We start from the raw sequence: 44,630 nt of genomic DNA, 5'->3' as shown, positions 1-44,630 counted from the left end.
TGAGGACGCCCAGACATTTTAATATTCTCCTTTACTTTTCAGGTAACTCTAGCATAACTTTAGAAAAATGGTATTACACGAGAGAATTACCAGTTGGGATAGTCCCATCTCTCTCTTCTGTTCAGCAATTATCGAGCGCGAGTTCTCACTTGCCGTCAAGAGCACTATCCTTGTGGGATAGCGAATGCGGTTGTGCGCCGTTTGTCAATCAAACCGCAGAATTTCCGGTCGATAAATTGATGCGTTTGCGCTCGAATTTATGTTTGTGGGGTAGACCTGCTGCCTAGGTCGGTCGAGGCAGACCCAAGGTTCATGGCGATAAATTCAAACTCAACGACCCAATGACTTGGAGTTCCCCGGTACAACAAATTGAGATGGATGACCCAACATTGGGGAAAGTGCGAGTGCAGGTTTGGCACAATTACCATTTTCGTTTATCCCCTGCTCATCCGATGTCCGTTCTGTTGGTGGAACGACTGACGACCGATGAGTTTACCAGGATTTCTAAGCCGATGTGGTTGGCATTTACTGGATTATCTATGCCGACTGTCACAGAAGTTTGGCGGCTCTATTTGCGAAGGTTTGCGATCGACCATTGGTATCGCGCAAGCCAAAAATCGTCGACCTTGGACAGTTCCTGCATTAAGTACACCCGATCAACGCGATCGATGGAGCGATTTAATGCCGATTGTTACTTGGCAATTATGGTTGACCCGTCAGCTTGTCGCACAGCGTCCTCTCCTGCAAGCAGAAATCTCAAGTCAAACTCACTCCTGGGCGGGTAGCTCAATCTTTTGGGAGCATTTTAGCCCGCGTTTTGTACACCGGCTTGTCCTCCCAAACTTCGAGGTAAATCTCCTGGTTGGACTAAAGGGCGCAAGCGACGGCGTAGGATTCGATATCCTGTGGTCAAAAAAGGGTTTTCTCGACCGAGAAAGACCGCCAAAAAGTCCCCTTAATCAGAAGTTTTCGCTCGCTCATTTTTGAGTGCATTCAATCTCGAGTAATGCACCTCTTTATTCTGTCTTGGTCTAAACTCCAGAAAGTAATTATGTCAGAAAAAGTTTTAAGCAGCGAAAGCCAAGAAACTGTAAAAGCCGCGCCCGGAATTCCTACGGTTGAAGACAAAGAGAGCGATCGCCCCTTAAGCCAGCCCATTGCGGAATTCCTCCGCATAATTCAGCAAACTCCCAGAGAATATTGACCGAATTTACTTCAGATGATGCGCTTATTTATGGAAACGGTGACAGTAAAGCCCCTATTGTCCGAGCCTCCCCAGACATCTGAGAAAATAGACATTACTAAACTGTCGCTGGAGGAACGGATACAAAGAAATCAAGGTGCAATTGAATTATTGCGATCGTGGCGAGAAGAGGATGACGAACAAGAGCAAAAAGAAACTGCGGAATATCTAGAACAAGTGATAAATGAAGATCGGATGTCTAATCGACCCTTGTTTCAATGAGCCGAATAATTATTTGGGATTCTAGCCCATTAGGGATGGTAACAAATCCTCAAGCCAAACCTCCTTATTTGGAATGCCAACTTTGGCTAGACTCCTGACTACAAAATGGCGAAATGGTAATCCTGCCTGAAATTGCTGACTATGAGGTGCGGCGAGAATTGATTCGAGCGGGAAAAGAGAGAGGTATCAGAAAACTTGACCTATTCAAGAATGTCCTTACATACCGTGCTTTGACTGCTGAAGTAATGCTTTTGGCCGCTCAGTTGTGGGCGCAAGCAAGAATGAGAGGAAGACCAACCGCAGAAGCCAATGCACTTGACGGGGATGTGATTTTGGCGGCTCAAGCAATATGGGAGGCAAGTGAAGGAAATCAGGTGGTAATTGCTACAACAAATGTGGGGCATTTGTCTCAGTTTGTGGATGCTCGCGAATGGCGGCTAATGGAGTAATGTTTAAATCGATCGCACTTACCCTATCCCTGCTATACTTTGAACTACAGATATTTTTACAGACACCGTTGGCGAGATAAACAGGATGGTGGAAACAGTGGACACAATCGAAAAAACTGACGATCGCACACAAACCCGGTTTTGGGGTAAAGTTACAGTTATAGACGCGGGCGATCGTTACAAGATCAATCGCATTGAAGTCAAACCCGGGCACCACATCAGCACCCAAATGCACTATCACCGCAGCGAGCACTGGGTTGTCGTCTCCGGTACTGCTAAAGTTATCTGCGACGACAAAGAGACGATTCTCATGCAGAAACAGTCAACCTACGTTCCCATGAATACTGCTCACCGCGTAGAAAATCCAGGCGTTATTCCCCTGGTGATGATTGAAATCCAAAATGGCGAATACCTCGGCGATGACGACATTATCCGCTTCGCCCAAGATGCTCGCGAGGAAGATTGATCCTAGATGCCCAAATATGAAGCAATCGCAGACGCCAAGCAAAAGCTTCGCACACCGAACAATCATCTACGCTACGCAGCGACCGAAAACGAGATAAATCCTACAATTAAAAAAAGTGTAGGGGCAATTTCAGAATTGCCCCTACACTTTTTTTATATTAAGCTTGTTAAGCACCAGAATTTGATATAACAATTGGCGATCGTCCTACGGCAAAGAAGCGTTTTTCAAATCTACATTCGCCATATTGGCATTCTTTAAATTAGCACCGGTCAAGTCCGAACCGTTCAAATTAGCACCGTTCAAATTTGCATCGGTCAAATTTGCATCCCGCAAGTTGACTCCTTGTACGTCTATTCCCGACAGAATGCCACCTCTGAGGCTGACATTAGCTAAATTCGCTACAGACTGGCGAGCATTTCTCAGGTTTGCACCCCCCAAATCGGCACTTTCTAAATTAGCGCCGATTAAATTAGCGCTGGTGAGGTTGGTATTTTTCAAACTGGCAATCACTAAACCCGCCAGACTCAGATTAGCGCGGCTCAAATCAGCACCCTCCAAATTGGCACCGTGCAATTTAGCCCCAATTAAACTCGCACCTTGCAATTTAGCTTGTTTCAGATTTGCTTCGTTCAATTTGGCTTCGTTCAAATTTGCACCGTTCAAATTTGCACCTCGCAGATTCGCACCGCTCAAATCTACTCCGCTCAGATTCATACCAGCAAGTTGCGCTCCTGTCAAGTCACATTTGCTACATTTTTTAGTTTCTAATAGTTGCTTGACTTGTGATACGTTTTCTGCTTTTACTCCCGAGACACAGCCGAGCGCAATCAGCAGGCCTGTTGTTGTTGTTAAAATGCCAAATTTCATATACTTACCCTCAGCAATATCTGTCTTTAATAATATCCCAGATTTTTTGAGAGGGCTGGGTGATGGGTCTCTTTGATAAACTGTGACAATCATCACCCTGTTGCGTACAAAATATGCAATAATAATTGACGTTTCAACTCCGGCAAATAATTGTAAAGAATTATTGCTTTTTCAGGAACCAAAAAGGAAAAGATTGCGTCGGTTCTAAACGGACGCCGGTAATATTTTTCTGAGCAAAGGTGTAGTCCTTATCCTGCCAAAGAGGGACGAAAGGTACATCTTGACCTAGTATATCTTGAATTTCGGCAAACAGGGCTTTGCGGGTTTGAGGGTTTGCTTCTTTTCGTTGCTTGTCGATCAGTTGATTTACCCGATCGCTATAATAAAACGAACCCTGACCTTGACTGGCACCCTTTTCACAGCCCGCGGCGGCCGAACCCGTGGCACAATCCAAAAACGGCTGAATATAATTGTCGGCGTCGAAAAAGTCGGCATACCAATCAACTAAAACCGCAGGATAAATCCCCTTCTCTATATTTTGAAACAAAGTCGGAGATTCAACGCTGTTAATTTCTACCTGCATTATCCCGTCCATTTTGAGTTTAGCTTGCGCCTCGATCGTACTGGCGACTAAAGCTCGTTTTGTAGAAGCTGAAGGATACCAAATTTGCAGGACAAAAGGATTGGCGGCCGAGAATCCCGCTTTCGTTAAAAGTTCCTTAGCCTTTACAGTGTTGGCATCGCCGTACAGTTCTTTAAAAACCGGTTTTTGAACGTCGAAGGTTGTGGGGATCAGACTGTAAAGCGGTTGTGCTTGCCCGCGCAGTACGCGATCGTTAATCAGCGGGCGATCCATCGCTGCGGCGATCGCCTGTCTCACTTCTAACTTGTCGAGCGGTTTAGACTTAGTATTCAGGGTCATGTAACTAACCGTACTGCTTTCCCCCGCAATTTCCTGCCATTTCCCTTGTTTTGCTCCCTCGTCCAAGCTTTGAACTTGGTCTGCATCCAGAGACAAATAAGCCACATCGATCGCAGCAGTCCGAAAACTATTGAACAAATTAGAGGGACTAGAAAGCAGCAAAAGGTCAATTCCTTGATTAACTGGTTTTTCTCCCCAATACTTGTCAAACACGTCAAACTTGAGAGAATCGCTGCCGTACTTCGCCAACTTGTAGCGTCCCGTTCCCACAAACGTATCGGGTTTAAATTTACCCTCTCCAATCTCGTAAGCTTTCGGAGAAACTGCACAAATACCGGCAAATGTCAACAGGGAAGGAAAAGCAGCAAAAGGCTTTTTGAGTTGAAAAGTTAATTCGTATTCGCCCGTCGCTTTCACAGATTCTACGGCATCGCTCAACAAGAAAGCCGGACGGCCGCCATTTTTGATAAACCGCTGCAAGGAAAACTCCATTGCTGCGGCGTTAAACGGTGTGTCGTCGTGAAAAATAACGCCTTGACGCAAGGGGATTGTATATGTCAATCCGTCTTGGCTAACTTTTGGAAGTGCTGTGGCTAAGTGGGGAATTAACTCAGTAGTTCCCGACTTGTAAGTGTAGAGAGTATCGCCCAAATTTTGCAGCAGTTGCCCTGAGATAATTTCGTAAGCGTCCGCAGGGTCGATCGTTCGCAATTTCAAAGTTGTGCCAATAGTAATGCGGTTATTAGCATTTTCGCCGCTCACAGTCACCGATCGGCGCGATCCCTGTCCGCAACTTGCAGTTAACAAGCAGCACAGAAAGAACAGAGCTATGGCTTTAATCACGGAAGGTTTTATATGTATTCTAGGCTGCTGCTTGTTAATTCTCATCGTCTTTTTTTGACACTCCAAATTAGTGATTATATTATCAGGACTTACGCACTGTTAGACTAGAAACCGGATTGATTGGTAGATTCTCCTGTAATACAAACATCGCTGCCTAACCAGAGCAATTTAAAAGCTTGGTGATGTTCGATCGGTTTGAGATCCTTGGGATCGATCTTGAGAGCTTGCTGGGTCATGAGTGTTCTTGCTCAGAAGTGCAGCGATAGTCTTAATTAATTCATCCGGGTCGATCGGCTTTGCCAGATGTCGCTGAAATCCAGCTTGCAAAGCTTGCTGTCGATCGAACTCCCCCGCATAGGCAGTCAAAGCGATCGCGGGAATCAGCCCACCCCGTTCTGGCGGCAGGGCTCGCACTTGCCGCAACAGCATATAGCCATCCATCCCCGGCATTCCAATGTCGCTCAACAGCACATCTGGCTGGAACCTAGCCAGCGCTGTGAGGGCTGCTCGAGCTACAGCAACAGTCACTACCTCTGCACCTGCATCTTCTAGCAAAAAAGAAATCAAGTCTCGCATATCCGGCTCATCATCTACCACCAGTATCCGCATCCCGGATAACGGTTCATCCGCAGTCGATCGTTCCGAAAATCCTGCAAGAGAGTTTTCTTGTCCCTTTACCTTCGGTGATAGGGGCAGCCTTACAGTAAAGGTAGCTCCTAGCCCTTCACCCTGGCTCTCTGCCGCCACGGTACCGCCGTGAAGTTCCACTAGATGCCGCACGATCGCCAGCCCCAATCCCAAGCCACCAAACTTGCGGGTTGTAGCGCCATCTTTTTGCCGGAAGTAGTCAAACACGTAGGGTAAAAACTCCGGTGCGATGCCAATCCCTGTATCCGCCACCGTAATTTGAGCGCGATCGCCAACACGAGTCAGATTCACCTCAACGCGCCCCCCGGCCGAAGTGAATTTGACCGCATTGGAAACCAGATTCCAGACAACTTGCTGCAAACGGCCCGCATCCCCCAAAATTTGTCCGATCTGAGGATCTAACACAGTCCGAATCTCAATGGATTTGGCAACAGCAGCCAAATTGACAGTTTCGATCGCCGATTCCACAGTTAAAGCTAAATCGACTGCACGAATATTAAGACTTAGCTTGCCTTGGAGAATTTTCGAGACATCGAGCAAATCTTCAATCAGTTCAGTTTGCAGCTTGGCGTTCCGTTCGATCGTCGCTAACGCCTGTGCAGTTTTGACCGCATCCAGCTTGCCAGTTTGCAGCAGCTTTGACCACCCCAGGATGGGATTGAGGGGCGATCGCAATTCATGGGATAGAACAGCTAAAAACTCATCCTTGATCCGATTTGCCTGTCTTAGCTGTTCCGCTTGCTGCTGGAGTGAATCGTTCAGGTTTGCCCGTTCCAGAGCGATCGCGATCTGGTCGCAGATAGAGCCCAGCAGCTCGATTTCAGCAGGCGTGAAGTGCGTCCGAGTCAGACTGGCAAATGAGAGCGTTCCTAATAACTGCCCTTGAGCGATTAACGGTTGACCCGCGTAAGCCGTGATGCCCAGTTCGCAGATGGCTTTAGCTTTCGGATGAGTGGAAAGTTCGGCTTGATTCAAGACAAGTTGCTGCTGCGTTTGGGCAACCAGTCCGCAGAGATATTGCCCTAATTCGATCCAGGCGATCGCCTGCGCCCTTTCTTGTGAGATGCCATCATAGTTTCTCAAATGCAGCATCGGGCGGTTGTCTTTTTCTTCCACCATGAAGTTGTAGTAAGAGTGCAGGTCGAGTTGCACTGCAAGTTTGCGGAACAGCCCGTCCATCAAAGCCAGAGGCTGTTCTGTATTCAACAGATCGCGGGTAGTTTCGTACAGCAATTGCAGTCGCTCACTTGCTTGCCGCTGTGCGGTCTTGTCCTGCATGATTTTGACCAATCCCTGCGGACAATTGGCTTCGTCAAGCAGGGGCATCATCAATCCACTGGCCCAAAAGCGATTCCCATCTTTGCGGACGTGCCAGCGTTCGTCTTCGGCCCGTCCTTCCAGTAGAGCTTTTTGCATCTCGTACTCGGCTTGTCCTTGTTCGTTATCTTCGGGTGTGAAGATCGTCCGACTCGGGCAACCAATTGCTTCTGTCTCGGTATAGCCCAACAGCCGTTGGGCCCCTGAGTTCCAACTGGCAATGATGCCGTTAAGGTCGATGGTAAAGATGGCATAATCTTTGGCGCTTTCAAAGATCAGGCGGAGGCGGGATTCACTCTCGCGCAGGGCTTCCTCAGCTTGTTTGTGGTCTTCAATATCAACACAGGAACCGATGTAGCCCAAGAACTCACCTGCCAATCCGTACCGAGGAACCGCTTCATCCATAATCCAACGGTATATGCCATCAAAGCGTTTCAAGCGATATTCCATCTTGAACGGTTGACGGGCATCAAAGGCAGTCACATAGGTGTCTAAACACCGATCGAGGTCGTCGGGGTGGACTCCTTCTGTCCAACCATTGCCACTTTCTTGCTCGATCGTCCGTCCCGTAAAGTTTAGCCACGGGACGTTGAAGTAATAACAGAGTTTATCGGTGCGGGCCATCCAAATCAGCACAGGGGAAGCATCTGCCATCAGCCGGAACCGTGCCTCGCTCTCCCGCAGTGTGGCTTCGGCTTGTTTGCGATCGGTGATATCGTTGACCAGTGCTACAAACCCTTCCACTTTTCCCTGGCTGTTGAAGCGGGGAACATAGGTCGCATCGATCTGGCGGGTTCCACCATCTTTGTAGGGAATTTGGGTTTCAAAGGTCACTTCCTGTCCTGCCAAGACTTGCTCAACATAAGGACGAATCCGTTCATAGGCAGTTTCGCCTAACATCTCTTGGAGGTGCTGGCCATAGATTTGGGCTGCCGGATGTCCAAACCATTCTTCATATGCTCGATTGTTGAAGCGATAGCGCTGGTCCGAGTCTACAAAGGAAATCAAGGCAGGCACGGCATTGGTGACTAAACGGAGTTCTGCTTCTCGTTGTTCCAATACCTCCTCGGCCTGTTTGCGATCGGTAACATTTCGGAAATAAATCGTAATCCCGTTCGCGGCAGGGTAGGTGCGAACGTCATACCACCGATCGCGATCCGGATAAAACGCCGTGACTGATAAAGGCACGCGCTCGTTTGCCACGCGCCGATAAACCCCCTCAAACTCGCTGCCATAGAGTCCTGGGAATTCTTCCCACAAATTCTTCCCAATCAGATCGCTTGCAGTGCGGTCTAGCAGAATTTCCGCCGATCGATTCACGTAAGTGAAACGCCAATTCTGATCGAGGGAAAAGAATCCATCATCAATGCTCTCCAGAATGTTGCGGCTGTGTTCTTCGCTCTGGCGCAACGCCTGGAACGATCGATCGCGATCCAACGCGATGCTGGCCACTTGGGTGCCGAACTCGGCGAGTTGGTATTCCCAATCCGTCGGCCTTTGCGCCTCGCTAAAGCACAGCATCAGCGACCCCAGAGCTAGATTGTCGTGTCTGAGCACGGGCTGAGAATGACACGCTAGAATGCCATGAGCCACGCATAAATTTCGCCATGCTTGCGACCAGCGATCGTCGTTGGCAATGTCGGCGCAGGTCACGGGCTGACCGCAATACACTGCTTCGCCGCAGGTTCCAATGCACAAATCGTTAATCGGAGCATCCTTGAGTCCTTCACCAAAAGACGGTGGAAAGTCTGGAGTAATGGATCTGTTAAACGTCAGCCGCTGAGCATCGGCTAGCAGGAAGCAGGCGCGGGTACCCGGATTCAGCCTGGATACTGAGTCACACACGGCTGTAAGACAGTCGTCTAGCGGCTGCCCGAAGGCGATCGACTCGAGCAGTCGTTTCTGCTCGACCAGGAGGAGTTCCGCCTGTTTGCGATCGGTAATGTCGGCAAGCAAAACGGTCAGCCCGCTGGGCGAAGGGTAAATTCGACAGTCATGCCAACGTTTCCAAGGTGAGTAGAAATAATCAAACTGGAGCGGCGTTTGTGCGCGCATTGCCCGATGAAACTGCACGTAAGCATCGGTGTCAACTGTCGCCGGAAATAACTCCCAAATGTTCTGACCCAGAATCGCTGACTGCGGCATTCCAACCATTTCACAGTAGCGATCGTTGGCATAGGTGTAGCGCCAATCGCGATCGAGGATGTAAAACCCATCGTTGATGCTAGAAAGTACCGTTTCTAGCTGTTCTTTTGCCTCCGTCGCCGCAGCTTGTGCGGCTTCGCTCTGCGCCTGGGCCTGTTGTGCTAGCGACCTTGCCTCCTGTAAAGTTTGCAAGGCTGCTTTCGCGTTTTTTAGAGCAGTGCGCCACGATAGATTGAGTGAAGCGATGAATCCTGCCGCGATCGAAAACGTACCCAGCCGAACAATTGTCTCTACATTAGCTATGTGTAAGGAATAGAAAGGCTCAATAAAAAAATAGTTGATTGCCAGCGTGGATAAAATTGTTGCCAGTAATCCAGCCCCGAAACTGCCATACCAGGAACTCACTATCACCGCGATGAAAAACAGGGGCATCGTGGTTGGGTAGAGCCACGGTAAAAGCGATCGGGTTAGCGCCAGTGCCAGAGCCACGCAGAGTGTCGCCACACCATAGGGAAGTAGTCGAATATCTCTGAAAATGCTGTTGATTCCCTCTAAACTCACCCTTTGTACTCCTTATCCGAAAAATATCTTGCTCGCTGTCCCTTACTGCATTCGCAAAGCGTTGCATCTAGCAAATTACCTAACTCATCCAGCAAGATGTAAATTTGCTTGAGTGGCAAGCGAGAAGTCGTAGCGTTTGCATTTTCCCAATGATTAATCGCGGGAAAGGTCATCCCTAATTCATCCGCCAAGTTTTGCTGATACAGGTTCACCGTTGGCCGCCGTTCTCCCACCACATTACCGATCCCTGGTTGTTCCGCCCTCAGCCGTTCTATTTTGAGAAGCCTCAGAAGTAACAGGTATAAAGCTGTTTATATTTTACACCTTTGACAGATCCCAGAGGTCAGTCATCACTGTCAAGATATATTTTATTTGTAGCGAGTTCAAAATATAAACGCTTCACCTTAAAAACCAGTATCGTACCGGAGATGATTCGCCTTTTCTTAAAAGTCTCGGGGTTGTGCCTAAAAGCTCAATTGTCGATCGTGTTGTGGATGATTTTAAACACGGGACAGGCCTCTGTTTTCTCGATCCCAGACAGATCTCAGGGCTGAGATGACTTTGTGACCTAAGCTGTTGTGCATTTAAATTTTGTGTTGAGGGCGGTCTTTCGCGCTCGCCCCACAAGAGTGATATTATGTCCGGTCGATTACCCCTAATACGGTAGGGAATCCCCTCGCGAAAAATATCTGCCAACAATCTCCAATCTCAAAAACCCGCCCTTTTAATCGCGGTCACTCGCTCGGACATGATATGAAAGTTTATTTGACCGTGCAATTTAAAGGCGCATTAGCTTAGGAATGAGAATTAAATAACTTACAATGCGTGATGGTTCTTGCGGGATGGGCTCTTATAGCCCGTCCAGAAAGGGCGGACTATAAGAGCCCAACCCCTACTCCCCACTTTCAAGAGTGTAAATTATTTAATTCGCGATCCTTAGCTTTTTGTGGAACAGGTCGTCGGGATTTGTTAAGCAAGAATGGTGCAAGATGTCAGATGTAACCGGCGAATTTGAAATGAGTCAATCGATTTTAGATTTAAGATTTAAGATTTAAAATTTAAGCATTGACCCCACGGATGAATCCGGGGGGTTGTATCCTGGATGGTTTCGGTCATGAGTCATAAATCACCCTAAAAATGGATAGTGGCTTTCCGAGAGGAGTCGCAAGCAGCTAAAAATTTTAGACTCTTGTTCAATATCCCCGATTCATCTGTGGAGTAAATCTAAAATCTAAAATCTAAAATCTAAAATCGACTAACTTGCTTTAAATTCCTTTGAGTAGCGATCGCCAATCCCGACAGCGTTTCAGGTAAATGCGAGCTACCCGATCGCTCGGATTTGTCCGCAAACATTCCTCAAACAATTTTCCCGCTTCTCGGAACTCCTTGCGATCGCACAGTAACATAGCTTCATTATATACAGGCAAATTTGCTAGCTTTGCCGACAGAATTTCCGGCGGATCGGCATCAAATACCTCATAGACTACGACATATTTAGATTTTCCTTTTACCTGTACTTTATCCACAATCCTAATAGCATAATCTGCCGGATTTCGCAAGCGTTCCAAAGTCTGCTGAGAAATTAATAGAGGTACGCAGTAATCTTTGGTCAATCCTTCAATGCGAGATGCCAAATTAACAGCATCGCTAATCACAGTGCTGTCCATTCGGCTTTTACCCCCAACTGTTCCCAGCATCAAAGAACCCGAATTGATGCCAATCCCAATTTGAATCGGGATGTAGCCGACTCTTTGACGGTGTTCGTTGTAATCATTCAGGATATTTAGCATCGCAATACCCGCTTTCACTGCATCATCTGCATAGTCGCTAAACAAAGCCATAATTGCATCGCCGATGTATTTGTCAATAAACCCGTTATTGCGAGTAATTGCAGGCTCCATACGCGAAAGGTAAGCATTGATAAATTTAAAATTTTCTTGGGGAGTCATAGTTTCTGAAAGCGTCGTGAAGTCGCGAATATCCGCAAAGAGTACCGACATTTCCTGCTGTACTTGGTCACCTAAGTTGACATCTATAATACTTTCATATCCCAACAAATGTAGAAATTGATGTGGCACAAATCGCCCGTAGGCATCAGTTAAGTCTGATTCGGCATCCAGGGATTTTTTCAAATTTAGATGGCGCTCAGCTTCAGCTTCTTTGCGTTCTGTGACATCTTGAAAAACTGCGATCGCAAAAGCAACTTTGCGACCCTCGTCAAAAATTGGCGTTCCCCAAATCTCAAGGGGAATTTTCTTGTCGGGTCGATGAATTTCCAGATCCTCAGCCGTCGCGTTTTCTCCCCTCAAAGCTCGGACGATCGGCAAATTCTCGAAAGGGTAAATAGTCTCAGTTCCCGCGATATAAATTTGATAACTTTCTGACAAATCCTCCACTGAATTTAAGGGCAAAACTCCTTGACCGAGTAACTGCTGTCCGGCGTGATTTACGTAGTAAGGTTTGCCTTGAGAATCCAGCACCAGCACGCCTATCGGAATCGCTTCGAGAAATTGAGCCAGCTTGATTTCGCCTTCGCGTACCGCCTCGAATGCGCGATACCGCAACTCAGTTTCAACCGTATCGGAATGTTCAGCAGTAGTTTCCAGCAAGATTTCCAGATCCGCTTTTTCCTCCTTCAAGTCTTCCACTTGCTGGCGCAATCTTTCTATCTCTAAAAGTAGCTGTTCTCTAGATGGTTTTTCTTCCAGCATAACTCGAGAATTTGCGCCTTGACTAACAAAAATTGCTCAACATATCGCACCCAAAAAGTAATCGTGTTTCTATAGAAATTCCACCTGCAAACCAGGCATCAGACGCTGGAAATTCCTCAAAGATTTACCGTGCCAAGCTATGCTTTGAGAGCCTTGTACCGCCATTTGCACCCTGGCTGTTTTGCGAACCTCGATAATAAACTTCGATAGCATATTGATGCCAGAACTGTTCAAAAATTCTAACTGCTGCAAATTGAGGGTAATTTTCGTCGGTTCCACCTCGGCAACGTCGGTCAGGAACTGCGCTATCGGCGCGTACTCTGCAGGCCCGCTCAGCCTTAGAGCTCCAATAAAAATCACGGTTGCCGTTGCTGGATCGTAACAGATCTGGTAATCTTCTGTATTAATTTCCATAGCCACAAAAAAAGTCCCTTAGATATTATCGATCGCCCGCGTTGCTTATACTGTTAATTGCACCATAGTTGTCACCGCAATTACTTCCGGGTTTTTTTGGACGGTCTTGAACTTCCAGCCGATTTTGGCAGTATAATCGCTGAGCATGGTCAGCAACCCCAATCCAGAATCGGTAAAGCTTTCATCAGTAGCATTTTTTTCTAACTGCTGAATGTAAAGCTCGCTGGGATCACAGGTCAGCAACTGCTGAATGTAAGCCTGAAACTTGCCCACAGCTTGCGGACTGATGCTGTTAGCAACTGAGAAAATCACTCGGTCGCTCTGTAAGTGCAGTTTAATGTCGATCGGGTACTCCGAGGTTTCATCATTAAACTTCATCGCATTTTCTAATAACTCGTTAGCAATGTAGCTAACAGCGCTTTTTATTTCAGCTTGTCTTTCAAGGGTCGAGGGGTCGTCTTCATTGCCCGGAAAAAAAGTCGTCAAGTAGTCAGCCAGAAAATCTGCCGACAAACCGTTGTTCCGCCACCGCTGCTTGAGAGGAACCGAACTCGGAGAAAATCCAATTATTAAGTATTCTTGGCTAGCTAGCTGCTCGATGAAATCGCCGAAAATCTGAGTCATATCGATGTCAGAGCTAAAGTTTGAGATGAGGGGGATTGCTGAGTATATTTTCAACTTTAGAAGGGATATCCAAGTAGTTATTTTTGTTTGAGTACCAGCAATGTGATGTCATCAAAAACTTTTTGTTCGCCGATGTGCGATCGCACGTCCTTAATTACAGCCTGCCTGATCTGTGCACTTGTTCGCTGGCAATTAATCTGTACTACCTCAATTAACCGCTCTAAACCGTAAAGCACTTTATCCATATTTTCAGCTTCCGTAATCCCGTCAGTGTACAGCACAACCACATCTCCTGAATGCAAATGCACAACTTTTTCAGCAACAAATTCAGCAATATCTGCATCCAGCCCGATCGGGAAACCCAAATCGATCGTATCAAACCGTTCTAGACAACCGTTAGACCGCACAACAATCATTTCTTCGTGCTGACCGCTCAACTTCAGCATCCCCTCCTCATAGTCTAGCAAGGCAAGGCTAGCATTTTTGTCTGATTTCATCCGCTGCACGTTATTGTAAATTACACTGTTAATAACGCTTAAAAATCTCACTGGATCTGGTTCGTTGTAGGCGAGCAAAGTTCGTACTGCCGTTTGCACCATAATCATTAAAACGCCGCTTTCCAATCCATGTCCAGTCACATCACCAATGCCAATTTTCACTTTACCTTTGTGCTGGAGTACGTCATAATAGTCGCCGCCAACTTCCTGAGCAGCCTCCATAAATCCCGCAATATCTAAGCCGATAACTTCCTTGAGTTCTCGGTCTTTAGGCAGCAACATCTGCTGAATTTTGCGAGTAACGTCTAGTTCGGCGCTCATTCGCACATTTTCAGATTTTAGGCGATCGTTGAGAACAGTAATTTCTTGATTTGCACTAACTAAGGCATCGGCAATCTTGTTAAACGCACCTACAACTTGCCCCAGTTCATCTCTGTTATCCAAAATAAGTTTGTGGTCGAAATTGCCACTTGCCATTTTTTTTGACGTTTCGTCAAGAACAAATACAGTTTGCATAACTGCTCTGTAAAAAGACCAAAATAGATAAATAACGATAACTAATATTATCAACACTAAAATACAAATAAATTGTCTTCTTTTCACAAATATGTCTATCCGTTGTTGAAGAAGAAAGTCTAACTCATTTACAGTTTTATCACCGAGTTGAAAACTTGCATTTAATGCCAAATTGCTTCCCGTGATATAGGCGTAATATTTTAGCGATACAGTTTGATATATTGTTCGATCTAGTTGCTTAGTTAGCTGCTTAACAAGAGAGTTGATTTTTTTAAAATCCTGTGTTAATTTCGGTCGCAGATTCCCCTGAGGATTATTGCTAAATGCTATTTCCATATTAATCGCCAAATCCTCATTGATTTCTCTCAATCGGCTCGAAAGAGTAATTAGTTGAGCTCTTTCCTCTGGTGTGGCATCGGAACGCAGGCTAATTTTTTGAGAAATCAGTCTAATTTGTGACAAGATTTTTTCCATCTCTGGAAGCTTCAGCAAAGTAGCATTCATCAAATAATAGGTATCCAAATCTGGGTCGGAAATCAGATGTGAAGTATCCCCGATGCTAGCGCTCAGTCTATCAATGTCGCCAGCTAAACGTTGATATACAAAATCGTAGGTTTCTAAACTCCACTGGCGGCGGTAAAGTTTAAAATTTTGCCAATCTTGATGAATTTTATTAAAATTTTTATTTAAAATTAATATGTTTCCGATCTGGCGCTGACTATTTACCAGGGATTGAAAGTTCGCGTCTATCTTAGCTTCTAAATCTGCTCTCGTATCTGGTAGGCTTAAATTTGTATTTAAAGGCTGATAATTTAAGAGTTGAAGTTTCGGTATGTATTCCCTCAACTGGCGAAGGGAGCGCAGGTATTCATTACCGTAGATTTCTTTTTGGGCAAAATTAACCCTGCTATTAATTTCGGAAATCAGCAGGTACATGGCCAAAGTTAACGGTATTGCAAATAGAAAACCGATCAGGGTAAATTTTTGAGGATAGCTCAGCCGATTCATTAAATGGATTCCCAGGGATTTTCTGTTCATAATCGAGAGATTTCAAAAATTTTGTACAAAAAAAGTAGCGTTTGCTACTAAAGTATTTTCGGGGACGATCGCTCTTGAAAACCCGAATGGTACAATTAATCAGCAATAGCTGGCTTAATTTATAATGCGTTTTCGTCCTGTTGGAACAAATTTTGCGGCATCCGTGTGATATCCTTGGCTCAGCTCGCCTCCCACAGTCTAAAACACCTTTAGCAGTTTTGGAACGATGAATATTCCTTTGTACTGAGATTTTATGCCTGAATTAGATGTTTTTAAGAATATTTACTTAAGCATAAATTTTTTTTAATACCCCGAGACTAACAGTAAAAATTAAGTAATAACTGGGTAGTGCAAGTTTCCTGAAACACAAGTGCCCGCAGCGAGTAGAAAATACTTGCGCCGCACCAGCAGTCGAGTCGGTTCTGCCCAAAGGAACCAACAGCACCAGTAACAGTGTCTAAATAAGTATCTGCAGTTGAGTGTTCAGGAGCGATCGCGCATTATGTAAAGTGAGGCAGAGGGCATATGATGAAACGAATCTCCAAAAATAACTCTCAAAACAATCAAAACCGAGACCAAAAGCAGCCCAATCCTTTAATATTGGCTTTGGTGCTAACAGGAATTCTGGCCTGGGAAATGTATCCGGCACTAAGACACACCGCAGCAGCTAACGCGAGCGCTCTCAAACATTCCCTCAGCCAGTTGGAAAGCCAACCGCAGCAAATCGCGCAGGAATTTTCCGCAGCCGCGATGTCCCAAAAAATCAGCTATTCGGTATTGACACTCAAGAGTCTAACTTCCGAACCGGGCAATTTGGCCGAGAGTACGCGCCAAAATCCCCCGAATCAATTGCCCGCAACCGTAGCAGCAGCAGTTCGCCAAAACTTGTCCCGTTCCACTGGCATTGCTGCTGACAACTTGAAAGTAACTGAATCGAGCCGACAAAGTTGGTCAAATAGTTGTTTAGGACTGGAAAAAGCTGATGAAATTTGCGGTCAAATGATTGTCGAAGGTTGGCGGGTTGTGGTTTCTGATGGCAGCAAAACTTGGGTTTACCGCACTAATGCTAGGGGAAATGTGTTGCGCTTGGAAAAGAAAGTTAGGTAAATGTACTCCTGTGAAATGAAAAATAAATTTCCTTTTGGAACAGGCTTTCGGGCTTGTTCCACAAAGAGCAAGTTTTATTGTGGGGTGGGAGACTTAAAACCCTTGTATCAGGGTGCACTCATTCACAGTTGTCGGAGCAATCAGCTTAAAAAAAGTGGTAGGATTAATGACGCTCGCTCTTGTCGAGGGATGGCAAAGCCTTTGAAGTTTGGCTCTTCCGTACTTAGCGTACTGGCGTTAGTTTAAATTTCTCCTCCAAGCTCTGCTAGGCAAAGCTTTAACATTATTGACATCTGCTTGGGCGTGAGCCAACTTGCTCGAATAGGGGCGATTGCCTTGAAATCCCAGCCAGCAAAGGTTTAGGACACCAGAAAACTAATAATTTGGTACACTAAGTACCGCAGAGCCATCTTGTTTGAGGTCACTCTACTCAAAACCTTGCCTACAAATCCTTTCAACCTGCTTGTCACCCCGTAAAAAGCTAAATAGGGTTCAAAAGACACGCTCAAAAAAAACCACAGAAGATTAAGTGATAGGAATAAAACTCGTGTCTGACATCAAAAAACTTGGTTCGTCGTGGATAATGAATTGGTTCTTTGGTTTTAACCAGATTCCTACAGATGAGGATTCTTGCATTTATATGAAATCTGTTTTATGTTGCGCTAAAGCAGATGGAGTTCTATCAAAACAAGAAAAAGATTGGGCTCTTGGATTCTGTGCATCTTGGGGAGTAGCAGACTGGGTGATAGAAGAGCTAAAAACATATGAAGGGGATGAAGCTATAGAAGAAGTGATTGCTCGCTCTCCTCAAGTATCTATGGCACAAAGAGATATACTTCTCACTGCAATTTGGGTTTGTGCTGCTGATGGAGAATCTCACGAACAGGAAAAGGCAAAAATTCGGCAAATGGCTTCTATTTTAGGGGTAAAAGAAGAAATAGTAGAGCAGTTAGAGCAGCTACAAAAAGAAGAATCCGCACTACAGCAAAAGCGCATTAAGCTCTTATATCCTGAGAACAGCCCCTATTAATCAATCTCTGAGCAGGCGAGGCAATCAAAAGACCCCCAAATTAGCTCTGCAAGGCTGAGTGCATTTGCAGCTAGTTCTATAGCTTGCCATCCTGTGAATGCCGAATTGCTAAATACCTATTTCTCGCATTTCATTCGTAGTGGTTGGCTCGACTTAGCCCAAAACTAGCGAACCGAAAGTGCTGTTGAGGCGTTGGTAAGGTGACTGTAATATCGTGTCCGGTCGATGACCTGTCATAAAAACCGTTGGCAGGGGCGGGTTGACAGATATCTTTTTCTGTGCGGGAACACTATTGATAAACCCGCCCCTGACATCAACCTGGGAGTTGGTTTCTTTTGATGATGCCGCCGCCCAACAGCACGTCTCCGTCATACCAAACAGCCGCTTGTCCGGGGGTAATGCTCAACTGCGGTTCGTCAAAAATCAACTTAACTCTTGTACCGCTGACTTTTTCCTCTGCTTGGGATGATTCCACAGGAACAATTGTAGCGGGGACGGGGCGCGATCGATAGCGAATCTGTACCTGAGCGCGAATCGGAGCCGTCGGCGCAGCCACAGAAACCCAATTCACTTTCTCGACTGTACACTCAGATTCTACTGCCAACTGCCGATCGCCCACAACTACCCGATTGCCAGCAGCATCGAGTTCAATCACGTACAGCGGTTCCGGTGCAGCAATCCCGAGTCCCTTCCGCTGGCCGATGGTGTAGTGGTGCACGCCGTCGTGCTGTCCGAGCACCCGCCCCGACTTGTCCACAATGTCACCCTTTTGCGGCGCAATGTACTTGTCCAGAAAAGCCCGCATCGAACCGTTACTTTCCACCAAGCACAAATCCTGACTTTCCGGCTTATCAGCAGTTTTCAAGCCAAATTCGGCCGCAATTCTGCGAGTTTCAGTCTTGGTAATTTCCCCCAAAGGAAATTCCGTACCCGCCAACAAATCCTGTGTTAGATCGTACAGGAAATAAGACTGATCTTTTGCAGGGTCGATCGCCCGCAGCAACTGATAGCGACCCGTCTCAGCATCGTAACTAATCCGAGCGTAGTGGCCTGTAGCGATTTTTTCAATTCCGAGTTCTTCGCGAGCATACTTGAGCATCGGGCCGAACTTCACAGTTTTATTGCACTGCGAACAAGGCAGAGGCGTAATTCCTGCACTGTAACCTTCCACCAAATAATCAACAATACTTGCCTGAAAGACCTCGCGGCTGTCAACAATGTGGTGGGGAACGCCCAAATCTTCGCAAATTTTAGCGGCATCGACCATTCCCTCAGAGCAGCACTGACCTTTGCCCTTCATCAACCACAGCGTTAAACCCACCACTTCATATCCCTGATGGTGTAAAATTGCGGCTGCTGCGGAACTATCGACCCCGCCGGAGAGGCCTACAACAATCTTGTTCATGGTTGGAGAGAAATTGCTATTTTACTGTTACTTTTTTCGATCGAGCTAATTTATTATACCACAAGTATACTACAACTTGCCACTGCTGCTGTTAGCTGAAATTTTAGCACTAATATGACCATTCAAAAATTTGTTGTCACCGCCGACCAAATGCGGCAAATAGAAACGAGAATTTTTGCTGCTGGAATGCCAGTCGCAGCTTTAATGGAAAAAGTCGCGGGACTGATTGCTAGACGCATTCAGGAGCTTTTGAAGGGGGAAGGAAGTTCGGCAACTAGCAGCGTACGGGATTTAACGGATAGAAGGAAAAGGGAAGAAGAGAAAAATCTTGTTACTTCTCAATTGCCAGTTATCGGTGTATTGGTTGGGCCGGGACACAACGGCGGCGATGCTTTGGTTGTTGCCCGCGAATTGCACTTTCAAGGGTTCCAAGTAGTTATTTACTGCCCGTTTTCTAAACTAAAAGAACTAACAAAAAATCATGCTGATTATGCGCGCTCTTTAAATATTCCATTTGTTGACAAAATTGAACCGCTGAAAAACTGCGATTTGCTCGTAGATGGTTTGTTTGGATTTGGATTAGAACGAGAAATTAATAACGCTACGGCCGCAGCTATTGACGAAATAAATAATTTAAACATCCCCATTTTTAGTATAGACATTCCCTCGGGAATTCATACAGATACCGGAGAAGTATTGGGAATGGCAATCCGGGCAAAACATACATTCTGCTTGGGTTTGTGGAAAATGGCATTTCTGCAAGACAGAGCATTAGAATACATCGGCAGTTCCGAATTAATAGATTTTGATATTACCGCAGCAGATATTGCAGCAATATTGGGCGAAACGCCAGCAATACAACGCATTACAAGAGCATCGGCAACTCAGAATTTGCCGTTACCCCGATCGCCGATTTCGCACAAATACACCAACGGTCACTTACTAATTATTGCAGGTTCCCGCCGCTACAGCGGAGCGGCAATTTTGTCTGCCTTGGGAGCAAGAGCCAGCGGCATCGGAATGCTGTCAATTGCCGTTCCTGAGTCGATTAAACCGATGTTGAGCAGTCAGTTGCCAGAGGCGTTAGTTATAGGATGTCCCGAAACCCAAAGCGGTGCAATTAGCGAGTTGCCAGTAGCAATTGATTTGAGCCTCTATGATGCGATCGCGGCAGGGCCAGGTCTGACATTGGAAGCGGCAATAGCTGTAGAATCTTTACTGGAGAGCGATCGACCTCTGGTGTTAGATGCTGACGGTTTAAATATCCTCGCTCAACTCGGCACAGTCCCGATTTTGTCCGAACGCCCAGCACTGACAATTATCACGCCTCACCCGGGCGAATTCAAGCGTTTATTTCCCGAATTAGCCGACGAAATCGGCGACGATCGAATTGCCGCCACTCAAGCAGCAGCTCAGCTTTGCGGTGCAGCGGTATTGCTCAAAGGAGCCAGAGTTTGCATAAGCTGTCAAGATGAGGGCGATTCCCTACGGGATAGCGACGGTTCACGTACCATCACCTACCTCAATCCCGAAAGCACCCCAGCCCTCGCCAGAGGCGGCAGCGGCGACGTTCTCACCGGCCTGTTAGGGGGACTGTTAGCAACTGCGATCGCCCGCAAATCCCCCCCCAAATCAGTTGCTGCAACAGCAGCTTGGTGGCACGCTCAAGCCGGAATCACGGCCGCCAAAGAACGCACAGAGTTAGGAGTAGATGCCTTTACTTTGACACAGTATTTAATTCCAGCTTTGCGAGAATTTTATTAATAAAAAATCAACAGTAGTTGGTAGGGTGGGCACCGCCCACCTTTGTATTTTGTATACCCACCGCGCAACCTACCCGTTGCTTTGTAGTGACGACCGAAGTCCTCATAAAAATCTTACGACAAACCAATGGGTAACTCAAACGAGTGACACTCAAATGAGTGACACTCGAAAAAGTGACTGTGCACTCACAAATCCCACCAGTTATACCTGAAATATCAAAGACCAAAACTTAAATGTTGAGAGGAACCACATTATGTACACCGAAGAAATAAGCTTGAACAATGAAACTATGGCTCTCGTCGCCGATACTACTTCTCAATCAACTCTTGCATTTGCTGAAACCACAGGAGTAAACAAACCCACTTTACAAATGGGTTCAACAGGTCAAGCTGTCAAGGAACTACAACAGCTTCTATATCATTGGGCATATTATTTCGGGCCTATTGACGGTATCTTCGGCGTCCAAGTTCAAAACGCTGTCAAAGGCTATCAACACCGCGTCTTTTTAAAAGAAGATGGGATTGTCGGCCCTCTCACTTGGGAAGCACTATACTCTGGTGCACCTGTGAATATGCCGGTAGTCATGAAGGGCAGTTCTGGTAATCCTGTTAAAATTGTTCAGAATGTCTTGAAAATCAATGGATACTATTTCGGTTCGATTGACGGATTCTTCGGGCCGATGACAGATGTAGCCGTGCGACAATTGCAACTCAGCAAGGCTTTACCGCAAGATGGAATTGTCGGCTATAGAACTTGGCACGCCCTTAGCAAGTTACCGCACTAATGACGGGTTAAATTCACTTTGAGCGATCGCCAAAAATCGGTAGCTCAATTAGGGATTTAGGCTTTGCCTAAGTCCCTAACGATCGTTGAGTGGAATGCTGGGCAAGTCCAGGGCGATCGCAAATTCTGTTACCGTTCCCGGCGATGAAAAATATTCTGAACTTTCCCGTGCTTTTTTGTTACTATATCCTAGGAAATTGGGAGTTACAGCCCGGTTTATTTCCCTTCAGCTTTAGTTGTAAAGAGTCGCACTCAGAAAAATATTATTCCGATACTTACGTAACAAGACTTACCGATGGGGGATTATTCCCGGTTTCCACGAAAAATCCGAGGTTTATTAACGATAAATCTAGGAAGAAACCGGGTTTCCAAGCCAAGCGCGCGCTAGTCCCAAACTAGCCTTTGATGAACTTTTCTAATTTTTGAGCCATCTTCTCTACAATTCCCTCCGAAGTATCTCCCGCCGATGCTTCTGCTTCAATACGCTTGACCGCATCCTCTGGAAGATTCAGCAACTGCACTAATTTTTGATAAGCTGCGGCTTCTTCTGCGTTAATTTTTGGTTCGTCGGGAGTGCGAGAACTAGAGGAAATCACTTCATACCCGAGTTGCAAGACTAATTCTTTTTCGTCTTGAGTTTCTAGTTGGCCGATCAACTCGTCAAGGGGGATATTTTGCATGATATAATCCCGCAGTTCTTGTTGCATTTGTTGTCCGTCGGTATCTGGGGCAAACAAACCGCAAAAGCGCTCGAGCATTAAACTAACTTCTTCTGTCGCGAGTTCGCCGTCAGCCCAAGCCATCGAGGCAACAATTCTCAGCAGATTCATCTGGCGGGGCGTAATTGATGGAGGAGGTGGGGTTTGCATAATTAAAATGGGTAATTGGGAATTGGGAATTGGTAATTGGGAATTGGGAATTGGGAATTAGGCCTGATTCCTTCTTGTTTTTTCTTTCCCCTTCTCCTCCATTTATGTCACAATTTCGATAAAGGAACTCCCAGCCATCCAGTAAAGTTTTGTTTCTGAAGAGCAGTGGGCTGTTCCAGCGGCACGATCGAGTAACGGCCAGGTTGCGGCGGGGCGAGAGTAACGCGACAAGTCCGCAGTTCGTCTTGGTGAAAAACCGTCACCTCTATTGTGTCCCCCGGCTGATAATCTTTAAGCCTCTCGCCCGCTTGTTCTGCATTTACCCGAAAACCTTCGATCGCCAGCAACTCGTCCCCAGCATCAATTCCGGCCAACTGTGCCGGAGATCCTACTTCAACAAATTTAACCATTTCCCGCCCGTTTTCGGCTCCCAACGTCCAACCGATGCGAGGCGTTCGGTCAGTTTCATCTACCCAAATTTGCAGCCCGAAAGGTTCGAGATATTTGTTGTAAGGCAACTCTTCTGTACCGTCTATGTAGCGCGCGAAAAAGTCGCTCAAATCGATGCCGGCTACTGACTCGATCGCACTTTGCAAATCTTCGGGAGTAAAGCCTATTTCTGCCGGCAGCGAAGGAGAATTTAACTCTCCGTTGGATGTCAGATGCGCCGCCTTGGCGTCTGTTTCTGACTTCTGGTCAAAATCGCCATTTTGGGCCGAATTAGCATTGCCAAACTGCTGCCACATCAAACGCATCACATCGTCGAGCGATCGCTCGTTGCCGTGTCTGGCTCGAATCAACAAATCGAGCAAAAACGAAACAACTTCCCCTTTCAAATAATAGGAAATCTGCGAATTGTCGCTATTAACATCCCTGCGATAAAGTTTAATCCAAGCATCCCAGCTCGACTCGCTGACAGGCTGCACCCTCCGCCCCGGAGTCATTTGCAAGCGAGTGATTTCCTTAGCCAGATTTTGAAATAAACCCTTCACGCCGTAGAGTCCAGCTCGAAAAGGAATTAACAAATCGTAATAACTGGTAGTGCCTTCGGAGAACCACAAAGAAGGAGTATAATTTTCTTGTTCGTAGTCAAATACTTCCAGAGCTTTGGGTCGAATGCGCTTGACATTCCAGAGGTGAAAAAACTCGTGAGCCACCAACTGAATAAAACGTTCGTACTTTTCCTTAGCCCGAAAACTAAAACGCGGATAGTTGAGAGTGCAGCTCTCCTTGTGTTCCAAACCGCCAAAACCAGAGCCAGACAAATGCAGGAAAAACACATAGCGTTCGTAAGGCAAACCGCCGAACATTTTTGCCTCGACTTCGATAACTTTTTGGATGTCTCGAATCGCCCGTTCCGGTTCTAAATTGCCTTTTCCCCACACAACTAGCTGGTGGGGTTTTCCCATCACTTCAAAATCGTATACTTCGTGACAGCCAATCTCAAAAGGACTATCGACAAGGGTATCAAAATCGGCAGCAGCGAAAGTAAGATTTTGGCCGGAAACAGGTGGCAAAGTAGTAACGGTGCGCCATTGGGGCTGCGGTGGCACAACTGTCACGGTGTAGCAGTTGCGCTCAAAACCGGGCAAGAAAAAGCACAAAGCCGCCGGATTGAAATAACCGTGAGTCAAGTCTAAATGATTGGTTCGCACTGTCAGTTCGTTGGCAAAAATGCGGTAGAAAACCGTGACATCTGACACCGAATTAGTTTCGATTTGCCAGTGATTTTTGCTTTTTTTGCGCCAAGGTAAAGCACGCGCGGCGTAGCTATCCCGCAGGGAATCGCTCGCCTGAGCTGTAAAATCTTGCAGGTGGCGGGCGTATTCTCGAATCAAGTAAGAACCGGGAGTCCAGACAGGCATTTTTAAATCCAGAACAGGCTCCGACCAACCTTGCACGCGCAAAGTCACTTCAAACAGGTGGGATTCAGGATTGGGCATCGCCACCGAATATTGGATTGTCGGTGCAGTTAGTTGCCCCTCACGGTTGCCGGCAGCGGACGAGGTATCCAAACAAGTAACATCTGTCATTGACTTGCCAAATTAATCAAGTGCTTGAGGTTGATCAAATGGATAGTTTGGCGGTCTGGATCGATTTTGATCCAACCTTTACTATCGAGTTTTTCCATAATTTTGCTGGTTTCATCTAGGGTGATATCTGTGACATCAGCTAAGTCTTCATAAGGGATATTGAAGATATCTTTGCCCTCTGCAGTTTTCTGACCGTAGTTTTCTGCCAGCTCGACTAAAGTATTTGCTAGTTTAACCGCTGGCTGGCGGTTGCGGAGTTGATAGCGGAGATTGGTTTGGCGCAGCCGCCGTACCATCAGTTGCAGCATCCGGTGGTGCAATTGCGGGTCTTTAAACAGGGTTTGGATAAATCGCTGAGCTGTGACGCTGAGCAGCCGCACCGATGAGAGAGCAAGTACGTCATTCGATCGGGGAGATTCGTCAAGAATGGCCATTTCGCCGAAGAAGGCACCCCGTCCTAAAATAGCCATTGATACAGCTCGATCGTTTGACAAGCGCCGGACTTTGACCCAGCCAGACACGACAAAGTAAATCGCGTTGCCCCAAGAATCCTCCATCACCACAGCTCGGCCCGGGGGATACTCATGCTTGACGGCATTTGATAGCAGCCCTCCCAAGGTTTCTGGGTTAGCACCCTTAAATAGAGGGAACAGCTCACTGAAAGCTTCTGTCTTCATGCAAACTCGCGGAGGTGGGAAATATGATTAGGCGACACCCAACAGCTAGGGAACGATCGATGTTTGGGAACACAAACAATCTGTTGCTCCTTTAATTGATGATAAGGGTGCAGAGGCCCGCTTCACGTAAAATCGGCAGATTCTTTAATCTTAAACGGGTTTACAAGCCTGTCACTGCCTGTTGAACTTTGCCCAACAGAGGTTCTATGTAGTCCGGCCAGCCGATCGCGATTGACTGGGTGTGGGTCAGAGTCTCCGGCTCGATCGCATCTGCCGTCCACCTCAGCGGTTGACCTTGCAAGTCGCAACAAATCAATCCGGCTGCTTTTGCTAAAGCCAGAGGGCCGGCGGTATCCCACACTTTAACTCTGCCGTTGAGATACAGGTACAAACCGGCTCTACCGAAGATAACTTCCATCACTTTTAAGCCAAAGCTGCCCAGCGAGTAAAATTCGGCTCCGGGGATGCTTTGGGCGATCGCCCTGGCGTAGTTTTTTTGGTCTTTGTCTCCGAGAACAATTTTACAATTTTCCGCTGTCGGGGCCGGGGGCGTGCACAGGGCGATCGGCTGCGGCGCTTGGTTTCCGACACTTTGGAACAATCCCCAATCTTTGCCCCCAAAATACATTTGCTCAAAAGCCGGGGCGTAGATCCAGCCGGCCACCGGTTTCCTCTCAAGCAGCAGTCCCACCATCGAAGCGTAGTGCAGTTTTCCCCGAATAAATTCTTCAGTCCCGTCGAGGGGATCGATGCACCAGAGGCGCTGGTAATTGGCGCGGTAAGCTGCTCTGGAGGCGCTGTTTTCCTCGGTAATCCTGCCGTCTTCAGGAAACAAAGCGCTAAATGCTGCCGATAGTTGTCGGTCTAGGTATCGATCGATACTCGTCACGTAGTCGTTGGGCCCTTTCTCGGAAACTTCAAAAGGTTCGGCTGCCAGCTTGTAAGCTTCTTGACCGCACTCGCGCAGGGTGTAGCGAATTTTTTGGTCTTGCTCTGGAGAAATATACATGAGGTTAAACATAAATGCTTTAGCTAACTTCAGCATAAAAGCTTAAGTCCTTGGAATCGATCGGTCCCTGTCACTGTTTTTGACTCGTACAGGATTTGCGCGCGGGTGTCGAGAAACCCGGTTTCCTAACCGTCAGCGCCGTTGCGATACCAACCCCAGACAGGATTCGTGGAACTCAAAAAAATTCACACATGAGTGAGAACCCCCCAGATTTATCTAAAATCTAAAATCTAAAATCTAAAATCTAAAATCTAAAATCTAAAATCTAAAATCGACCGATCGATCGCACTAGCACTTTCAACAGCAGAGGATAGAATCTTCTGAGGTTAGATAATGTGTGCCTGCACCAGGATAATTATAAGGAGAATAGTTTGAAATACCATTTGGCATTAGGTCGCAAAATAGACCTAGATGGAATTGACCGCGATGCACAACTCGGCAAATGCCCCCGCCACGTCCTGCGGGCCCTCAGAGAGAGCTTAAATGCCACCGTTCACGCCCCGGATGGCGAAGCGATATCGTTGAGTGACAAGCTGCGATCTAAAATTTCTTCTAAACCCGAACATTGGGCCGCCGCGCGCAAATTGTCCGAGCAAGTCAGCAGCGACGACGTGATATTTTGTAACGGCGAGGACATTGGGATTCCAGTGGCGGTGGTGTGCGGGGCTAAGCCCGATCGCCCGAAAATTGTTGTACATTTCCACAATATCGATCGGCTGCGCGGCCGCGTCGCCCTGAAACTATTTGGTTTGGCTGACAAAATTGACGTGTTCATGGCTTGCGCCAGCCCTCAAACTGACTTCCTCCGCAGTTATTTAGCTTTACCTGAATCGCGGATTTTAGTGCATCTAGACCAGACAGACACTAAGTTTTTCACACCCGGCCCTGTTTCTGGCGATAAAAAGCGGCAAACGGTTGTTAGCGTCGGATTAGAAAAGCGCGACTACCGACTCTTAGCAGCAGCAACTGCTGACTTAGATGTTGACGTAAAAATTAGCGGTTTTTCTAAAGATGCCAAAGCTTTATCGCAAGCTTTCCCCGATACTATGCCAGAAAATATGTCCCGCAAGTTCTACGAATGGCCGGATTTAGTGCAGCTTTACCGCGATGCAGACGTAATAGCAGTTTGTTTGGCGGAGAATAAATATGCTGCTGGAGTGCAGGTTTTGCTGGAAGCAATGGCCTGCAAGCGGCCGGTCGTCATTACTCGGACTCAAGGTATGGTCGATTATTTAGCGACTCCGGATACTGTCAAAGTCGTAGATGTGGGAGATGCTGCAGGTTTGCGGGAGGCGATCGTCCATTTGCTAAAAAATCCTCAAGAAGCTGAATCTCAAGCGCAGCGGGGCTACGAAATGGTTGTGAACCAGCACAGCAGCGAACCTTATGTCGATGTTTTGGCCCAGAAGCTGCGATCGCTTTAAACTTGTAATATCAGCAACGGGCAGGATGCCCGTTCCACAAAACAGAAACTTGGTTGTGGAACAGGCATCTTGCCTGTTCATTAAAAACTGGTAAAACAGGCCCGAAAGCCTGTTGATTAAAAATCACGACTCGCGTCCACTGGCCCACTTATCCCGCCATTTCACAGTCCCTTCCGAAACTAAAACCCAGCGGCGACAAACCAGATTTTCTCGCAGCGGCGACTGTCCTTCCCGTAGCAGCGCATACTTATAAGAAATCAACTTCCCCGCACTTTCATTAAAAGGAATTTCCCCAAACCAAGTATTAGTATTGATATACTCCAACGGGAAACCCTTACCAATATCCCAATTCCCCAGTTCCGGACAATCTCCAATCACCACAATTCTTTCCCCAGGCTGAGTTCTAACGCTGTTAAGCTGCGCCCGCACGATAGTTTTTCCCTTAACTCGTTCTCCGACGCGGCTAAAAATCATTACTTCCCGCGCACCCAACTCTAAATTGTACAGCATCCCGTCTTTAACTTCAAATTTGCGGCGCGATAAAACCTCCGTATGCTCTCCATCAGGTAGCTCAGTATCAACCTCTTCAATTGTAACAGCATTGCCGCGATTCATCGCTACAAACACCACCGAATCGCGATAGCGGCGCACGTAACAATAAACATCAGCAGTTAGATATTTTTGCCACTGACTACCCATCGAAATAGCTGGATTCAGCCGCCGCAATCCCGACAGCAACCGCACATCTCGGTAAATCGGCGAATCAGTATCCCACTTTTCCATCATCGGGCGGTTGTAAGGGTCATTTCCCCCTTCGGTATCATCGTGCAGATACTGTTCGGTGCCGTAATAAATACAGGGAATGCCGCGAGTCGTCATAATTAAACTAATCGCCAACTGCAGCATTTGCGGATCGGGATTCAACGACTGAAACCTCGGCATATCGTGGTTGTCAATAAAAGTAATCAACTCCGTCGCCCCGTAGTAGCGGTGATCCAAATCCAGAACATCCTGAATTAAGTTAAATCCCGCTTCCGCACCCTGCCCCAAAGCTGCTCGAATTGCCACGCACAGACCAAAATCTAAAATAGTCATCCCCGACTCGTTGACAAATTCCACAGAACGATCGTTTCTAGGGTCGCTGTAAATCCATTCGCCAAAAATGAAAACATCAGGTCTGTGTGTTAAAATGTCAGCATTAAATTCCTGCCAAAACCAAATAGGCATATGCTTGACTGTATCAACCCGCAAAGCATCAACGCCTCTGTCTAACCATTGTTTAATTGCTGACTTAATGTAAGTGCGGTATGCAATATTGTTTTCGTTGAAAGTTGCTAAACCAGACAGTTCGCAGTTTTGGACTTGCCATTCATCTTCCCAGTTTGTGACTTCACCGTAGTGGTGATACCAGTTATCTTTATCGTCGTTAAAGTCAGCTATTTTTACGCCGTCGTCGTAGAGTTCGCCTTTTTTTCCGCTAAAATCAGGGTTGCTGTGATTGCAGACAATATCGAGCACGAGTTTCATGTTTCGCTGGTGCAACTCGTATACTAATTTGTCAAATACGGTATCTTTAGTTTCTTGTGTTTGGTTGATAGAAGGATTGTCGCCTTTGGCAATAAAGCGGGGATTTAGTCGCTTGAAATCTTTAGTCCAGTAGCCGTGAATCGCCGCTTGTTCGACAAATAATGCTTCTACTTGCTCAAACAGTGGAGTCAGCCAAATTGCGGTAACACCCATATCTTTTAAATAGTCGAGTTTGTCGATAACTCCCTGCAAATCGCCGCCCCAATATCTGCCCCAATCTTTGCCTTCTGGATCGTAAAGTTCTGGGTTTGGGCCTTCGTTATTTGTGGGGTCGCCGTCGTAAAAGCGATCGACTACAATGAAATAAATTGTTTCTTGTCGGAATTCAATGTCTCTGGTGTAGAGAAATTCTAAATCCAGTTCGCTTTCTGGCTTAACTTCTTCTACCAGAGACTCAATTTTTTTTTCTGGTTCGCTAACTTCGTATTGAGAGGAAGTTTGATTGGGAGTGACTGGTGTCATGAGATGTATTTTTTTATATTGTAAGATTGGTCAGTTATTTGGAGCTAGAGTAGGAGATAGCTTTCCCCTTTGACTGACTTTTACAGCATCATACGGAATTTACTCGTTTAATGGAATCTTCCTTTAGAGAGAGGGCAGACTCATCCTTAAGCATTAGGTGGATGAGAGTTAATATTTAGCGTAATTCTCAATCAAAGAGCCACAGCGTCAAGAACCTGCGCTACCAGGCTCAGCCTGGTAAAGAGAAAAGGTAGAGTAATTGTGCGATCGTACTTTTTCCCTTCCTTCTATTCCTCCCGCAAGTTTGGGATATCTTCAACGCTCAAACCAGTAGTTTGACTGATGGTTTGATTGTCAAGAACATTCAGAAGTTGTCTAGCAATTTCCAGAGCTTTTTCTCTCATTCCTTGCTGCATTCCTTGCTGCATTCCTTGCTGCATTCCTTCTTCAATTCCCTTTCGCAAGACACCCTGCCGATCCAGAATAAACATTTCGCGTTCTTCTAAATCTGCCAACTCCTCTGGATTCAAATTAGTTTCATTAGCAATCGCAAATGCTTGCTGTATTTCCGAGACTGTTTCCATTGTTGACGGCACTATTTCCAAGGTGGGATCATTTTTTATAAAATAAATCCACTTGTCAGTCAAAATTTCTAAATCATCCAGTTGTTTATTGAATTTTGGCAATTAGATAAATATCAGTTCAATCTCTGGATCGACATAATTAAATAAACGCTTTTTCTCCTTAAATAGAAAGTGATAAATTACTTCTAGGTCATTGGCAAACATTTCAAAATCAGTAATTGTCAAAGCAATTAAAGGTTTTAACTTAAAGTAACCTTGACCGCGAATCTGTTGAGTAGAGTAAATTTTCGCAGAATTGTAAACCACTCGTTTCGCAAAAAATGCTACATTTAAAACTTGCATCTCGATAATTACAGTTGCACCTCCTGCAAGTCTGGCTTTGACATCCAGGTAAGAGTCTTTGAGATAAGAGACTTTGGATGGTAAATACGGGTCGATAATTTCTAAGTCTGCTATGGTGAGACTGCCATCATAAATCATGGCATTGAGAAAGCTGATTAAAATTGGTTTGCTGTCGCTGGAGCCGAATATTCTTTTGAAAGCAAACTCAATTTAGAGGTTAATAAATCTCACGGTCAATCTATTTTAAAGTGAATTAAGTATTATTTTAATCCAGTTAGCGCTTGCCATATCTTCTATTCGGTCAAATCGACTTGTCGAATCTCTTCTAGCGTCAGATCCAAGCATTGTGCGATTTGCTCGTCGCTCAAACCGACGGCTTGCAAGCGTTGGATCGCCTCAATTTTCGCCTGCTGCTTTCCCCGCAAAAAATCAGGCGACTCTTCCTGCGATGTGCAGACATTCAGCGATCCGATTAAATGACCACGAGCAACATGATTGCCACTAATCACGCCACCCGTAACGTTGCTAATTCTTGACTTCCTAATCAGTGCCGATCGCAAGTTTAATTTATTAATATCTTCTCCGAAAGCATCAGAGAACAACTCCCATAGCTCGTAGCCCACATCTTTCGCATAACCCTCAGTACAGTTCAGCGCTTGGGCAATATCGCCGTACTTTTGTCGCTTCAAAACGCCCTCAATTACTCCAACTTGCATATCATCCAAATGCTTGCCAGTTTTCGCAAACACCACTTCATCTGCAAAAGCCAGTGCTTCCTTAACGTTCATTAGCTTTCCTCACGAGTTCGCCACAACAAAATTATAACCGTCTATATCCGACTAAATCCGACTATTTTCGCCTTTACTACAAAAGCGACTGAAGCTCATTCAAAACTTTCTGTATTATACGACTTTATCCGACCTTTTTCGACTGTACAAATTAATGTGCAAGCTGTAGCATTGTTAGTGTAAAACAATCGTTACAGAAAAATTAACTTATGACGACTACCCAGATCGCTCTCGACAAGAAAGCACATCCTTTGATGATGCACCTGAGTATCTTGTCGAAGTATGACATCTCCGAAGAGCAATCTAGCTACGATCCCAGCACACAAACTTCCAACATCATATCCATGAGCGGCTCCTACTCTTTTCGCAAAGGCTCCTCTCCTGCCGCCTGGCCTCATAAGCCCGATGACGACCAGAAAGAGGACGACTAGAATTTCGTCTAATTATCAGATATATTTTATCGCCCTTTTGTTTTTTGAAAGACCTGTATGAATTGTTGCATTACAGGTCTTTCCCTCTCAATATTATTTCAATTGATTTAGTTATGACCAACCTTTTAATCGTGACTTCCGAGACTGACATTCATGCGGATGCTACGATCGGCGAATTGAAAAAATCGAATATTCGAGCAATTAGATTGAACTCAGAAAGTTTTATTCAAAAAAGTCAGTATTTTTATGAATGGCAAGCTTGCGGCAATCCCAGTCAAAGTTTTTTGTCTTTTGAAGATTCTTTGAAAGAAGTTCAAGATATTGGCGTGATTTGGTGGCGAAAACCAGAAAATTATCAAGTTTTTCCAGAAGTTAATGATACTTGGGCAATCAAGTATTGTCAACAGGAAACAGAATCTTTGATTTATTCACTTTCTGGACTTTATCCCAAAGCTAGATGGGTCAATAACTACTACAAAATTAGATTGCCTTCCCATCGCCTCAACCAAATTCCAATTGCTCAAAAGGTAGGAATTACTATTCCTCCAACACTTGTCACTAATTCATACGAAGCGGCTTGCAAATTTGTGACACAACAGGGAAAGTGCATTGTCAAAGCGATGCGCTACTCTGGATTCTTACATGATGAAAAGCAGTATGCTTGCTTTACTCGTCCCATTGATATAGAAACACTTGAGGTATTTCGAGAGAGTATTCGATTGGCTCCTGTTTTCATTCAAAAACGAATTCAAAAGAAGGCAGAATATCGTGTTACCTTAATTGGCAAGCAAAGTTTTGTTTGCCGCATTGATGCCCAGCATACCAACGATGCAGATGTGACCTTAGATTGGCGCGTTATCGAACCAGATAAACTCGTTCACGTTCCCGACAAGCTGCCGATCGATTATCTGAACAAACTTCATCAAATGCTTGACGAATTTGGTTTAAATTTTGGTGCATTCGATATCATCCGCGACGAGGACGACACGCTCTATTTTATCGAGCTCAATCCTAACGGACAATGGTATTGGATCGAGATGCTCACTAAAATGCCTATGGTTCGCGCAATGGTCGAACTCATCGAAGATTTAGCGCTCCAATATCAACAGGATTGCTGAATTTTATCAGTAATTATACATTTTATTGGCATTGCTTCGTTCCTCGTGGCGGACAAGGAATCAGATCGACCATAATATCGTGACCGGGGCGGGTTTATTATATTGTAGATTATAGGCAATTATGGTTGGTGAACCCGCCCCTAGAGGAATTGTGGTCAATTGACCCGACATGATATGGGATTGCTTCGTTCCTCGTGGCGGACAAGGAATCAACGAACTACAGCCACATCCTCAACTCCCACTTCAGAATGCTCCACGCGGAACACATTCGCGTTCAAATTAGCAACTATTTGTTTTCCCTGCTGCGTCAGTTCCAAATAGCCGATCGCATCCTTGACATACCGATAAACCACATTCCAATAAAACTTAGGATACCCCTCCCGCAAATCCCCAGGAGTGCGATACCCCAAAACCTGATTTTGACCAGTCTCCTCAAACTCGTAAAACAGCGCAGCAACCTTTTGCAAATATCGCGGATCGCTCAACTGACCAATTAAATCAGCAGCGCGAACTAAACCCGGATAATTCACAGTATCTTGATAATCTTCGTCCGCAGGAACTGGGAAACGAGTCAGCTCAATATTACGCTTAACCACCTCAGTATCAATCAGTTTGTGACCGCCAAAACGCTCGTCAATAAACATTTTTGCCCGATCGATATGATAAGGGGTCAAACTAGCATCCGTCGCCCCCGGAGGTAGCTTCACTTGCAAATCGTCTATCCCCGTTGCATACAGTCTCAAATCAGTTCGATCTTGCCGACAAACCCCTTTGACATACCCGATATCGTGACACAGCAAAGCAATATGGAAATGCAGCCAATGTTCACATAAAACACCGCCCTCGCGGATGTGTTTGCCGCGCAGAATCTCCTGTCCCACCAATGTCACTAAAATAGTGTGTTCCACATTGTGGTAAAGAGCATCGCTATTAGCAATATTTTCCAAAGCCATACTCGCTACCCAAGCAATAATTTCACCATAGTCAGATTTGAACCCGCCGTAGGTGTGGCGGTAGCCTTCAATCAGCCGATTTAAAAAAGCATTGATGAGCAGTTCAGTTGCGTTAAACATATTCACTTCCCTGTGCCTAAGTAGCTTGTTAAATTATTTTTATAGAAAATATTTATTATGTTACCGTTTGATGTTATTTTGGGCTTAACCGCGACGATGGATGCCTGCTCCTATTTAGAGGCATCCAGTGATATTATCAACGATTATGACTGAAATTACCGATCGAACAACTAGCAGTTTCACGCACCCCGTAGACGATTCACATCAATAGCGATCGAGGTATGACACCCCTTAATTAGCAGTAGGGCGTTACATCTTCCCCGCACACGTCAGCCAAAAAGGAGAGCGACCGAAAACGCAACCCCACTAATTCTTCATACACAGGATTCAGCTTGCACATAGGGGGTATGTGGAAAAGATGGTGTCCCAATAGCTGGATATCTCTCTCAAAAGGACATTGTGCAGGTATAATTTGGCACAACCACCGAGCCACTTGCGGATCTGCGACTGCAATGCGATCGAGCCACTGTCGCACTGGTTGGACGAGGCGATCGCCAAAACTTAAGTGTTGACACTGATTTTTAGGAAAAATACTTGTAGTCGAGTTCATAATTAACCTCAGCAATCATTACTAACCAAGAGTTATGAATCACCCTTTCTTAATAATCAACCAAACCCGCCGTTACCCCAGTGACGTGGATAAGTTTCTCTCGTGACACTCGCAGCCTCAAAATGTGATACAGAAAACTAACAGTTGTGATGACAAGTCCCAAAAAGTGTGAGACAGATCACGCCCTGTACCCGCTACGTCATGTATCTTAAGATATATATAAAATAAATATAAGTTTCTATTCCCCGACTCTACTTTAAAATCCTATTTACCTGCGATATATTACCCGGTCAATTTACTAATGTTAAGGTTCCAGGCAATGATTCAACAAAAACATAAATATGCCGACCTTTCTCAACGCCCCCACACAGATACCGTGCTGGAAAAACTCCCTGTAGAAGTTAAAGATTGGGCCCAAAGCTTGCCTTGGAACCAGCGGCGCTATGTCTTGTCCCTCTGCTACATATTGTGCGCCTCGACTCCCGACTTGCAAGCAGAATTTTTAGATGACTATACAGCCGACGGTTTAGTCTCAAAAATGTTTGAAGATGTAGATACTCTACACCGAGTCAAAGAGTATTTAATCAGATTCCGAGTCAAAAAACAATTAAACGAATCTGATTTAAGAAGCTACATCAAACAATTTTACATCCACTCAGCTCAACAAGCGCGCCGAGAAACAGACCAATATTTAGAATCTGCACTCCGCTTCGTCTTGAGTACAGAAGAACGCAATAATGTTTTTAACTACATTTTGGGTTTTGAATTTATTAAAATTGTGTTTCAAATGAGCTGGTTGCAACACGAAAGATTAGCCAGACTGCAAAAAAATCAGTCGCAGTTTATTGAAAGCTATATCAAGCCGATTCAACACGCACACAGAATTAATGGCATAATTCTCCCGAAAGATGAGAGAATATTTTTTGCCAGACGCGCCTATTACGTTCAAATCCCTAACATTTCTTACAGAAAGCTGATTGAGTTAGTCATGGCAACTTTTACTACAGAAATGGTGAGTAATTGCGGATTTTCTATAAGTCGCCACTCTCAAGCTTTGCGCTTTGACTGCGATTACATTTACGATCCAGAACCAGAAGAAGAAAGATTTCCTACTGACTTACAATTTATTCATTGACTTTATGCAGTAAGGTTAGCACGGATATGTACACCATGCTTAGCTTGTTTCTATTTACTTTTAGTGTCGGGTTGTGCAAAGGATATTTTTTGAAGCATCGCACTTCTACTAGGTAAGTGAAAACCAGATTTTCAAGCCTGATTTGATATAAAATACGATAGCTGTATCAATTAACCTTCCGCTTGCATTTCTTCAATTTCAAACCAGCTAACTATCACTCCCGCTAGCGGAATAGCCAGAAATATGCCTAAAAGTCCTGCCGATCTCGCCCCGACTAACAGTGCAAAAAATACCACTACGGGATTGAGGTTAAGCGAATTTTGCATGAGTCTCGGATGAATAAAGTTGTCTTGAATTTGCTGCAAAACAATGCAAGCTGCTAATACTTTTAAAGCTAGCCACACACTTTGAGACAATACAATAAAACAAACTAAGCTAATTCCCAGGGTCGCTCCGATCCCCGGAACTAAATCAAACAATCCGATAATAAATGCTAAAATTAAAGGAAATTTAACATCTAACAGTAAGAAAATTAAAAAGCTTGCAGTTGTCAAAAATAACATTAACAGAATTTGTGCCTGAAAAAATCCTAAAAAGTTTCGCTCTATTGTTACACTTAAACGCCTGTGCAGGTGTCGGGGTATAAATTTGAGAAGCAGCAGCCACAGCCTCTCTCCATCTAGTAACATGAAAGAAGCCACCACCATAATTAATATTAAATTCAATAAGTTGGTTAAAAATACTTGTAAAAAAGCAATACTCGAAACAACTCCAGCCAAAGCTTGATTTCGCAGTTGTTCCTCAATAACTCGCAGGTTAACTTGCAGGTTTCTCGCCCGCAGGAAGGATTCGATGCGCTCGGAGAGAGGTGCCAGAGCATTCACAAATTCAGTCATGCTGTCAATTAATTGCTGTCCTTGAGATAAAAGAGTGACCCCTAGGGTGACGGTGAGACCGCCAAAAACTAAAATGGTGAGCAAGACAACGAAGGCGACAGCTAAACTTCGAGGTAAAAATCGCTGGAGAGTTCGCACCGGATAGTTGAGCAAAAAAGCCACGAGTGCAGCAATACTGAACACCGCGACTGCTGTTTCAAAGTAAGCTAAAAGTTGGAGTCCAGCCCAACCAGAAGCAAATAAAAGCAAAAACCGGACTAAAGCTAAATTGCTTACCATATTCCAAAAATTGGGAGGAATTCTTTCTTGCTCTTTCACAGGGATTTCCAGGGATTAATAATAACTCAAAAATATTGCAGAGTCTTCTTTTAGAATCTCACCCAAGATATATCTGCGGCTATCCCCCTCAAGGCTGAAAATATATGTCGAAGGAAGAATGCAGAAGGAAGAGGGAAGAAGAAAGAAGGAAGACATGAGAAGAAAGAGGAAAGAAAGAAGAGGAAAAAAGGAACAATCAAGAAGGAACGAAGGCAGCAGGCAGAAGCTAGCAGGAAGGTAGTAGGCAGTGCTTTCTAACTTTTGTCTGAGGCAAGGGTGGGTTCCCAGAGGCATAAGTACGATCGCCGCGAATGCCGAATTCAACAGGCCCGCGATCGAACAAACAGCCTTTTTGACTCTAAAACCGCCTCGGAAGCTCTTTGCGGTACCAGGATTTGCTACCTCGGCTCCCAAATAACACACAAATGCTCAAACTTGCTCGATGCCTCAAAACCCGGTTTCAGTGCCAGTCCCGAAAAATTTCAACTCAGCCTCTTGGAAGATAGTATGAACAGGTCAATTTTTGGGATACTAGAAACTAGGACTCAACTTAGCTGAGGAACAAACGTGCTGCTATCAAAAGGCTTTGAAGTAGAAATGTACACCGGGACGCCCGAAGGTGAGGTTGTCGGTCTCTCCGATCGCATAGTCGCCGATCTAGAGGGGTTTGTCCGGGAGCCTGATAGTCGCAATGTGGAGTACACGACCGCCCCGCTGTGCAGCTACGATCGGCTGCTGTGCGCCTTAGTCAAGCCGCGAGTCCGGCTGCGCGAGTATCTCAAAAAATTGGGCGACTATACCTTGCTGCCGGGAAGTACCTTGTCTCTCGGAGGGAGCGATCGATTTTACCGATCCGATCCCAACAATCCCTACCACACCTACATCGAGCAAACCTACGGCACCAAAGTCGTCACCGCCAGCATTCACATCAACATCGGTATTTCCCAACCAGAACTGCTGATGCGGGCAATTCGCCTCGTTCGGGTCGAAGCACCGCTGTACCTTGCCTTGAGCGCCTCTTCCCCCTTCCTCGACGGCGAAGTCACTGGCTATCATTCCACTCGCTGGGGTTTGTTTCCCAAAACTCCAGCCGTGGTCCCCTTGTTTGAAAGTCACAGACATTACATTCAGTGGACTGAAGAACAGCTAGAACTCGGCACTATGCAAAACGTCCGCCATTTGTGGTCTGCCGTGCGGCCAAATGGCGATCGTCGCCCCTACTGTCTCAACCGCCTCGAACTGAGAATTTGCGACCTCGAAGTCAATCCTCTGGCCCTGCTGGCCATCACTGCCTTACTAGAAGCTCGCATTTGGCAGATGATGGAAGACCCCAACTTAGACCCCTTAGAACTCAGCACCTTACCTGCGGCCACCCGCAACCAAGACTTAGTTGCTCTCACAGACGCTAACGAAATTGCTGCATCCCGGCAAAGTTTGGATGCCGAACTTACCCATTGGCAAGACGGCAGAACTATTCTGGCACGAGATTGGATTGAGGAAATTTACCGCGAAGTGTGGCCTATAGCCAAAAAACGCGGCTTTAGTTGCTTTCTCTCGCCACTCAAAAAGATTCTCCGGGAAGGCAACACGGCCCAGCAGTGGTTGAAGCTGCACGAGGGCGGTTCGGACACCCGCAGTATTATTCTGCAAGGAATTCAGGGGATGGCTCACCAAGAATGGGAGCTCGAAGACAACTTGTGCGCCCAGTTAGTTGCGTGAAGTACCCGCCGTTATTATAAGGGGGGCTTTCAGTAGCCTCCTGGCTGTGCGTACTCAACAAACAATACAAATAGCCCGAATCTCTTGCGAAAAAGTTGCGGAGCTGCTCGCAAAAACAAATCAGAATTTTTAATCAATGGCACTCGACAAAGGCCATAAATAAAAGCTATAAGTTATATCTACCTTTGGGTAGATTTCTAGATTTCCCAAGAGCTGTAGTTAGCGCTGTTAATTAGCTTCATGCCCCAACTTGTCTTGATTCACCCGCAAATTCCCCCAAATACTGGCAATATCGCCCGCACTTGCGCTGCTACAGGCACGGAACTGCATTTAGTCGGCCCGCTGGGGTTTGAAATTAGCGATCGCTACCTGAAAAGGGCCGGCTTAGATTACTGGCCCTACGTGAACCTCCACTGCCACGAAGATTTAGCCGCTTTTTTGACCTTTCGGCAGCAGCGCGGGGGACGATCGATCGGATTCAGCACTGGCGGGCGATACAGTTACGCGGAATTCCAATTTCAGGCCAGCGACTGGCTGATGTTTGGCTCGGAAACTGCTGGTATTCCCCAATTCGTCTTAGATGCCTGCGACGCCACAGTTTTTATTCCCATGAGCCAGCCTGGAGTCAGGAGTTTGAACCTCTCCGTCAGCGCCGCTGTAGGTTTATTTGAAGCTAAACGACAGTTGGGCGAGCTGCGATAAATCATTATCAACACATAAATATATAGATATTTAATAGCTGCCGAGGGCTGCCAAATTTCCGTTTAAATATAAGAAATTTGTATCAAAGCTAGGAGAATCTAGATAGCTGAGATTAATATATTTTATTCATCCAAAAACAGATTGTTATCAGCAACACCAAATTACTCGCAAGACAATTCAGCAACAAAAACAGAGAATTCCACCGATTTAGGGCTTGAAGGGAGCACAGGCTAGGGTCTGAACGCTATATCTAGTAAATATACGGTTGTAAGCCGTCCGGAAATTAGCGTAGAGTCGGATAATAGGTAAGAATCTGAGCCTTACCGGAACGCAGATTTTATGTATTCGTTCCAACTATTGCGGTGTAAGGCTTTTGGGGTGTAATTGCAGCAGGTTGAACCGATATTTTAAAAATTTATGACGGTTCGAGCTTGTCTAAATTAAAAAAGCAAGGTAATCTGGCCTAAGCATGATAGCTCTCAACAATCAGAATATTTTTGGTTGTTGATTTAAATTCAGCGTCATGCGATCCCCTTGAGTGTTTCCAAGGACAGTTAGCGCTTCTCAGTAGGAGGTCGTTTTTTTGAAACGAACATATCCCCAAATTAAGCCTGTTCAGGCTAGTGAAATCGACAGAGACAGTTCAGCAGAACCGTCGAAACAGACAACGCTCAGCACTGGCAGAGTTCGCTCTCTCGCCACGATCGGGCTGGCAATATCGGTAGGTGCTTCTGGCATCCTGCTACCGAGAAATGGAGACAGCGCTCGCGCGTCTGAACTCGCACCGACATCAGAATCCACCGCTGAAGTACAGCCAGTATCGGCCAACGGGCCCGTTACGGCCGCACAAGTTGACGGTTCCTGGGTCGAACAGCCCGGATCGCCTTCTGACCCGGTGGCGGTTAAGGTGCAGCAGGGACAAACCCTTTGGGAACTGTCTCGGGACTATGAAGTTGAACCCTTGGCACTAGCAACTGCCAACAGCATCAAACCCGATACCCCACTCCAAGTGGGCCAAGAACTCAGAATTCCGACGGTGACGGAAGTCGCGCCACAAGAGAACGCCGGCAATACAGCGGCAGCTTCGCTAGAGCGCGCAGCAGTCAATCCCGAACAAGAGTTAAATCTGACTGGCTCCGATCCGTTGGATATTGCAGCCCTGTCAGGGCAGCCATCAACTGCAGCAACTCCGCTGGGCACGACGGTACCGGAACAAGGTTCGATCGATAGCCCGAACGCAGACGGGGCGATCGGCAGTTTGAAAAAACAGGAAAACCGCACTACAGAATCGGATCGAACCCTGTTCGGGTCTGAGGGGGGAGCAAATTCATCTACACCTGCGGCATCTTTGCCGGAGTCAGCACCGACGCTGGCATCCCCCGGATATGCAACTCAGACAGCTATTCCCGACCTCGGGGCGACACCTATAATTCCAAATGCTGGGGTCGGTCAAGCAGCATCGGCCGATCGAGCATTCGAGTCAATTGAACAGTCTCTGGCAACACCCAGTTTGCCCTCGGCTGTGCTAGTCCCCCCTGCGGGCAGTACCGCCACGCCGGCTGAGGTGCTCTACAGCGTGCGTCCGGGAGATACCCTAGATGCGATCGCCAAAGGTCACGGGGTATCGCCCAATGAGCTGATCTCCGTCAACAAGCTCGGCAACCCCAACTTGCTGAATGTCAATCAACGGCTGAAAATTCCTCAAGTTCGGTTAAATAATCCAGCGGTGCAGGCGGCAGCCTCTTATTCTGCCTCCAACTCTACATCTGTGCGGTCTGCAGCTTCAGTTCCCGCATCTTTGAATCCCAGCTCCTCTACCCCGGAAATAGCCGAAGCTGGCGTTGCAGCATCCGCGCCAACAGTGCCCGTTGTGTCTCCCCTGGCGAACTTGGAAGGTCTGAACAATATTTCAGCGCCGATGGTTCCCAAAATTAACAGCATTTCGCTAACTCAAGTTTCTCAAGCGATTAGCGACCCGAGGAAGCTGGAGCTTCAAGGCGAACCAACATTTACAGGTGCAGTTGACACCAGTGCCCTGCCCCAGTCAGCAAATGCAACGGCTACCGCCATCGCTACGGGAGAATACCCTCAGCCTGCGGGCCTGCCAAATGCTAGCGCCCAAGGTTTAAATGCCGCTCAAACTAGCCCTTTACCCGAGTCGAATCCGGAGCCTCTCTCCACCCAGCAGGCTCTCAACCCTTATGCCGAACGCTTGAGGGCAGAAGTTGTGAGGCTGCGAGAGGAATATCGTGCCGAGCGCAATTCGATCGGCGCAAATGCAGTTTCCCTGGCTCCGGCTGACGGGCCCTCGGGCAACCCGTCTGAGGAACTCCCTAGTGTCAATCCATATCTCTACACCCCCGACTATACTGAGGCGGTGCAGAACGAAATCAGCAGACCGCCGTCGAGAGCCTGGTCCCAGCAGGTTCAGAAGCAGCAGCAAGAGCGTTATGACCCCGCTAGTGCAGCGGAACTGCAACCGATCGACCTGACGCCGACTTCTGCTCAAGATCGGCCGATGGTAGCAACTGCTCCTTTGGGAGCAGACGGTTACGACCCCCTGAGCAACCCGTCTTTGGGACGCATGGTTTCTCCAGAACTGCCTCCGCTCTCGAACCCTGATACTTATCTGCCTAACGGCAAACAACAGTCGGCTAACGGGTTTATTTGGCCGTCTAAGGGCGTTCTTACTTCTGGCTACGGCTGGCGGTGGGGACGGATGCACAAAGGAATTGATATTGCAGGGCCGATCGGCACGCCAATTGTGGCAGCATCAGACGGGGTGGTTACGTATGCTCAGTGGAACGACGGCGGCTACGGGTATCTGGTGGAAATTACCCATCCTGACGGCACTGAGACTGTCTATGCCCACAACAGCCGAATTTTGGTGCAAAAAGGTCAGAGAGTCGCTCAAGGGGAACAGATTTCAGAAATGGGCAGCACAGGCTTCAGTACCGGGCCGCACTTGCACTTTGAAATTCATCCCGCCGGACAGGGTGCTATCAACCCAATGGCTTTTCTGCCCGCCGACGATGAGTCCAGCGCTTCTCGGTAACGACTGGTCGAAAGTTATGGGTTTTGAATGATTAGCAAAACTCATAACTTTTACTTGCAGTCATTAGAAATTATGTTTGTCTGTCGCAAGACATAGCTCGCCCTACCGTGCTACGATAGTAAATCGTGAAGTAAGTTTGGCTCAGTGGCGCAGTGGTTAGCGCAGGGGACTCATAAGCCCAAGGTCGCAGGTTCAAATCCCGCCTGAGCCATGATTTAATCGAAAAAACCGCGCTCTCAAAATTGAGAGCGTGTTTTTTTTGATTTTTATAGAAGATACTTGTAGTCGTTATGAGTATGATATATTTGTAACAGTTCGTAAAAAAGGAAACAAAATCTATGACCAGTGAATGCCTCCGGGTTGGTCAAGCTGCACCCGATTTCGCAGCAACAGCCGTAGTGGATCAGGAATTCAAGACAATTAAACTGTCAGACTATAAAGGCAAAAAGTATGTAGTCCTGTTCTTCTACCCCTTGGACTTCACCTTTGTGTGCCCGACAGAGATCACAGCATTTAGCGATCGCTACGAGGACTTCAAGAAAATCGATACCGAAATCCTCGGCGTATCCGTTGACAGTGAATTCTCTCACCTGGCTTGGATACAAACAGACCGCAAATCAGGCGGTGTCGGCGACCTCAACTATCCCTTAGTTGCTGACCTCAAAAAAACAATTAGTTCTGACTACAACGTCCTCGACCCAGAAGCAGGGATTGCCCTCAGAGGTCTGTTCATCATCGACAAAGAAGGCATCATCCAACACTCTACTATCAACAATCTTGCCTTCGGCCGCAACGTGGACGAAACTCTCCGCACTCTGCAAGCTATCCAATACGTCCAGTCTCACCCCGATGAAGTTTGTCCCGCCGGCTGGCAGCCCGGCGACAAGACTATGACTCCCGATCCGGTCAAGTCTAAGGTATTCTTTGCTGCGGTTTAAGCGCATTATATTTGTAGGGACAGTGACGTGTCCCTACACGCCGGCCCATTCATGTAACCGGAGTTTTAATTACCAATTAGCAATTAGCAATTACCAAATTAGGCAATATGCTGACCTCTACTAATTTTAGCGGCTTGTTAAATCAGCGGTTTTTCCAAAATTTATTGCCTGTTCCGGCGACAAATGTTCTGAAGCTGGGACAGATGACCCCAGATTTTGAATTGCCTGATATTAATAATGGCAAATTGGTGCGGCTGTCCAATTATCGGGGCGATAAGCCGGTAATTCTGGCTTTTACGCGGATTTTTACTGAAAAGCAATATTGCCCTTTCTGTTTTCCTCACATTAAAGCTTTGAATGAAAACTGGGAAAAATTTGCCGATCGCAACATAGAATTATTGATGGTGACCAGTACCGACGATCGCCAAAGCCAAATTGTAGTTAGAGATTTAGGCTTGAAAATGCCTCTGCTGTCCGATCCAGAGGTAAGAGTGTTTCGGGCTTATCAAGTCGGTCAGGCTTTAGGTGCTCCTTTGCCCGCTCAGTTTGTTTTGGATGCAGAAGGAAAACTCGTCTTCAAACATTTGTTTTCTTTCATAGACCACAATGCTAGTGTGGACACTTTACTGCAATATGTCGATCGCTAGATACCCATAAGGACACGGCAATGCCGTGTCCCTAGCTGACAACGCAAAATTTGTGGCATTAATACTATTAGTTCGATCGCACTCAGTAAGTCTTTCCCAATCTAATACTAATTATCAAAAATTTTGCAACAGCACCCAGGGCTGATAAAATGTAATCCCATCCGGTTATAGATGAAGAGTATTTCTGTTAAAAATTCTTCAATCTCAGCGCGAAGTTTTTCTTTAAAAGCATCTAAGTTTGCATGAATTTTTCAACTTAATTCTTGTTTTATCGCTCTTCCATCACTCTAAACAGAAGAAAATAAGAAATATTCGGATTCAGTGCTCTCTGGGATAGCACCTCGCATTCGATTCATCAAGGAAATTAGTGTTAAAAAGCCAACTGATAAATGCGTAATTGGAAAAACCTTCAGCCAAGGTTTAAGTAAATTAAAAAATTGGTAAGGTTGCATAACTAAGCGTAAATTATTGAGCAGATTTTTCCAACCTTGACCAAAGTCCCACCACGCTATGCTCGCGAAATTTGGAGACAACTGCATCGGTTGATTCATTGATGCCTTTACCCTCCGTATTGTGCAAATTTTGAGAGTGCAGACTCACTAAGAGATAAGCACTCATCACGATTTCCCACCATTTCTGAATTTGAGCATAGTCAGTTAGCCGAAAATCAGCCCAACCCAATTCATTCTTACTTTGCTTAA

General features: G+C 46.1%; 38 protein-coding genes, 1 tRNA gene and 2 pseudogenes. 21 read left to right on the top strand and 20 right to left on the bottom strand.

The genetic code is table 11. The features are described 5' to 3' along the window. The 6 genes from QUA80_RS25020 to QUA80_RS24995 form a co-directional block, all read left to right on the top strand. Nucleotides 1–287 (top strand): hypothetical protein (locus QUA80_RS25020; RefSeq protein ID WP_333427705.1); only part of this gene is annotated, 287 nt, incomplete at its 5' end. Between the two features lie 54 nt (nt 288–341). Then, nucleotides 342–785, top strand: coding sequence for a hypothetical protein (locus tag QUA80_RS25015; protein WP_333427704.1), 444 nt, complete (start codon nt 342–344; stop codon nt 783–785). Nucleotides 786–1,051: 266 nt separating this feature from the next. After that, nucleotides 1,052–1,204 carry a hypothetical protein gene (locus QUA80_RS25010; RefSeq protein WP_333427703.1) on the top strand — a complete coding sequence of 51 codons (153 nt, stop codon included), beginning with the start codon at nt 1,052–1,054 and terminating at the stop codon, nt 1,202–1,204. 15 nt (nt 1,205–1,219) lie between these two features. Then, the gene (locus tag QUA80_RS25005) at nt 1,220–1,465 is read left to right on the top strand and encodes a hypothetical protein (RefSeq protein WP_333427702.1); all 246 of its coding nucleotides are present in this window, start codon (nt 1,220–1,222) and stop codon (nt 1,463–1,465) included. A 113-nt stretch (nt 1,466–1,578) separates the two neighbouring features. After that, on the top strand, nt 1,579–1,914 hold the full coding sequence (locus tag QUA80_RS25000) for a nucleic acid-binding protein (protein ID WP_333427701.1): 336 nt from the start codon (nt 1,579–1,581) through the stop codon (nt 1,912–1,914). Nucleotides 1,915–1,999: 85 nt separating this feature from the next. Then, nucleotides 2,000–2,380 carry a cupin domain-containing protein gene (locus QUA80_RS24995; protein WP_445302293.1) on the top strand — a complete coding sequence of 127 codons (381 nt, stop codon included), beginning with the start codon at nt 2,000–2,002 and terminating at the stop codon, nt 2,378–2,380. A gap of 204 nt (nt 2,381–2,584) precedes the next feature. Here the strand turns inward: QUA80_RS24995 and QUA80_RS24990 are convergent, their stop codons facing one another. From QUA80_RS24990 to QUA80_RS24955, 8 genes are all read right to left on the bottom strand, one after another. After that, nucleotides 2,585–3,247 (bottom strand): pentapeptide repeat-containing protein, encoded by a 663-nt coding sequence (locus QUA80_RS24990; protein WP_333427700.1) that lies wholly within the window; start codon nt 3,245–3,247, stop codon nt 2,585–2,587. A 160-nt stretch (nt 3,248–3,407) separates the two neighbouring features. Then, entirely contained in the window at nt 3,408–5,057 is a 1,650-nt protein-coding gene (locus QUA80_RS24985; protein WP_333427699.1) for an ABC transporter substrate-binding protein, read from the bottom strand. A 123-nt stretch (nt 5,058–5,180) separates the two neighbouring features. Beyond that, complete coding sequence (locus QUA80_RS24980) at nt 5,181–9,683, bottom strand: PAS domain S-box protein (protein ID WP_333427698.1); 4,503 nt, start codon at nt 9,681–9,683, stop codon at nt 5,181–5,183. Beyond that, nucleotides 9,680–9,919 (bottom strand): hypothetical protein, encoded by a 240-nt coding sequence (locus QUA80_RS24975; RefSeq protein ID WP_333427697.1) that lies wholly within the window; start codon nt 9,917–9,919, stop codon nt 9,680–9,682. The genes QUA80_RS24980 and QUA80_RS24975 overlap by 4 nt, the downstream gene beginning before the upstream one ends. Before the next feature lie 1,029 nt (nt 9,920–10,948). Then, nucleotides 10,949–12,394 (bottom strand): adenylate/guanylate cyclase domain-containing protein, encoded by a 1,446-nt coding sequence (locus QUA80_RS24970; protein WP_333427696.1) that lies wholly within the window; start codon nt 12,392–12,394, stop codon nt 10,949–10,951. A 69-nt stretch (nt 12,395–12,463) separates the two neighbouring features. Then, entirely contained in the window at nt 12,464–12,808 is a 345-nt protein-coding gene (locus tag QUA80_RS24965) for a slr1659 superfamily regulator (RefSeq protein ID WP_333427706.1), read from the bottom strand. 45 nt (nt 12,809–12,853) lie between these two features. Beyond that, entirely contained in the window at nt 12,854–13,432 is a 579-nt protein-coding gene (locus QUA80_RS24960) for a DUF6272 family protein (protein ID WP_333427695.1), read from the bottom strand. Between the two features lie 77 nt (nt 13,433–13,509). Then, nucleotides 13,510–15,483, bottom strand: coding sequence for a PP2C family protein-serine/threonine phosphatase (locus QUA80_RS24955; protein WP_333427694.1), 1,974 nt, complete (start codon nt 15,481–15,483; stop codon nt 13,510–13,512). A gap of 525 nt (nt 15,484–16,008) precedes the next feature. Here QUA80_RS24955 and QUA80_RS24950 point away from each other — a divergent pair. Both QUA80_RS24950 and QUA80_RS24945 read left to right on the top strand, forming a co-directional pair. Then, nucleotides 16,009–16,590, top strand: a complete 582-nt coding sequence (locus tag QUA80_RS24950; RefSeq protein ID WP_333427693.1) for a hypothetical protein — start codon at nt 16,009–16,011, stop codon at nt 16,588–16,590. Between the two features lie 547 nt (nt 16,591–17,137). Further along, nucleotides 17,138–17,620, top strand: coding sequence for a TerB family tellurite resistance protein (locus tag QUA80_RS24945; protein ID WP_333427692.1), 483 nt, complete (start codon nt 17,138–17,140; stop codon nt 17,618–17,620). Between the two features lie 313 nt (nt 17,621–17,933). Here QUA80_RS24945 and mnmA read toward each other — a convergent pair whose 3' ends face one another. Beyond that, nucleotides 17,934–19,025 carry a tRNA 2-thiouridine(34) synthase MnmA gene (gene mnmA / locus QUA80_RS24940; RefSeq protein WP_333427691.1) on the bottom strand — a complete coding sequence of 364 codons (1,092 nt, stop codon included), beginning with the start codon at nt 19,023–19,025 and terminating at the stop codon, nt 17,934–17,936. A gap of 114 nt (nt 19,026–19,139) precedes the next feature. Between mnmA and QUA80_RS24935 the strand changes: the two genes are divergently transcribed. Beyond that, entirely contained in the window at nt 19,140–20,789 is a 1,650-nt protein-coding gene (locus QUA80_RS24935) for an NAD(P)H-hydrate dehydratase (RefSeq protein WP_333427690.1), read from the top strand. A gap of 253 nt (nt 20,790–21,042) precedes the next feature. Further along, nucleotides 21,043–21,573, top strand: coding sequence for a peptidoglycan-binding protein (locus QUA80_RS24930; protein WP_333427689.1), 531 nt, complete (start codon nt 21,043–21,045; stop codon nt 21,571–21,573). A 394-nt stretch (nt 21,574–21,967) separates the two neighbouring features. Here the strand turns inward: QUA80_RS24930 and QUA80_RS24925 are convergent, their stop codons facing one another. The 4 genes from QUA80_RS24925 to QUA80_RS24910 all read right to left on the bottom strand — a co-directional run bounded on the left by QUA80_RS24925 (nt 21,968) and on the right by QUA80_RS24910 (nt 26,196). Continuing rightward, a complete protein-coding gene (locus QUA80_RS24925) occupies nt 21,968–22,441 on the bottom strand; it encodes a TerB family tellurite resistance protein (protein WP_333427688.1) in 474 nt (157 codons plus the stop codon). A gap of 107 nt (nt 22,442–22,548) precedes the next feature. Beyond that, a complete protein-coding gene (locus tag QUA80_RS24920) occupies nt 22,549–24,474 on the bottom strand; it encodes a M61 family metallopeptidase (protein WP_333427687.1) in 1,926 nt (641 codons plus the stop codon). Next, entirely contained in the window at nt 24,471–25,151 is a 681-nt protein-coding gene (locus QUA80_RS24915) for a Crp/Fnr family transcriptional regulator (RefSeq protein ID WP_333329451.1), read from the bottom strand. Before QUA80_RS24915 ends, QUA80_RS24920 begins: the two co-directional genes overlap by 4 nt. A gap of 160 nt (nt 25,152–25,311) precedes the next feature. Beyond that, complete coding sequence (locus QUA80_RS24910; RefSeq protein ID WP_333427686.1) at nt 25,312–26,196, bottom strand: inositol monophosphatase family protein; 885 nt, start codon at nt 26,194–26,196, stop codon at nt 25,312–25,314. 335 nt (nt 26,197–26,531) lie between these two features. Between QUA80_RS24910 and QUA80_RS24905 the strand changes: the two genes are divergently transcribed. Next, the gene (locus QUA80_RS24905) at nt 26,532–27,584 is read left to right on the top strand and encodes a glycosyltransferase family 4 protein (protein WP_333427685.1); all 1,053 of its coding nucleotides are present in this window, start codon (nt 26,532–26,534) and stop codon (nt 27,582–27,584) included. Between the two features lie 123 nt (nt 27,585–27,707). Here QUA80_RS24905 and QUA80_RS24900 read toward each other — a convergent pair whose 3' ends face one another. The 3 genes and pseudogenes from QUA80_RS24900 to QUA80_RS24890 form a co-directional block, all read right to left on the bottom strand. Then, complete coding sequence (locus tag QUA80_RS24900; protein ID WP_333427684.1) at nt 27,708–29,633, bottom strand: alpha-amylase family glycosyl hydrolase; 1,926 nt, start codon at nt 29,631–29,633, stop codon at nt 27,708–27,710. 287 nt (nt 29,634–29,920) lie between these two features. After that, nucleotides 29,921–30,769 (bottom strand): annotated as a pseudogene (locus QUA80_RS24895) (Rpn family recombination-promoting nuclease/putative transposase). Between the two features lie 83 nt (nt 30,770–30,852). Further along, a complete protein-coding gene (locus tag QUA80_RS24890) occupies nt 30,853–31,347 on the bottom strand; it encodes a hypothetical protein (protein WP_333427683.1) in 495 nt (164 codons plus the stop codon). A 209-nt stretch (nt 31,348–31,556) separates the two neighbouring features. On the opposite strand from QUA80_RS24890, the gene QUA80_RS24885 reads away from it, so the two are divergent. Both QUA80_RS24885 and QUA80_RS24880 read left to right on the top strand, forming a co-directional pair. Next, a complete protein-coding gene (locus QUA80_RS24885) occupies nt 31,557–31,778 on the top strand; it encodes a hypothetical protein (RefSeq protein ID WP_333427682.1) in 222 nt (73 codons plus the stop codon). Nucleotides 31,779–31,891: 113 nt separating this feature from the next. Continuing rightward, nucleotides 31,892–32,896 carry a hypothetical protein gene (locus QUA80_RS24880; protein WP_333427681.1) on the top strand — a complete coding sequence of 335 codons (1,005 nt, stop codon included), beginning with the start codon at nt 31,892–31,894 and terminating at the stop codon, nt 32,894–32,896. Between the two features lie 209 nt (nt 32,897–33,105). Here QUA80_RS24880 and QUA80_RS24875 read toward each other — a convergent pair whose 3' ends face one another. After that, entirely contained in the window at nt 33,106–33,969 is an 864-nt protein-coding gene (locus QUA80_RS24875; RefSeq protein ID WP_333427680.1) for an Npun_R2479 family HD domain-containing metalloprotein, read from the bottom strand. 235 nt (nt 33,970–34,204) lie between these two features. Beyond that, a complete protein-coding gene (locus QUA80_RS24870; protein ID WP_333427679.1) occupies nt 34,205–34,519 on the bottom strand; it encodes a Mo-dependent nitrogenase C-terminal domain-containing protein in 315 nt (104 codons plus the stop codon). Between the two features lie 319 nt (nt 34,520–34,838). On the opposite strand from QUA80_RS24870, the gene QUA80_RS24865 reads away from it, so the two are divergent. After that, the gene (locus QUA80_RS24865; RefSeq protein ID WP_333427678.1) at nt 34,839–35,654 is read left to right on the top strand and encodes a cobyrinic acid a,c-diamide synthase; all 816 of its coding nucleotides are present in this window, start codon (nt 34,839–34,841) and stop codon (nt 35,652–35,654) included. Between the two features lie 170 nt (nt 35,655–35,824). On the opposite strand, the gene QUA80_RS24860 is transcribed toward QUA80_RS24865, so the two are convergent. Further along, nucleotides 35,825–36,868, bottom strand: a complete 1,044-nt coding sequence (locus QUA80_RS24860) for an AI-2E family transporter (RefSeq protein WP_333427677.1) — start codon at nt 36,866–36,868, stop codon at nt 35,825–35,827. A gap of 247 nt (nt 36,869–37,115) precedes the next feature. On the opposite strand from QUA80_RS24860, the gene QUA80_RS24855 reads away from it, so the two are divergent. The 7 genes from QUA80_RS24855 to QUA80_RS24825 all read left to right on the top strand — a co-directional run bounded on the left by QUA80_RS24855 (nt 37,116) and on the right by QUA80_RS24825 (nt 43,929). Then, on the top strand, nt 37,116–37,286 hold the full coding sequence (locus QUA80_RS24855) for a hypothetical protein (protein WP_333427676.1): 171 nt from the start codon (nt 37,116–37,118) through the stop codon (nt 37,284–37,286). 149 nt (nt 37,287–37,435) lie between these two features. Further along, nucleotides 37,436–38,587, top strand: coding sequence for a glutamate--cysteine ligase (gene gshA / locus QUA80_RS24850; protein ID WP_333427675.1), 1,152 nt, complete (start codon nt 37,436–37,438; stop codon nt 38,585–38,587). 240 nt (nt 38,588–38,827) lie between these two features. Next, nucleotides 38,828–39,289 (top strand): tRNA (cytidine(34)-2'-O)-methyltransferase, encoded by a 462-nt coding sequence (locus tag QUA80_RS24845; RefSeq protein WP_333427674.1) that lies wholly within the window; start codon nt 38,828–38,830, stop codon nt 39,287–39,289. Between the two features lie 583 nt (nt 39,290–39,872). Then, nucleotides 39,873–42,344 (top strand): peptidoglycan DD-metalloendopeptidase family protein, encoded by a 2,472-nt coding sequence (locus QUA80_RS24840; protein ID WP_333427673.1) that lies wholly within the window; start codon nt 39,873–39,875, stop codon nt 42,342–42,344. A 138-nt stretch (nt 42,345–42,482) separates the two neighbouring features. Continuing rightward, nucleotides 42,483–42,555, top strand: a tRNA-Met gene (locus QUA80_RS24835). A 127-nt stretch (nt 42,556–42,682) separates the two neighbouring features. After that, complete coding sequence (locus tag QUA80_RS24830; RefSeq protein WP_333427672.1) at nt 42,683–43,282, top strand: peroxiredoxin; 600 nt, start codon at nt 42,683–42,685, stop codon at nt 43,280–43,282. A gap of 107 nt (nt 43,283–43,389) precedes the next feature. After that, entirely contained in the window at nt 43,390–43,929 is a 540-nt protein-coding gene (locus QUA80_RS24825) for a redoxin domain-containing protein (RefSeq protein WP_333427671.1), read from the top strand. A gap of 465 nt (nt 43,930–44,394) precedes the next feature. On the opposite strand, the pseudogene QUA80_RS33960 reads toward QUA80_RS24825, so the two are convergent. Then, nucleotides 44,395–44,630, bottom strand: a pseudogene (locus QUA80_RS33960) (hypothetical protein); the annotation flags it as partial.

This window comes from Microcoleus sp. F4-D5, assembly GCF_036704885.1.
Lineage (GTDB): Bacteria > Cyanobacteriota > Cyanobacteriia > Cyanobacteriales > Microcoleaceae > Microcoleus.
The sequence above is the reverse complement of the archived record's forward strand: the minus strand, read 5'-3'. Positions and strand labels throughout refer to the sequence as shown.

Coding starts and splice junctions, on each gene's coding strand:
- QUA80_RS25015 (WP_333427704.1), top strand. CDS start 342: ATGACTTGGAGTTCCCCGGTACAACAAATTGAGATGGATGACCCAACA.
- QUA80_RS25010 (WP_333427703.1), top strand. CDS start 1,052: ATGTCAGAAAAAGTTTTAAGCAGCGAAAGCCAAGAAACTGTAAAAGCC.
- QUA80_RS25005 (WP_333427702.1), top strand. CDS start 1,220: ATGATGCGCTTATTTATGGAAACGGTGACAGTAAAGCCCCTATTGTCC.
- QUA80_RS25000 (WP_333427701.1), top strand. CDS start 1,579: ATGGTAATCCTGCCTGAAATTGCTGACTATGAGGTGCGGCGAGAATTG.
- QUA80_RS24995 (WP_445302293.1), top strand. CDS start 2,000: ATGGTGGAAACAGTGGACACAATCGAAAAAACTGACGATCGCACACAA.
- QUA80_RS24990 (WP_333427700.1), bottom strand. CDS start 3,247: ATGAAATTTGGCATTTTAACAACAACAACAGGCCTGCTGATTGCGCTC.
- QUA80_RS24985 (WP_333427699.1), bottom strand. CDS start 5,057: ATGAGAATTAACAAGCAGCAGCCTAGAATACATATAAAACCTTCCGTG.
- QUA80_RS24970 (WP_333427696.1), bottom strand. CDS start 12,394: ATGCTGGAAGAAAAACCATCTAGAGAACAGCTACTTTTAGAGATAGAA.
- QUA80_RS24965 (WP_333427706.1), bottom strand. CDS start 12,808: ATGGAAATTAATACAGAAGATTACCAGATCTGTTACGATCCAGCAACG.
- QUA80_RS24960 (WP_333427695.1), bottom strand. CDS start 13,432: ATGACTCAGATTTTCGGCGATTTCATCGAGCAGCTAGCTAGCCAAGAA.
- QUA80_RS24955 (WP_333427694.1), bottom strand. CDS start 15,483: ATGAACAGAAAATCCCTGGGAATCCATTTAATGAATCGGCTGAGCTAT.
- QUA80_RS24950 (WP_333427693.1), top strand. CDS start 16,009: ATGATGAAACGAATCTCCAAAAATAACTCTCAAAACAATCAAAACCGA.
- mnmA (WP_333427691.1), bottom strand. CDS start 19,025: ATGAACAAGATTGTTGTAGGCCTCTCCGGCGGGGTCGATAGTTCCGCA.
- QUA80_RS24935 (WP_333427690.1), top strand. CDS start 19,140: ATGACCATTCAAAAATTTGTTGTCACCGCCGACCAAATGCGGCAAATA.
- QUA80_RS24930 (WP_333427689.1), top strand. CDS start 21,043: ATGTACACCGAAGAAATAAGCTTGAACAATGAAACTATGGCTCTCGTC.
- QUA80_RS24925 (WP_333427688.1), bottom strand. CDS start 22,441: ATGCAAACCCCACCTCCTCCATCAATTACGCCCCGCCAGATGAATCTG.
- QUA80_RS24920 (WP_333427687.1), bottom strand. CDS start 24,474: ATGACAGATGTTACTTGTTTGGATACCTCGTCCGCTGCCGGCAACCGT.
- QUA80_RS24915 (WP_333329451.1), bottom strand. CDS start 25,151: ATGAAGACAGAAGCTTTCAGTGAGCTGTTCCCTCTATTTAAGGGTGCT.
- QUA80_RS24910 (WP_333427686.1), bottom strand. CDS start 26,196: ATGCTGAAGTTAGCTAAAGCATTTATGTTTAACCTCATGTATATTTCT.
- QUA80_RS24900 (WP_333427684.1), bottom strand. CDS start 29,633: ATGACACCAGTCACTCCCAATCAAACTTCCTCTCAATACGAAGTTAGC.
- QUA80_RS24890 (WP_333427683.1), bottom strand. CDS start 31,347: ATGAACGTTAAGGAAGCACTGGCTTTTGCAGATGAAGTGGTGTTTGCG.
- QUA80_RS24885 (WP_333427682.1), top strand. CDS start 31,557: ATGACGACTACCCAGATCGCTCTCGACAAGAAAGCACATCCTTTGATG.
- QUA80_RS24880 (WP_333427681.1), top strand. CDS start 31,892: ATGACCAACCTTTTAATCGTGACTTCCGAGACTGACATTCATGCGGAT.
- QUA80_RS24875 (WP_333427680.1), bottom strand. CDS start 33,969: ATGTTTAACGCAACTGAACTGCTCATCAATGCTTTTTTAAATCGGCTG.
- QUA80_RS24870 (WP_333427679.1), bottom strand. CDS start 34,519: ATGAACTCGACTACAAGTATTTTTCCTAAAAATCAGTGTCAACACTTA.
- QUA80_RS24865 (WP_333427678.1), top strand. CDS start 34,839: ATGATTCAACAAAAACATAAATATGCCGACCTTTCTCAACGCCCCCAC.
- QUA80_RS24845 (WP_333427674.1), top strand. CDS start 38,828: ATGCCCCAACTTGTCTTGATTCACCCGCAAATTCCCCCAAATACTGGC.
- QUA80_RS24830 (WP_333427672.1), top strand. CDS start 42,683: ATGACCAGTGAATGCCTCCGGGTTGGTCAAGCTGCACCCGATTTCGCA.
- QUA80_RS24825 (WP_333427671.1), top strand. CDS start 43,390: ATGCTGACCTCTACTAATTTTAGCGGCTTGTTAAATCAGCGGTTTTTC.